Source organism: Streptomyces sp. NPDC006610 (genome assembly GCF_040611575.1).
Lineage (GTDB): Bacteria > Actinomycetota > Actinomycetes > Streptomycetales > Streptomycetaceae > Streptomyces.
The window spans coordinates 1-56,231 of the sequence record NZ_JBEXOP010000020.1; the positions used below are offsets into that span (position 1 = coordinate 1).

The 56,231-nt window shown below is 72.7% G+C and carries 51 protein-coding genes and 1 riboswitch (1 of these 52 running past the window's edge); of the genes, 16 read left to right on the forward strand and 35 right to left on the reverse strand.

What is annotated here, in order from left to right:
- Window positions 1–198 precede the first annotated feature (198 nt).
- On the reverse strand, window positions 199–1,551 hold the full coding sequence (locus ABZY13_RS17825) for a class II 3-deoxy-7-phosphoheptulonate synthase (RefSeq protein WP_356631658.1): 1,353 nt from the start codon (window positions 1,549–1,551) through the stop codon (window positions 199–201).
- Between the two features lie 110 nt (window positions 1,552–1,661).
- Here ABZY13_RS17825 and ABZY13_RS17830 point away from each other — a divergent pair, with 110 nt between their 5' ends.
- Both ABZY13_RS17830 and ABZY13_RS17835 read left to right on the forward strand, forming a co-directional pair.
- Window positions 1,662–1,718 carry a trp operon leader peptide gene (locus ABZY13_RS17830; protein WP_071659820.1) on the forward strand — a complete coding sequence of 19 codons (57 nt, stop codon included), beginning with the start codon at window positions 1,662–1,664 and terminating at the stop codon, window positions 1,716–1,718.
- 99 nt (window positions 1,719–1,817) lie between these two features.
- Complete coding sequence (locus ABZY13_RS17835) at window positions 1,818–3,698, forward strand: anthranilate synthase family protein (protein WP_356631659.1); 1,881 nt, start codon at window positions 1,818–1,820, stop codon at window positions 3,696–3,698.
- Here ABZY13_RS17835 and ABZY13_RS17840 read toward each other — a convergent pair.
- The 5 genes from ABZY13_RS17840 to ABZY13_RS17860 form a co-directional block, all read right to left on the reverse strand.
- Window positions 3,650–4,645, reverse strand: coding sequence for a 2-hydroxyacid dehydrogenase (locus tag ABZY13_RS17840; RefSeq protein ID WP_356631661.1), 996 nt, complete (start codon window positions 4,643–4,645; stop codon window positions 3,650–3,652). The two genes, ABZY13_RS17835 and ABZY13_RS17840, sit on opposite strands and share 49 nt — an antisense overlap.
- A 67-nt stretch (window positions 4,646–4,712) precedes the next feature.
- Window positions 4,713–5,741, reverse strand: coding sequence for a 6-phosphofructokinase (locus ABZY13_RS17845; RefSeq protein ID WP_356631662.1), 1,029 nt, complete (start codon window positions 5,739–5,741; stop codon window positions 4,713–4,715).
- A gap of 45 nt (window positions 5,742–5,786) precedes the next feature.
- Window positions 5,787–6,470 (reverse strand): response regulator transcription factor, encoded by a 684-nt coding sequence (locus tag ABZY13_RS17850; RefSeq protein ID WP_356631664.1) that lies wholly within the window; start codon window positions 6,468–6,470, stop codon window positions 5,787–5,789.
- Window positions 6,467–7,702, reverse strand: coding sequence for a DUF5931 domain-containing protein (locus tag ABZY13_RS17855; protein ID WP_356631666.1), 1,236 nt, complete (start codon window positions 7,700–7,702; stop codon window positions 6,467–6,469). The genes ABZY13_RS17850 and ABZY13_RS17855 overlap by 4 nt, the downstream gene beginning before the upstream one ends.
- A gap of 25 nt (window positions 7,703–7,727) precedes the next feature.
- Window positions 7,728–8,504: a lysophospholipid acyltransferase family protein gene (locus tag ABZY13_RS17860; protein ID WP_356631668.1), complete on the reverse strand. Its 777-nt coding sequence runs from the start codon at window positions 8,502–8,504 to the stop codon at window positions 7,728–7,730.
- Window positions 8,505–8,667: 163 nt separating this feature from the next.
- Here ABZY13_RS17860 and ABZY13_RS17865 point away from each other — a divergent pair, with 163 nt between their 5' ends.
- Together ABZY13_RS17865 and ABZY13_RS17870 are read left to right on the forward strand one after the other, a co-directional pair.
- Window positions 8,668–9,447 carry an alpha/beta fold hydrolase gene (locus ABZY13_RS17865; RefSeq protein ID WP_356631670.1) on the forward strand — a complete coding sequence of 260 codons (780 nt, stop codon included), beginning with the start codon at window positions 8,668–8,670 and terminating at the stop codon, window positions 9,445–9,447.
- Window positions 9,440–10,078: a hypothetical protein gene (locus ABZY13_RS17870; RefSeq protein WP_356631672.1), complete on the forward strand. Its 639-nt coding sequence runs from the start codon at window positions 9,440–9,442 to the stop codon at window positions 10,076–10,078. The genes ABZY13_RS17865 and ABZY13_RS17870 overlap by 8 nt, the downstream gene beginning before the upstream one ends.
- A 16-nt stretch (window positions 10,079–10,094) precedes the next feature.
- On the opposite strand, the gene ABZY13_RS17875 is transcribed toward ABZY13_RS17870, so the two are convergent.
- From ABZY13_RS17875 to ABZY13_RS17900, 6 genes are all read right to left on the reverse strand, one after another.
- A complete protein-coding gene (locus ABZY13_RS17875) occupies window positions 10,095–10,847 on the reverse strand; it encodes an endonuclease/exonuclease/phosphatase family protein (protein ID WP_356631674.1) in 753 nt (250 codons plus the stop codon).
- A 79-nt stretch (window positions 10,848–10,926) separates the two neighbouring features.
- A complete protein-coding gene (locus tag ABZY13_RS17880; RefSeq protein WP_356631676.1) occupies window positions 10,927–11,880 on the reverse strand; it encodes an ROK family glucokinase in 954 nt (317 codons plus the stop codon).
- Window positions 11,881–11,984: 104 nt separating this feature from the next.
- Window positions 11,985–12,482: a DUF5304 domain-containing protein gene (locus tag ABZY13_RS17885; RefSeq protein ID WP_356631678.1), complete on the reverse strand. Its 498-nt coding sequence runs from the start codon at window positions 12,480–12,482 to the stop codon at window positions 11,985–11,987.
- 73 nt (window positions 12,483–12,555) lie between these two features.
- Entirely contained in the window at window positions 12,556–13,725 is a 1,170-nt protein-coding gene (locus ABZY13_RS17890; protein ID WP_356631680.1) for an ArsA-related P-loop ATPase, read from the reverse strand.
- A 148-nt stretch (window positions 13,726–13,873) separates the two neighbouring features.
- Window positions 13,874–14,314, reverse strand: a complete 441-nt coding sequence (locus tag ABZY13_RS17895; RefSeq protein ID WP_356631682.1) for an SRPBCC family protein — start codon at window positions 14,312–14,314, stop codon at window positions 13,874–13,876.
- Window positions 14,315–14,431: 117 nt separating this feature from the next.
- Complete coding sequence (locus ABZY13_RS17900) at window positions 14,432–15,229, reverse strand: metallophosphoesterase (RefSeq protein ID WP_356631684.1); 798 nt, start codon at window positions 15,227–15,229, stop codon at window positions 14,432–14,434.
- A 294-nt stretch (window positions 15,230–15,523) separates the two neighbouring features.
- Between ABZY13_RS17900 and ABZY13_RS17905 the strand changes: the two genes are divergently transcribed.
- On the forward strand, window positions 15,524–17,320 hold the full coding sequence (locus ABZY13_RS17905) for an AMP-binding protein (protein ID WP_356631685.1): 1,797 nt from the start codon (window positions 15,524–15,526) through the stop codon (window positions 17,318–17,320).
- Between the two features lie 159 nt (window positions 17,321–17,479).
- Here the strand turns inward: ABZY13_RS17905 and ABZY13_RS17910 are convergent, their stop codons facing one another.
- Window positions 17,480–18,622, reverse strand: coding sequence for a glycosyltransferase family 4 protein (locus ABZY13_RS17910; RefSeq protein WP_356631687.1), 1,143 nt, complete (start codon window positions 18,620–18,622; stop codon window positions 17,480–17,482).
- A gap of 86 nt (window positions 18,623–18,708) precedes the next feature.
- Between ABZY13_RS17910 and ABZY13_RS17915 the strand changes: the two genes are divergently transcribed.
- Window positions 18,709–19,944: a glycosyltransferase family 87 protein gene (locus tag ABZY13_RS17915; protein ID WP_356631689.1), complete on the forward strand. Its 1,236-nt coding sequence runs from the start codon at window positions 18,709–18,711 to the stop codon at window positions 19,942–19,944.
- A 114-nt stretch (window positions 19,945–20,058) separates the two neighbouring features.
- Here ABZY13_RS17915 and ABZY13_RS17920 read toward each other — a convergent pair whose 3' ends face one another.
- The 5 genes from ABZY13_RS17920 to ABZY13_RS17940 all read right to left on the reverse strand — a co-directional run bounded on the left by ABZY13_RS17920 (window position 20,059) and on the right by ABZY13_RS17940 (window position 25,605).
- A complete protein-coding gene (locus tag ABZY13_RS17920) occupies window positions 20,059–21,225 on the reverse strand; it encodes a hypothetical protein (RefSeq protein ID WP_356631868.1) in 1,167 nt (388 codons plus the stop codon).
- Between the two features lie 81 nt (window positions 21,226–21,306).
- Window positions 21,307–22,338 carry an NlpC/P60 family protein gene (locus ABZY13_RS17925; RefSeq protein WP_356631691.1) on the reverse strand — a complete coding sequence of 344 codons (1,032 nt, stop codon included), beginning with the start codon at window positions 22,336–22,338 and terminating at the stop codon, window positions 21,307–21,309.
- Between the two features lie 207 nt (window positions 22,339–22,545).
- Window positions 22,546–23,592, reverse strand: coding sequence for an NlpC/P60 family protein (locus ABZY13_RS17930; RefSeq protein WP_356631693.1), 1,047 nt, complete (start codon window positions 23,590–23,592; stop codon window positions 22,546–22,548).
- Window positions 23,593–23,952: 360 nt separating this feature from the next.
- Window positions 23,953–25,302: an NYN domain-containing protein gene (locus ABZY13_RS17935; protein WP_356631695.1), complete on the reverse strand. Its 1,350-nt coding sequence runs from the start codon at window positions 25,300–25,302 to the stop codon at window positions 23,953–23,955.
- A gap of 63 nt (window positions 25,303–25,365) precedes the next feature.
- Window positions 25,366–25,605, reverse strand: a complete 240-nt coding sequence (locus tag ABZY13_RS17940; protein WP_356631697.1) for a hypothetical protein — start codon at window positions 25,603–25,605, stop codon at window positions 25,366–25,368.
- 156 nt (window positions 25,606–25,761) lie between these two features.
- Here ABZY13_RS17940 and ABZY13_RS17945 point away from each other — a divergent pair, with 156 nt between their 5' ends.
- Together ABZY13_RS17945 and ABZY13_RS17950 are read left to right on the forward strand one after the other, a co-directional pair.
- Window positions 25,762–26,496 carry a rhomboid family intramembrane serine protease gene (locus tag ABZY13_RS17945; protein WP_356631699.1) on the forward strand — a complete coding sequence of 245 codons (735 nt, stop codon included), beginning with the start codon at window positions 25,762–25,764 and terminating at the stop codon, window positions 26,494–26,496.
- Window positions 26,493–26,774: an Lrp/AsnC ligand binding domain-containing protein gene (locus ABZY13_RS17950; RefSeq protein WP_356631701.1), complete on the forward strand. Its 282-nt coding sequence runs from the start codon at window positions 26,493–26,495 to the stop codon at window positions 26,772–26,774. The genes ABZY13_RS17945 and ABZY13_RS17950 overlap by 4 nt, the downstream gene beginning before the upstream one ends.
- Window positions 26,775–27,010: 236 nt before the next feature.
- On the opposite strand, the gene ABZY13_RS17955 is transcribed toward ABZY13_RS17950, so the two are convergent.
- From ABZY13_RS17955 to ABZY13_RS17980, 6 genes are all read right to left on the reverse strand, one after another.
- Window positions 27,011–28,381 (reverse strand): aminotransferase class V-fold PLP-dependent enzyme, encoded by a 1,371-nt coding sequence (locus ABZY13_RS17955; RefSeq protein ID WP_356631702.1) that lies wholly within the window; start codon window positions 28,379–28,381, stop codon window positions 27,011–27,013.
- A 201-nt stretch (window positions 28,382–28,582) separates the two neighbouring features.
- A riboswitch (SAM riboswitch) is annotated at window positions 28,583–28,699 on the reverse strand.
- 97 nt (window positions 28,700–28,796) lie between these two features.
- Window positions 28,797–29,861 carry an anthranilate phosphoribosyltransferase gene (gene trpD / locus ABZY13_RS17960; RefSeq protein WP_356631704.1) on the reverse strand — a complete coding sequence of 355 codons (1,065 nt, stop codon included), beginning with the start codon at window positions 29,859–29,861 and terminating at the stop codon, window positions 28,797–28,799.
- Between the two features lie 139 nt (window positions 29,862–30,000).
- The gene (locus ABZY13_RS17965) at window positions 30,001–31,644 is read right to left on the reverse strand and encodes a cytochrome bc complex cytochrome b subunit (protein ID WP_356631706.1); all 1,644 of its coding nucleotides are present in this window, start codon (window positions 31,642–31,644) and stop codon (window positions 30,001–30,003) included.
- Window positions 31,641–32,702 (reverse strand): Rieske 2Fe-2S domain-containing protein, encoded by a 1,062-nt coding sequence (locus tag ABZY13_RS17970; protein WP_356631708.1) that lies wholly within the window; start codon window positions 32,700–32,702, stop codon window positions 31,641–31,643. Before ABZY13_RS17970 ends, ABZY13_RS17965 begins: the two co-directional genes overlap by 4 nt.
- Window positions 32,699–33,511 carry a c-type cytochrome gene (locus ABZY13_RS17975; protein WP_356631710.1) on the reverse strand — a complete coding sequence of 271 codons (813 nt, stop codon included), beginning with the start codon at window positions 33,509–33,511 and terminating at the stop codon, window positions 32,699–32,701. Before ABZY13_RS17975 ends, ABZY13_RS17970 begins: the two co-directional genes overlap by 4 nt.
- Before the next feature lie 81 nt (window positions 33,512–33,592).
- Window positions 33,593–34,213 carry a heme-copper oxidase subunit III gene (locus tag ABZY13_RS17980; RefSeq protein ID WP_356631712.1) on the reverse strand — a complete coding sequence of 207 codons (621 nt, stop codon included), beginning with the start codon at window positions 34,211–34,213 and terminating at the stop codon, window positions 33,593–33,595.
- Between the two features lie 180 nt (window positions 34,214–34,393).
- Here ABZY13_RS17980 and ABZY13_RS17985 point away from each other — a divergent pair, with 180 nt between their 5' ends.
- Entirely contained in the window at window positions 34,394–34,795 is a 402-nt protein-coding gene (locus ABZY13_RS17985) for a hypothetical protein (protein WP_356631714.1), read from the forward strand.
- Window positions 34,796–34,814: 19 nt separating this feature from the next.
- Here the strand turns inward: ABZY13_RS17985 and ABZY13_RS17990 are convergent, their stop codons facing one another.
- The 4 genes from ABZY13_RS17990 to coxB all read right to left on the reverse strand — a co-directional run bounded on the left by ABZY13_RS17990 (window position 34,815) and on the right by coxB (window position 39,322).
- Window positions 34,815–36,107, reverse strand: a complete 1,293-nt coding sequence (locus ABZY13_RS17990) for an Ig-like domain-containing protein (RefSeq protein WP_356631716.1) — start codon at window positions 36,105–36,107, stop codon at window positions 34,815–34,817.
- A 130-nt stretch (window positions 36,108–36,237) separates the two neighbouring features.
- Complete coding sequence (locus tag ABZY13_RS17995; protein ID WP_356631718.1) at window positions 36,238–36,636, reverse strand: cytochrome c oxidase subunit 4; 399 nt, start codon at window positions 36,634–36,636, stop codon at window positions 36,238–36,240.
- Window positions 36,633–38,366, reverse strand: coding sequence for a cytochrome c oxidase subunit I (ctaD, locus tag ABZY13_RS18000; RefSeq protein WP_356631720.1), 1,734 nt, complete (start codon window positions 38,364–38,366; stop codon window positions 36,633–36,635). The genes ABZY13_RS17995 and ctaD overlap by 4 nt, the downstream gene beginning before the upstream one ends.
- Window positions 38,363–39,322 carry a cytochrome c oxidase subunit II gene (coxB, locus tag ABZY13_RS18005; RefSeq protein ID WP_356631722.1) on the reverse strand — a complete coding sequence of 320 codons (960 nt, stop codon included), beginning with the start codon at window positions 39,320–39,322 and terminating at the stop codon, window positions 38,363–38,365. Before coxB ends, ctaD begins: the two co-directional genes overlap by 4 nt.
- A gap of 317 nt (window positions 39,323–39,639) precedes the next feature.
- Here coxB and ABZY13_RS18010 point away from each other — a divergent pair, with 317 nt between their 5' ends.
- Window positions 39,640–41,016, forward strand: a complete 1,377-nt coding sequence (locus ABZY13_RS18010; protein ID WP_356631724.1) for an aminotransferase class V-fold PLP-dependent enzyme — start codon at window positions 39,640–39,642, stop codon at window positions 41,014–41,016.
- A 12-nt stretch (window positions 41,017–41,028) separates the two neighbouring features.
- On the opposite strand, the gene ABZY13_RS18015 is transcribed toward ABZY13_RS18010, so the two are convergent.
- Window positions 41,029–42,003, reverse strand: coding sequence for a carbohydrate kinase family protein (locus ABZY13_RS18015; protein ID WP_356631726.1), 975 nt, complete (start codon window positions 42,001–42,003; stop codon window positions 41,029–41,031).
- 129 nt (window positions 42,004–42,132) lie between these two features.
- Here ABZY13_RS18015 and ABZY13_RS18020 point away from each other — a divergent pair, with 129 nt between their 5' ends.
- Window positions 42,133–42,342: a hypothetical protein gene (locus ABZY13_RS18020; RefSeq protein ID WP_356631728.1), complete on the forward strand. Its 210-nt coding sequence runs from the start codon at window positions 42,133–42,135 to the stop codon at window positions 42,340–42,342.
- A 118-nt stretch (window positions 42,343–42,460) separates the two neighbouring features.
- Window positions 42,461–43,924, forward strand: coding sequence for a hypothetical protein (locus tag ABZY13_RS18025; RefSeq protein ID WP_356631730.1), 1,464 nt, complete (start codon window positions 42,461–42,463; stop codon window positions 43,922–43,924).
- Window positions 43,925–44,348: 424 nt separating this feature from the next.
- On the opposite strand, the gene erpA is transcribed toward ABZY13_RS18025, so the two are convergent.
- Entirely contained in the window at window positions 44,349–44,705 is a 357-nt protein-coding gene (gene erpA, locus ABZY13_RS18030) for an iron-sulfur cluster insertion protein ErpA (protein ID WP_356193288.1), read from the reverse strand.
- A 299-nt stretch (window positions 44,706–45,004) separates the two neighbouring features.
- Between erpA and nadA the strand changes: the two genes are divergently transcribed.
- Window positions 45,005–46,189 carry a quinolinate synthase NadA gene (nadA, locus tag ABZY13_RS18035; RefSeq protein WP_356631732.1) on the forward strand — a complete coding sequence of 395 codons (1,185 nt, stop codon included), beginning with the start codon at window positions 45,005–45,007 and terminating at the stop codon, window positions 46,187–46,189.
- Window positions 46,190–46,304: 115 nt separating this feature from the next.
- Here the strand turns inward: nadA and ABZY13_RS18040 are convergent, their stop codons facing one another.
- From ABZY13_RS18040 to ABZY13_RS18060, 5 genes are all read right to left on the reverse strand, one after another.
- Window positions 46,305–49,415, reverse strand: a complete 3,111-nt coding sequence (locus ABZY13_RS18040; RefSeq protein ID WP_356631734.1) for an efflux RND transporter permease subunit — start codon at window positions 49,413–49,415, stop codon at window positions 46,305–46,307.
- Between the two features lie 157 nt (window positions 49,416–49,572).
- Entirely contained in the window at window positions 49,573–50,253 is a 681-nt protein-coding gene (locus ABZY13_RS18045) for a response regulator transcription factor (protein WP_356631736.1), read from the reverse strand.
- On the reverse strand, window positions 50,250–51,467 hold the full coding sequence (locus ABZY13_RS18050) for a sensor histidine kinase (protein ID WP_356631738.1): 1,218 nt from the start codon (window positions 51,465–51,467) through the stop codon (window positions 50,250–50,252). The genes ABZY13_RS18045 and ABZY13_RS18050 overlap by 4 nt, the downstream gene beginning before the upstream one ends.
- 683 nt (window positions 51,468–52,150) lie before the next feature.
- Window positions 52,151–52,429 (reverse strand): hypothetical protein, encoded by a 279-nt coding sequence (locus ABZY13_RS18055; RefSeq protein ID WP_356631740.1) that lies wholly within the window; start codon window positions 52,427–52,429, stop codon window positions 52,151–52,153.
- Window positions 52,430–52,471: 42 nt separating this feature from the next.
- Complete coding sequence (locus ABZY13_RS18060) at window positions 52,472–53,269, reverse strand: PspA/IM30 family protein (protein WP_356631742.1); 798 nt, start codon at window positions 53,267–53,269, stop codon at window positions 52,472–52,474.
- Window positions 53,270–53,526: 257 nt separating this feature from the next.
- Here ABZY13_RS18060 and ABZY13_RS18065 point away from each other — a divergent pair, with 257 nt between their 5' ends.
- From ABZY13_RS18065 to ABZY13_RS18075, 3 genes are all read left to right on the forward strand, one after another.
- On the forward strand, window positions 53,527–54,156 hold the full coding sequence (locus ABZY13_RS18065; RefSeq protein ID WP_356631744.1) for a DUF3043 domain-containing protein: 630 nt from the start codon (window positions 53,527–53,529) through the stop codon (window positions 54,154–54,156).
- Window positions 54,157–54,236: 80 nt separating this feature from the next.
- Window positions 54,237–54,941, forward strand: a complete 705-nt coding sequence (locus ABZY13_RS18070; protein ID WP_356631870.1) for a methyltransferase domain-containing protein — start codon at window positions 54,237–54,239, stop codon at window positions 54,939–54,941.
- 254 nt (window positions 54,942–55,195) lie between these two features.
- Window positions 55,196–56,231, forward strand: the 5' portion of a protein-coding gene (locus ABZY13_RS18075) for a trypsin-like peptidase domain-containing protein (RefSeq protein ID WP_356631746.1). It continues 77 nt past the right edge of the window; 1,036 of the gene's 1,113 nt are visible here — the first part of the coding sequence; the start codon lies at window positions 55,196–55,198; the stop codon falls past the right edge of the window.

The following is a 56,231-nucleotide window of genomic DNA, read 5'->3' on the forward strand; positions in this document are numbered from 1 at the left end:
GGGCGCCCCCCCCTCCCTTTTTGGCTCCCCCCTCCAAAACCACCCCCCCGATCCGCTCGGGGGCCCCTGGGGGGGGGGGGGGGGGGGGGGGGGCGCCCCCCCCCCCACCGCGCTCTGCACGCGCACGCCCCCGCAACGGAAGGCGACGCCCCTCGTACTGGTCGCCGCACGTCCGACTACTGGTCGCCGTACGTCCGACTACTGGTCGCGGTACATCTCCGCCACCAGGAACGCCAGGTCCAGCGACTGGCTGCGGTTCAGCCGCGGGTCGCAGGCGGTCTCGTAGCGCTGGTGCAGGTCGTCGACGAAGATCTCGTCGCCGCCGCCCACGCACTCGGTGACGTCGTCGCCGGTCAGCTCGACGTGGATGCCGCCGGGGTGGGTGCCGAGCGCCTTGTGCACCTCGAAGAAGCCCTTGACCTCGTCGAGCACGTCGTCGAAGCGGCGGGTCTTGTGGCCGGAGGCCGCCTCGAAGGTGTTGCCGTGCATCGGGTCGGTCACCCAGGCCACCGCCGCGCCGGACGCCGTGACCTTCTCGACCAGCTCGGGGAGCCGGTCGCGGATCTTGTCGGCGCCCATCCGGACGATGAAGGTCAGCCGGCCCGGGTCGCGGTCCGGGTCGAGGCGCTCGATGTACTGGAGCGCCTCCTCGGCCGTGGTCGTCGGGCCGAGCTTGATGCCGATCGGGTTGCGGATGCGGGACGCGAACTCGATGTGCGCGTGGTCCAGCTGCCGGGTGCGCTCGCCGATCCACACCATGTGCGCGGAGACGTCGTACAGCTCACCGGTGCGGGAGTCGACACGGGTCAGCGCGGACTCGTAGTCGAGCAGCAGCGCCTCGTGCGAGGAGTAGAACTCGACGGTCTTGAACTCCTCCGGGTCCGCCCCGCAGGCGTGCATGAAGTGGAGCGCGTTGTCGATCTCGCGGGCGAGCTGTTCGTAGCGCTGGCCGGAGGGGGACGACTTGACGAAGTCCTGGTTCCAGGCGTGCACCTGGCGCAGGTCGGCGTAGCCGCCGGTGGTGAAGGCGCGGACCAGGTTCAGCGTGGAGGCGGACGCGTGGTACATCCGCTTCAGCCGCTCGGGGTCCGGGATCCGGGCCTCTTCCGTGAAGGCGAAGCCGTTGACGGAGTCGCCCCGGTACGAGGGCAGCGTGACGCCGTCGCGGGTCTCGGTCGACTTGGAGCGCGGCTTGGAGTACTGCCCCGCGATCCGGCCCACCTTCACGACCGGGACGGAGGCGGCGTACGTGAGGACGGCGCCCATCTGGAGGAGGGTCTTGAGCTTGTTGCGGATCTGGTCGGCGGACACCGCGTCGAACGCCTCGGCGCAGTCGCCGCCCTGGAGAAGGAACGCCTCTCCCTTGGCGACGGCCGCCATGCGGGCGCGCAGCTGGTCGCACTCGCCCGCGAAGACCAGGGGCGGATACGACTCGAGGTCCGCGATCACTGCGCGCAGAGCCTCGGGGTCCGGGTATTCGGGCTGCTGCGCCGCGGGCAGGTTTCGCCAGGTGTTGCCGGCACTGTGGCTGGTCTTAGCGTTCACGGTCACGACCTCAACATTACGGGGTGATGTCCCCGGCTCCGCCCCCTTGCCCAGGAAATGAGACGCCGGATACGTCCCGCGGACGCCGCCGCGAAGGGTGCGGTAGGGTCGGCCCCATGTTCGCGCACTCGACCCAGAACTGGTGGTGGACCGCTTCTCCGGCGGCCCACTGACTGCGCGTACGCACGACTTCGCGAAGGCCGCCCGGAGGGGCGGCCTTCGGCGTTTGCGGACGCGGGTCGCTCCTCCTCACCGAGAGAAGGACACGACCGATGCATCTGCTCGATCTGCTGGACGACCCCCGTCCGTTCGCTCTGCTGCGCCGCCGCACCCCCGGTCACGACCACGACGTCGTGGAGCTGCTGGTCGGCCCGGTCGCCGTGCGCGAGCGGCTCGCCGACCTGCCCGACGAGGGCCTCGCCCTGATCCCCTTCCGCCAGATCCGCGAGCGCGGGTTCGACGTCCGCGACGACGGCACCCCCCTGACCGTGCTGATCCCCGAGGAGCGCCACGAGATCCCGCTCGCCGAGGCGCTGGACGCCCTTCCGGCGCACGAGGTGCGCGTCGAGGGCGGCGGCTTCGACGTCGGGGACGAGGAGTACGCCCGGATCGTGGGGCGGGTGCTGCGCGAGGAGATCGGGCGGGGCGAGGGGGCCAACTTCGTCATCCGGCGGACGTACGAGGGGGCGATCCCCGGGTTCGGGCGGGCCGACGCGCTCGCGCTGTTCCGGCGGCTGCTGGACGGCGAGCGGGGCGCGTACTGGACGTTCGTGGTGCACACCGGCGACCGGACGCTGGTCGGGGCCAGCCCCGAGGTGCACGTGCGGATGACGGGCGGCACCGTCGTGATGAACCCGATCAGCGGCACGTACCGCTATCCCGCCGAGGGACCCACCCCGGAACACCTGCTCGACTTCCTCGCCGACGGCAAGGAGATCGAGGAGCTGTCGATGGTCGTGGACGAGGAACTGAAGATGATGTGCACCGTCGGCGACCGGGGCGGCGTCGTCGTCGGGCCCCGGCTCAAGGAGATGGCGCACCTCGCGCACACCGAGTACGAGCTGCGCGGCAGGTCCTCGCTGGACGTGCGCGAGGTGCTGAAGGAGACGATGTTCGCGGCGACGGTCACCGGCTCGCCGGTGCAGAACGCCTGCCGGGTGATCGAGCGGCACGAGAACGGCGGGCGCGGCTACTACGCCGGCGCCCTCGCGCTGATCGGCCGGGACCCGGGCGGCGCGCAGACCCTCGACTCGCCGATCCTCATCCGCACCGCCGACATCGACGCGTCCGGCCGGCTGCGCGTCCCGGTCGGGGCCACCCTCGTGCGCGGCTCGGACCCGGCGGGCGAGGTGGCCGAGACCCACGCCAAGGCGGCCGGGGTGCTCTCCGCCCTCGGCGTGCGCCCGTCCCGGTCGCACGCCGAGGGGGCGCGGCCCCGGCTGGCGGACGACCCCCGGGTGAGGGCGGCGCTGGACGGGCGGCGGGCGTCGCTGGCGCCGTTCTGGCTGCGGATGCAGGAGCCGGCCGACGAGGTGACCGGGCACGCGCTGGTCGTCGACGGCGAGGACACCTTCACGGCGATGCTGGGTCACGTGCTGCGCTCGGCGGGCCTGGAGGTGACCGTGCGGCGGTACGACGAGCCGGGGCTGCGGGAGGCGGCCCTCGCCCACGAGGGTCCGCTCGTGCTGGGCCCCGGCCCCGGCGACCCGTCCGACCGGGACGACCCGAAGATGCGGTTCCTGCGCGCGCTGACCGCCGAGGTGCTGGGCGCCCACCCGCACGGCGTGCTCGGCGTCTGTCTCGGGCACGAGCTGATCGCGGCCGAACTGGGGCTGGACATCGTGCGCAAGGAGGTGCCGTACCAGGGGGCGCAGGTGGAGATCGACCTGTTCGGGCGCGGCGAGACCGTCGGCTTCTACAACAGCTTCGTGGCCCGCTGCGACGACGGGGCGGCCGGTGAGCTGGCGGCGCGCGGGGTGGAGGTCAGCCGGAGCGGGGCGTACGAGGTGCACGCCCTGCGCGGGCCCGGGTTCGCCGGGGTGCAGTTCCACCCCGAGTCGGTGCTGACGCTCAACGGCGCCGGCCTGGTCCGGGAGCTGGTGGGTCAGCTGCGCGGCGCCAGCACGTTCTCCGAGCGGCGGCCCGCCGTGTAGTCGAGGACGTTGCGCACCGTGGTCTTTACGATCTGGCCGACCGCCTCCCGGGTGTAGTACGCCTGGTGGGAGGTGACCAGGACGTTGGGGAACGTGACGAGGCGGGCCAGGGTGTCGTCCTCGACGGCTTCCAGGGACTTGTCCAGGAAGAACAGCCCTGCCTCCGCCTCGTACACGTCGAGGCCGACGCCGGTGAAGCGGCCGGCGCGCAGTTCGTGGACCAGGGCGGCGGTGTCGACGAGGCCGCCGCGGCTGGAGTTGACCAGGATCGCGTCGTCCTTCATGGCCCGCAGCGCGGCGGCGTCGATCAGGTGCAGCGTCTGCGGCATCAGCGGCACGTGCAGGCTGACCAGGTCGGACTCGGCGAGGAGCCGCTCCTTGGGCACGTACGTCATGCCCAGCTCCAGGCAGGCGGGGTTCTCGGCGATGTCCCAGCCGAGCAGCCTCATGCCGAAGCCGTGGGCGATCCGGGCGAACGCCTCGCCGATCTTGCCGGTGCCGAGGACGCCCGCGGTGCGGCCGTGCAGGTCGCGGCCCATCAGCCCGTCGAGCCGGAAGTCGAAGTCGCGGGTGCGGTTCGAGGCGCGGACGACCCGCCGGTTGACGGCCATGGCGAGGGTCCAGGCGAACTCGGCGACCGAGTACGGCGAGTAGTACGACACCCGGGCCACGGTCAGGCCGAGGCGCTCGGCGGTCTTCAGGTCGATGTTGTTGAAGCCGGTGGAGCGCTGGGCGATCATCCGCGTCCCGCCGGCCGCGAGGATCTCCAGGACGGGCCCGCCGAGGTCGGCGTTGACGCTGCTTGAGACGATCTCGTGGCCGGCGGCGATGGGGGCGGTGTCCTGGTTGAGGAAGACGTCGAGGCAGCGGACCGGGTGGTGGTCCCGGAAGGCGTCCTCGATCAGCGGCCTCTCGTCGGCCTGGACGCCGAACGCGAGAATCTCCAAGGTGGCCCTCCGGGGTGCTCGGGTGACTTCCTGTGCTGGGTTCCCGGCCGCCGGCCGGGGAACACCCTCAGCCGAAGAAGACCCCCACTTCCGCGTACAGCTTTGGATCCACCGTCTTCAGCCGGGCCGTCGCCGCCGAGATCGGCGTGCGGACGATGTCGGTGCCGCGCAGGGCGACCATGGTGCCGAAGTCGCCGTCGCGGACGCAGTCGATGGCGTGCAGTCCGAAGCGGGTGGCGAGCCAGCGGTCGTACGGGCTGGGGCTGCCGCCGCGCTGGATGTGGCCGAGGACCGTGGTGCGGGCCTCCTTGCCGGTACGCCGCTCGATCTCGCCGGCCAGCCACTCCCCCACCCCGGACAGCCGCACCCGCCCCGAGGGGTCGGGGGAGATCTCCGTGAGCAGCGTCGTGTCGTCCTTGGGCAGCGCCCCCTCCGCGACCACCACGATCGGGGCGTACGAAGCCCGGAACCGGGACGTCACCCAGGCGCACACCTGGTCGACGTCGAAGCGCTGCTCGGGGATGAGGATGACGTTGGCGCCGCCGGCCAGGCCGGAGTGGAGGGCTATCCAGCCGGTGCTGCGGCCCATGACCTCGACGACGAGGACCCGCATGTGGGACTCGGCGGTGGTGTGCAGCCGGTCGATGGCCTCGGTGGCGATGCCGACGGCGGTGTCGAAACCGAAGGTGTAGTCGGTGGCGGACAGGTCGTTGTCGATCGTCTTGGGGACGCCGACGATCGGCAGGCCGTGGTCGTCGGCGAGGCGGGCGGCGGCGCCGAGGGTGCGGGAGCCGCCGACGACGATGAGGGCCTCCACCTCGTGCTTGGCGAGGTTCTCCCGGATCAGCGCGGGGCCGTTCTCCCGCTGGAGCGGGTCCAGGCGCGAGGAGCCGAGGATGGTGCCGCCGCGGGGCAGGGTGCCGCGGACGGCGGGGATGTCCAGGCGCGTGACGTCGCCGTCGAGCGGACCGCGCCAGCCGTCCCGGAAGCCGACGAACTCGTAGCCGTACTCCTGGACGCCCTTGCGGACGACGGCCCGGATGACGGCGTTGAGCCCCGGGCAGTCGCCGCCGCCGGTCAGTACTCCCACTCGCATGACAGATCCCTTCGTCGGGTGTCCTTCACGCTAGCGGCGAATGCCTCACTCGTCGTCGAGACCGCGCTCTATCGCGTACCGCACCAGCTCCACCCGGTTGTGCAGCTGGAGCTTGCCGAGCGTGTTCTGGACGTGGTTCTGGACGGTGCGGTGGGAGATGACCAGCCGTTCGGCGATCTGCTTGTAGCTCAGGCCCTTGGCGACCAGGCGCAGCACCTCGGTCTCCCGGTCGGTCAGCCGGGGCGTGTTCGGGTCGTCGGCGTCCGGGCCCGCGCCGCCGGGGGCGGGGTCGGAGGCCAGCCTGCGGTACTCGCCGAGGACCAGTCCGGCCAGGCCCGGGGTGAACACCGGGTCGCCCGCGGCCGTGCGGCGCACCGCGTCCAGCAGTTCCTCGGTGGACGCCGACTTCAGCAGGTAGCCGGTGGCGCCCGACTTGACGGCCTCCAGCACGTCGGCGTGCTCGCCGCTCGCGGAGAGCACCAGCACCCGCAGCGCCGGGTTGTGGGCGACCAGTTCCTTGCAGACCTGGACGCCGGGCTTGACCGGCAGGTTCAGGTCGAGGACGAGGACGTCGGGGGCGGCGGCCTTGGCGCGGCGGACGGCCTGCTCGCCGTCGCCCGCTGTGGCGACCACGTCGAAGCCGGACTCGCCCAGGTCGCGGGCGACGGCGTCGCGCCACATCGGGTGGTCGTCCACGACCATCACCTTGATCGGGCCCTGCTCACTCATCGCCGTTCCGCCTTCCCCCGTGCCGTCCGCTTGTCCTGCCGTTCCTTCGGGACCCTCAGTTCGACCTCCGTGCCCTGCCCCGGCACCGAGATCACCTCCGCCGTGCCGCCGAGGTCGCGCAGCCGGCCGCGGATGGACAGGGCCACGCCCATCCGTCCCTCGCCCTCGGCCTGCGCGAGCCGGCCCTCGGGGATGCCTGGCCCGTCGTCCCGTACCGTCACGATCACCTCGCCGGGCTCGTCCTCGACCAGGATCCAGGCCCGGGCGCCCTCCCCGGCGTGCCGGCGGACGTTGTCCAGGGCCGCCCCGACGGCCGCGGCCAGTTCACGGGCGGCGGGCGGCGGCAGCGGCACCGGGGCGCCGGGCTCGGCCAGGCTCACCCGGGCGCCGGCGTACGGGGCGAGCAGCCCGCGCAGGTCGACGGGGGCGCCTGCGTCCTCCGGCTCCTCCACGGCCCGGACGACCGCCCCCTCGGCGCTGTCCTCCGACACCCGGGAGACCGGGGAGAGGCCGCCGGAGACCAGGGTGCGCAGGGCGACCTCCTGCTCGCCCGCCATGCGGCCCAGCTCCGCGGCCTCGCCGCCGATGACCGCGCCGCGCCGCTGCACCATGGCCAGCACCTGGAGCACGCTGTCGTGGATGTCCCGGGCCAGCCGCTCGCGCTCCCTGGTCGCGGCCTCGATCTCCAGGGCGCGGGCGAGGGTGCGCTCGGAGGCGCGGGCGACCTCGACGACGTAGCCGATGGCGATGGCGGCGACCCAGACGAGGATGACGTTGTGCACGGTGTCGCGGGCCGGATTGCCGCGCTCGATCAGGTTGGCGACGGCGACCAGGGTGGAGGCGACGGCCGCCCAGCGCCAGCCGCCCTTGAGCGCGAACGCCAGCACGGAGCCGGCGGTCCAGATCGACGGCAGGGTGGGCCCGCCGGCCTCGATCCGCTCCGGGGAGTCGGCGGCCAGGGTGAGCAGGATGCCGGTGAGGGCGAGGGCGAGGTCGACGGCGAGGAAGCGCCTGGTGCAGCTCGCCGCACTGGCGACCTTGGGCAGGGTGGCCAGGGTCCACGCGGCGAGGACGGCGTAGAAGGCGACGGCGACCCAGGGGCGGGCGAACTCGTCGTAGGCGGTGCAGAACAGGCCGATCGCGTAGGCGAGGGTCAGCACCCGGTACGCGGTCAGGGCGCGCCACAGCGGCAGTTCGACCGACATCCTCATCACACGCTCGCGCCTGGCCATGTCCCCCCGCCCCGTGCCGGACCGCCTATTCGGCGTGGTCCCGCCGTGCCTGCTGTTCCTTGTCGGCCTGTTCCTTCTCCGCCTGCGCGAGGGCCGCCCGGGCCGCCTTCGCCGCTTCCTTCTCGGCCTTGGCCGCCTCCGCGATCTCCCGCTTGGCGGCGGTCGCGTACATGTCGACGTACTCCTGGCCGGAGAGCTTCATGATCTCGTACATGACCTCGTCGGTCACCGCGCGCAGCACGAAGCGGTCGTGCTCCATGCCGTGGTAGCGGCTGAAGTCCAGGGGCCGGCCGATGCGGATGCCGGGGCGCATGACCTTCGGGAGTACCTTGCCGGGCGGCTGGATCTTCTCGGTGTCGATCATCGCGACCGGGATGACGGGGGCGCCGGTGGCGAGGGCGACGCGCGCGAGGCCGCCGGGCTTGCCGCGGTAGAGGCGGCCGTCGGGCGAGCGGGTGCCCTCGGGGTAGATGCCGAACAGCTCACCGCGCTCGACGACCTCGATGCCGCTCCTGACGGCGGCCTCGCCGGCGCCGCGGGCCCCGGAGCGGTCCACCGGGAGCTGGCCGACGCCCTTGAAGAAGGCGGCGGTGAGCTTGCCCTTGACGCCGGGGGTGGTGAAGTACTCGGCCTTCGCGATGAAGGTGACCTTGCGGTCGAGGACCGCGGGCAGGAAGAACGAGTCGGAGAAGGACAGGTGGTTGCTCGCGAGGATCGCGGGTCCCTCGGCGGGCACGTTCTCCAGGCCCTCCACCCAGGGCCGGAAGACGAGCTTCAGCGGTCCCCCGATGGAAACCTTCATCGCGCCGTACAACAACCGAGTGCCTCCTGTGTCTGTGGATCAGACCTTAACCCGGCCGCCGGCCGGCGGACCCGACGGCCCTGGTCGGTGTCAGTGCGGTCGCGTACGGTGATGCACACCCGGACTCGTTCCCGCCCGCCCTCTCATGAACAGGAGACCGAAGGTGCCGGTCCTCCCCGGAGCCGAGCCCTACCGCCACGACGGCGGAGAGGTCGGCGTCCTGCTGTGCCACGGCTTCACCGGTTCCCCCCAGTCGATGCGCCCCTGGGCGGAGTACCTCGCCGCGCACGACCTGACCGTCTCCGTGCCGCTGCTGCCCGGGCACGGCACGCGCTGGGAGGACATGCAGCTCACCGGCTGGCAGGACTGGTACGCGGAGGTGGACCGGGAGCTGCGCGCCCTGCGCGAGCGCTGCGCGCGGGTGTTCGTGTGCGGTCTGTCCATGGGCGGCGCCCTCGCCCTGCGGCTCGCGGCCCGGCACGGGGACGCGGTCGGCGGCGTGGTGGTGGTCAACCCGGCCAACAAGGTTCACGGCCTGTCGGCGTACGCCCTTCCCGTCGCCCGGCACCTGGTCCGCACCACGCCCGGCGTCGCCGGGGACATCGCCAGGCCCGGCGTCGTCGAGGTGGGATACGACCGGGTCCCGCTGCACGCGGCCCACTCGCTGCGGAACTTCTTCCGGGTGGTCGACGCCGAGCTGCCGCGGGTGACCCAGCCGCTGCTGCTCCTGCGCAGCCCGCAGGACCACGTGGTGCCGCCGGCCGACTCGGCCCGCATCCTCAGCCGTGTCTCGTCCTCCGACGTGACCGAGCTGCTGCTGGAACAGAGCTACCACGTGGCGACGTTGGACCATGACGCGGACCGGATTTTCGAGGAGAGCCTCGCGTTCATCGGCCGGCTCGCACCCAGCGTCGGCAAGGAAGGGACGGCCGCAGGTGGCTGAGTTCGACTCGGAGCGCGAGGACCGTGAGGAGCGGGAAGAGCGGGAGAGGCGGGAGGGCGGCATGTCACCGGCGGGCGGGGAGGGCGCGGAGCAGAAGGTGCCCTTCGACGAGGACGCCGCCTGGGCCGCGATCGTCGCGGGGTACGGCGACGAGCCGGCGGACCCGCCGGGCGCCAAGCCGTTCAAGTCCATAGAGGACCTGGCGCTGCTGGAGGCGGAGACCAACGACGGCGACGGCGACACGGCCACCCGTCCCGAGCCGAAGAAGGACGCCCCGCAGCCGCTCGGCAGCTCCGTCACCTTCGCCCCCGGCGTCGGCGGCGCGGGCCCGCGGGACTACTCCGTGGCCGAGCCCACGGAGGAGGACCTCGGCCCGGACGACGAGGGCCACTTCGTGCCGCCGGAGCCGCCGACGCTGCCCGCCGCCGACGCCACCGCCAAGTTCGCCTGGCTCGGCGTGCTGGGCGGGCCGCTGCTGCTTCTGCTGGCGGTGCTGCTCGGCTGGCACATGACGTGGTGGCTGAGCACGCTGGCCATCGGCGGCTTCCTCGGCGGCTTCGCCACGCTGGTGATGCGGATGCGCACGGACGACGAGGACGAGGACGACCCGGGGCGCGGCGCCGTGGTGTGAGCGGGCGTGCGCCGCGTCAGGCGGCGGGCACGCGGAGGGCGGCCAGGACGGGCAGGTGGTCCGTGGCCGCCCTCAGCTCGTGCGGGCCGACGCCGGGCAGGCCGGTGGGCACGCCGCAGCCCAGCACCTCGACGCCCTTGGTGGCGAAGACGGCGTCGATGCGGCGGTCGGGCGCGGTCGCGGGGAAGGTGTGCTCGCCGCCCCAGGGCGCGGTGGCCCAGCAGTCCTGCAGTTCGTCGGCCAGCCGCCGGAACGTGGGCCCGTCCGGCCGCTCGTTGAGGTCGCCACCGGCGATCGCGTGCGGGACGCCGAGCGCGGCGAGCCGGTCCAGCAGCATCCCGCCCTGCTCGTGCCGCTCCTGCCGCTCCAGCGACAGATGGCAGCTGACGACCCCGAGCCGGACGGCGCCGAAGCGGACCACGGCGGTGGCCAGGCCGCGCCGGTGCTGTCCGGGGGTGAGGGGCAGCAGGACGTCCTCGGTGCGCTCGACGGTCGTGCGCAGGGAGCACAGCAGCGCGGGTCCCGCGGCAGTGCCGCCGCCGGAGAGGGTGACCAGGCCGGTGGCGGCGGCGAGCCGGGCGAGTTTCTTGCGCCACCGGAAGAACCGGGGCGCCTCCTGGACGAGGACCAGGTCGGGGGCGCACGCGCGGATCACCCGGGCGAGCGCGTCGGTGTCGTCGCGCAGGGAGCGGACGTTGTAGCCGAGGACCCGCACGACGGCGGAGCCGTCGTCCTCGGTACGGGAGTCGGGCAGGGGACTCGTCGCCATGCGGATCAAGATACGACGTTGCCCGCCGCGCCCGGACAGGGCTCGGCGGGCAGGGTCGCGGCACGGACCGAAGCGGCCGTCACATGATCGGGTCGGGCTCCCGGGCCAGGTCCGCCGCGCCGACGAGGCCGGCCTTGTTGCCGAGCTGGGCGGCGATCACGTCGGCGACGGGACGCCAGTTGCCGCCGACCAGCCAGCGCTTGTACGACTTGCGGATCGGGTCGAGCACCAGGTCGCCCTCGTCGGAGAGGCCGCCGCCGACGATGAACGCCGACGGGTCGAACAGGGAGGCCAGGTCGGCCAGGCCGGCGCCGGCCCAGCGGGCCAGCTCGCGGTAGGAGTCGACGGCGACCGGGCAGCCCTGGCGGGCGGCCATGGAGATGTGCTTGCCCTCGATGCCGTCCGGGGTGCCGTCGCCGAGCGCGAGCAGCACCTCGGCGCGCTCGGGGGTGGCGTTGGCGCGCTGCTTGGCGTACCGGACGAGGGCGCGGCCGGAGGCGTACTGCTCCCAGCAGCCCTGCGAACCGCAGCCGCACAGCAGTCCGTCCGGCACCATGCGGATGTGGCCGAACTCCGCGGCAACGCCGAAGTGCCCGCGGCGCAGCTTGTTGCCGATGATGATGCCGCCGCCGAGGCCGGTGCCGAGCGTGATGCAGATGACGTTGCGGTGGCCCTTGCCCGCGCCGAACTTGTACTCGCCCCAGGCGGCCGCGTTGGCGTCGTTCTCGACGACGACCGGCAGGCCCACGCGGGCCTCGACCTTGTCCTTGAGCGGTTCGTTGCGCCAGTCGATGTTCGGCGCGAAGTAGACCTCGGAACGCTGGCGGTTGACGTACCCGGCGGCGCCGATGCCCACGCCGACGATCTCGTGCCCGGCACGCGCGCCCTCCACCGCCGAGGCGATGGCGTCCACGATCGCCTCGGGCGTGCCCGGGGTCGGCACCTTGTGGGTCGAGAGGATGTTGCCTTCCTCGTCGACCACGCCGGCCGCGATCTTCGTGCCGCCGATGTCGACGCCGATGGTGAGTCCCATGAATCCCTCAGTTTCGGTCGAGCCCCGCTACGGCCAACCGTACCCGAGGCCCTGCCGTCGGGGCTGCCGTCGTCCACTCCCCGGGCAGGGTCGATCACACACGGTCAGTCCAGGTCGATGCGGTGACCGGGGGCCGGGCCGTCCTCGTCGCCGGGGACGTCGAGGTCGGGGCCCGGGCCGGCGTCGCGGGCGGTCCAGCGCTGCTCCTGGGTCTCGACGGCGGAGCGGTAGGCGGCGAGCAGTTCCTGGCCGGCGGCGGCGAGGTGGTCGAAGACGCGCGGGTTGCGTTCGATGACCGGTTCGACGGCGGCCCTGGCCTGCTGGACGACCTGCTGCACCACCTGCTGGGCGGCGGGTCCGGCGACGGCGCCGAGCAACGGGTTCTGCAGTGCGGTCAGCCGGTCCGCGACGGTGTCGACGAGCCGGCGCAGTTCCTCGGCGGCGGAGCCGGGCGCGCGGCCCTGCTCGGCGCGGCGACGGGCCTTCTCGGCCTCCAGGTCCTCGGCGCAGGCGGTCGCCCAGGCGTCGGCGTCCGCCGTGGGGCGCGGGGCGTGGTCCGTGCGCTCCTCGGCGGGGTCGGACGGGGGACGCTCTTCGCTCATGGCGGGCTCCTGACTGCGTTCTCGCGCGGCGGGCGGCCGTTCCTACGACGGTACCCGAACGGGCGCGGCGCTTTCACCGGCTCGTGGGCCACAGTCGCAGGTCCGGCGCGCAGCGCACCCGCAGCTCGCCCTCGTGCAGTCCCGCGCCCTGGACGGTGCAGCGGCGCAGGGCGGAGGGAAGGGGGACGATCCGGCGGAACGGGCCCGCGGTGACGACGAGTTCGTCGCCGCGCCGGACGAGGTCGAGGTCGTCGCGGACGGCGCCGGGCAGGGGGATGCTCCAGACCAGCACGCCGTCCTCGGCGAGGCGGTCCGTGACGGGCCAGGCGACCGCGGAGGACGCCGCGCCGGGCGGCGGCACGGGCAGGGCGGCGAGATCGTCGACGCCGCGCGGGTCGCGGCCGAGGTGGGGGACGGTGTGCACGTCGTGGCAGGCGCGCCACTCGTCGAGGATCTTGCGCTGCTGGGCGACGGGGCCGGCGAGCCAGGGGTCGGCGGTGTCCTCGGGCAGGACGCGGCCGGCGACCAGGGCGTCGGCGCGCAGGCCGCGCAGGGCGAGGCCGAGGCGGGCGGTGTGCACGGCGTCGGCACCGGCCCAGGTGGGCTCGGCGACCAGCCGCACGGAGGTGTCCGGGTCGGCGAGGACGGCCTCGGTCGCGGCGAGTTCGACGTCCCAGCGGGCGGCGGCCTCGTAGAGCGCCTCGGCGGGCAGGGGGACGCCGGCGAGGCGGCCGAGGACGGGGCGCAGGGCGCGGGCGGCCTGTCGTTCGGGCGGCAGCAGCCGGCGCAGATAGCGGCGCAGTTGCTCGGGCAGGGCGAGCAGGGCGAGGGCGGCCGGGGTGGGCGGGAGGTCGGCCACGACGAGGTCGTGGTCGCCGGAGAGGGCGGCGTCGCGCAGGGCGCGCAGGGCGGCGAGTTCGCCGGCGCCGGGCAGCGGGGTGAGTTCCTCGGCGTCCAGCCGGACCGCGCCGAGCAGGTCGAGGGCGGCGGTGGCCCGGTCCTGGAGGGCGGTGAGGCCGTCGCGGAAGCCGGCGGCGGCGTCGGGGCGCAGGACGGTGAGGCGAGGGGCGACGGTCACCGGGGCCGGGCCGGTCGCGGTGCCGAGGACCGCGCCGAGGGTGTCGGCGGGGTCGGTGCCGAGCAGCAGGGTCCGGGCGCCCTCGCGGGCGGCGGCGAGCGCGGTGGCGGCGGCGACGGTCGTACGGCCACTGCCGCCGGGGCCGGTGATCAGGAGGGTGCGCATGAGGGGGAACGGTACCGGGAGGTCCGGATCACCCCGGTTCCGTGGATCCCGGGAGCCTCCGGTCCCGGGAGCCTCCGGGAGGCCGGCTCCACCTCGGCTCCGGTTCGGACGGGGCTCCGGCTCCGGCTCCGGCTCCGGCTCCGGGAGGCTAGCGGCCGGCTTCCACGCGCTTCTTCAGTCCGGCGAGCGCCCGGTCGGTGATGACCTTCTCGGCCTTGCGCTTGATCATGCCGAGCATGGGGATCTTGACGTCGACGGTCAGCCGGTAGGTCACCTCGGTGGCGCCGGGGCCGGCCGGCCTGAGCACGTAGGAGCCGTCGAGGGAGCGCAGCATCTGGGACTTCACCAGCGTCCAGGAGACCTCGTGGTCGCCGGTCCAGGTGTAGGCGAGGGTCTGGTCGTCCTTGATCGCGCCGGCGTCCATGACCAGCCGGACCTGCTCGGCGCGGCCCTGCCCGTCGGTCTCGAGGATCTCGGCCTCCTTGACCTCACCGGTCCAGTCGGGGTACCGCTCGAAGTCGGCGATCACCGCCATGACCTCGGCCGGGGCCGCCTGGATCTCGATGCTCGAGCTGGTGTGTTCCGCCATCGCCGTGGCTCCTCCGGATCGTGCCGGTACGCGTCGTGCAGCGCGCGTGGGTGCGGTGTGAAGGCTACCGCGCGGCGACCGGCCCGCTGCCACCCCCACCTGCGCCGACTGCGGGCCTCACCACTCCAGCGCCCAGGGCCGTCCGGTGCCGGCGAAGTGCCCGACGTTCACGCACTCGGTGGCGCCGATCCGCATGCGCCGCGCGAGGGGCTGGTGGACGTGGCCGAAGAGGGCGTAGCGGGGCCGGGTGCGGCGGATGGCGTCCAGCAGGGCGCGGCTGCCGCGCTCGAAGCGCCGGGCCACGGTGTCGTACACGAGTTCGGGCACCTCCGGCGGGATGTGCGAGCAGAGCACGTCCACCTCGCCGACGGCCTCGACCTTGGCGGCGTACTCCTCGTCGCTGATCTCGTACGGGGTCCGCATGGGGGTGCGCAGACCGCCGCCGACGAAGCCGAAGACCCGGCCGGCGATCTCCACCCGCTCCCCGTCCAGCACGGTCGTGCCGGGGCGGGCGTACTCGGACCACAGGGGCGGCATGTCGACGTTGCCGTAGGTGGCGTACGTCGGGGTGGGGAACGCGGCGAACAGCTCGGCGTACTGCCTGCGCACCGCCCGCTCGATCACCGTCGCCCGGTCCTCGCCGATCCCGGCCCACAGCCGGCGGCCCAGCTCGCGGGCCTCGTCGAAGCGGCGGGCGGTGCGCAGCTCGACCAGGCGGTCGGCGTTCTCCACGCCGAAGAGGTCGGGGAAGATGCCGCGCGAGTGGTCCGCGTAGTCGAGGAAGAGGACCAGGTCGCCCAGGCAGATGAGGGCGTCCGCGCCGTCGCCGGCCCGGGCGAGGTCGCGGGCGTTGCCGTGCACGTCGCTCACCACGTGCACGCGTGTCGTGCGGCCGGGGGCCGGTGTGGATGCCATGACGATCAAGCGTAGGCGTGTGCGGCATGCGTGAACAGTGGCGGCCGGACCTGCGATTACTGGCTGGCCGATTCATCGGTGGACTACTGTGCGCGAAGGAACACCTACCCGTGTGACGCAGCGAACATCTCGCCGGACCCCCCTGTCGTAGACGCCATACCGGCGGGTAACGTCCGGGCAGTCCAGTTGTGCTCAGGTTTCAACAGATGAATCCGCGAGCACCTGCCCGAGCCTTGGACCGGACCGTCGCATCACACAACGTCGTGGCGCCGGCGCCCCAGAGGAGCAGCAGTCTTGCGCGAGTTCAGCCTTCCGGCTTTGTACGAGGTCCCCTCGGACGGCAACCTGACGGACATCGTCCGCAGGAACGCCGCGCAGCACCCCGACGTCGCCGTCATCGCCCGCAAGGCCGGCAGCTCCTGGCAGGACGTGACGGCCACCGAGTTCCTCGCCGAGGTGCACGCCGCCGCCAAGGGGCTCATCGCCTCCGGGGTGCAGCCGGGCGACCGGGTGGGCCTGATGTCGCGCACGCGCTACGAGTGGACGCTGCTGGACTTCGCGATCTGGTGCGCGGGCGCGGTGACCGTGCCGGTGTACGAGACCAGCTCGCCGGAGCAGGTGCAGTGGATCCTCGGCGACTCCGGCGCGACCGCGTGCATCGTGGAGACCGGCGTCCACGCCGCCGCGGTGGAGTCGGTGCGCGAAGGGCTGCCGGCGCTGAAGCACGTCTGGCAGATCGACGGCGGGGGCGTCGAGGAACTGGGCCGCGCCGGGCGGGACGTCAGCGACGAGACGGTCGAGGAGCGCAGCTCCCTGGCGAAGGCCGACGACCCGGCGACCATCGTCTACACCTCCGGCACGACCGGCCGCCCCAAGGGCTGTGTGCTCACCCACCGCAACTTCTTCGCCGAGTGCGGCAACGTCGTGGAGCGGCTGCGCCCGCTGTTCCGCACCGGCGAGTGCAGTGTGCTGCTGTTCCTGCCGCTCGCCCATGTCTTCGGGCGGCTGGTGCAGGTGGCGCCGATGATGGCGCCGATCAAGCTGGGCTGCGTCCCGGACGTCAAGAACCTCACCGACGAGCTGGCCTCGTTCCGGCCGACGCTGATCCTGGGCGTGCCGCGCGTCTTCGAGAAGGTGTACAACTCGGCGCGGGCGAAGGCGCAGGCGGACGGCAAGGGCAGGATCTTCGACAAGGCAGCCGACACCGCGATCGCCTACAGCCGGGCGCTGGACGCCCCGTCGGGCCCGTCCCTCGGTCTGCGGATCAAGCACAAGGTCTTCGACAAGCTGGTCTACGGCAAGCTCCGCGCGGTCCTCGGCGGCCGGGGCGAGGCCGCCATCTCCGGCGGCGCGCCGCTCGGCGAGCGCCTGGGCCACTTCTTCCGCGGCATCGGCTTCACCGTGCTGGAGGGCTACGGCCTGACCGAGTCCTGTGCGGCCACCGCCTTCAACCCGTGGGACCGGCAGAAGATCGGCACGGTCGGCCAGCCGCTGCCCGGCTCGGTGGTGCGCATCGCCGACGACGGCGAGGTGCTGCTGCACGGCGAGCACATCTTCCAGGGGTACTGGAACAACCCGGCGGCGACGGCGGAGGCGCTGGCGGACGGCTGGTTCCACACGGGCGACATCGGCACCCTGGACGAGGACGGCTATCTGCGGATCACCGGCCGCAAGAAGGAGATCCTGGTCACCGCGGGCGGCAAGAACGTCGCCCCGGCCGTGATCGAGGACCGCATCCGCGCGCACGCGCTGGTCGCCGAGTGCATGGTGGTGGGCGACGCCCGTCCGTTCGTGGCCGCGCTGATCACCCTGGACGAGGAGTTCCTCGGCCGCTGGGCCGCCGAGCACGGCAAGCCGGCCGGTTCCACGGCGGCCTCGCTGCGCGACGACCCGGACCTGCTCGCCGCGGTGCAGGGCGCGATCGACGACGGCAACGCGGCGGTGTCGAAGGCGGAGTCGGTGCGCAAGTTCCGCATCCTGGACTCGCAGTTCACCGAGGAGTCGGGCCATCTGACGCCGTCGCTGAAGCTGAAGCGGAACGTGGTCGCGAAGGACTACGCGGCCGAGATCGAGGCGCTGTACGCGAAGTAGCGGGCGCGAGGAGCGCAAAGGCGCGGGCCCCGACGAGGGGACCCGCGCCGTCCCATGTCCGGCCGCGGCAAGGTCGTACGCCCTGCAGCGTCGAGGCGCACGCCCGGTCACGGCGAGGGGCCGCGCCCCCGGCCACCGCGAGATCTCTCGTCCGGCCGGCTACAGCAGTTCCTTCAGCCGCTCGGCGAGCAGGTCCCAGCGCCACTTCTCCTCGACCCAGCGCCGCCCCCGCTCCCCCATCCGGCGGCGCAGTTCGTCGTCGCCGAGCAGGGCGGTGATCCGGTCGGCGGCCTCCTCGGCGGAGCCGCCGCGCACGACCCAGCCGGTCTCGCCGTCGAGCACGGCGTCGGGCGCCCCGCCGGAGTCCCCGGCGACGACGGGCAGTCCGGTCGCGGAGGCCTCCAGGTAGACGATGCCGAGCCCTTCGACGTCGAGGCCGCCGCGCCGGGTGCGGCAGGGCATCGCGAAGACGTCGCCGGCGCCGTAGTGGGCGGGCAGCTGCGACCAGGGCACCGCCCCGGTGAACACCACCGACTTCTCCACCCGCGTCTCGCGGGCCAGCTTGCGCAGCTCCTTCTCGTACGGCCCCCCGCCGACGATCAACAGCACGGCATCGGGCTGTGCGGCGAGAATCCGCGGCAGGGCGAGGATGAGGGTGTCCTGCCCCTTGCGCGGCACGAGCCGGGAGACGCACACGACGACCGGCCGGTCGACGAGGCCGAGCCGGGCGCGCACCTCGGCGCCTCCGGAGTCCGGATGGAACGTCTTCTCGTCGACGCCCGGCGGCAGTTGGGCCATCCTGGCGGCGGCGTCCGGGGTGAGCGCGGCGGCGATCCGGGAGCGCGTGTACTCGCCGAGGTAGGTGAGGGCGTCGGTGGACTCCCCGATGCGGCGCAGCAGTTGCCGCGCGGCGGGCAGCTGGGCCCAGCCGGCCTCGTGCCCGTGGGTGGTGGCCACCAGCCGCTCGGCGCCCGCCCTGCGCAGCGCCGGCGCCATCAGCCCGAGCGGCGCCGCAGCCCCGAACCACACCGCCGCGCACCCGTGCTCGCGCAGCAGCCCGACGGCCCGCCGGGTGACCGCGGGCGTCGGCAGCAGCATCGTCGTGGTGTCGCGTACGACGGTGAAGGGCTGCTCGGCGTCGAACGCGGCCGTGGCTCCGGCGCCCTCGCGCCCCCGCTTCCAGGTGGAGGCGTAGACGACCAGCCGCTCGGGGTCCAGGCGGAGCGCCATGTTGTGCAGGAACGCCTGGATGCCGCCCGGCCGGGGCGGAAAGTCGTTGGTCACGATGAGGGTCTTGCGCATCGACGTCGACCCTACCCAACGTAAACTCACGCTGGCGTCCGCCCCGGCGGCGCGGGCGACGGACCGACGACCGGACAGGGGCGCGCGTGGACAGGACCAACGGGACACCGTCGCTGATCGGGCTGGTCGCCCTCTGGTCGGCGACCCGGCTGTTCCTGCTGTTCTTCGTCCTGAAGGTCGTCGTCTTCCCCGGACCGGACGTCACCACGGACGTCTCGGTGATCTACCACGGCTGGTACGAGGTGCTCAGCGGCGGTGTGTTCCCCCGCGAGGACGTCACCTGGCAGTACCCGCCCGCCGCCGCCCTCGCGATCCTCTCCCCCGCGCTGCTGTCGTTCCTCGACTACGCGCAGGCGTTCTTCGTGCTGGCGTTCCTGGCCGACTTCGCCGTCCTCGCCCTGCTGCTGTACGCCGGTCCGCGGCCGGGCCGGACGATGCGCGGCGCGTGGCTGTGGGTCGTGGGGGCGCCGCTGCTGGGGCCGACGGTGTACGCGCGCTACGACGTGATGGTCACGGCCGTCGCGGTGGCGGCGCTCCTGGCGGGCAGCCGGCGGCCCCAACTGATGGGGGCGCTGATCGGGTTCGGGGCGATGCTGAAGGTGTGGCCCGCGCTGCTGCTGGCCGGCGTGGTGCGGCGGCGGGTGTGGGGGGCGGCGGCGGTGTCGGCGGCGGCGCTGGCGGCGGGGTTCGCGCTGGCGATGCCGGGCGCGTTCGCCTTCCTCACCTTCCAGCGGGACCGGGGCACGGAGGTGGAGTCGCTGGGCGCGCTGGTCTTCCATGTGGCGCGGCAGTACGGCTGGGACGGCCAGGTGCTGCTGAACTACGGCTCGGTGGAGTTCCTCGGCCCGTACGTCGGCCTGGTCAGCACGGCGGCCCTGGCGCTGACCGGGGTCGCCTTCGGCTGGCTGCTGGCGTGGCGGCTGGCGGCGAGGCGGTTCGCGCCGCACACGGCGGCGGACGCGGCGTTCGTGGCGGTGCTGCTGTTCACGACGACGAGCCGGGTGATCAGCCCGCAGTACATGGTGTGGCTCGTCGGGGTGGCGGCGGTGTGCCTGTCCTTCCGGCGCAGCGCGATGCGCCTGCCGGCGTTGCTGGTCCTGGCGGCGTCGGCGGTGACGGTGCTGGAGTTCCCGATCTGGTTCGCCCACGTCGTGGCGAGCGACACCCTCGGCGTCACCCTCCTGGTCGTCCGCAACGGCCTGCTGGTCCTGGCCACCGTGGTCGCGGCCCGCGCCCTGTGGCGCGCGACGGCCCCCGCCCCGGCCGCCGCGCCCGCCCCCGGCCGGGCGCCCCGCGGCGAGGAGACCCCGGTCTCGTCCTGAGCCCCGTGCCCCCGACCGGCCCCGCACGCCCGTTTCTCGGGTTTCTCGGGTGAGCCCGCCACAGCGCGGTCCACCGCTCCGGCGTCGTCCCCGTGTCCCCGGCCCGCGGCCCCGTCAGCCGAATTCCGTCCGCAGATGCTCCCGCCACAGCGCCGTGAACCGCTCCGGCGTCGTCCCCAGCACCTGCGCCATCGCCCCCTCGACCGCACCCCGCCGCTCCCCGTGCGCGCCCACCGCCCGGTAGAACGCGCCGAGCCGCTCCTCGCCCCAGCGTCGCGCGATCAGCCCGCAGGCCGTGAACCCGCCCTCGTAGGCGCGCGCGAGCGCCGTGGAGTGACCGGTGAAGCGGAAGTCGGCGTCGGCGGGCAGGGCGTCCGGAAGGTCCCCCTCGGCCACCGCGCGGGCCAGTTCGGGCGCGGCCTCGGCCGGGGCGCGCCCGCTGTCGCGGTAGCCGATCCAGTCGGCGTATCCCTCGGACAGCCACAGCGGCGTGGCGGCGTTGGTGTGGGCGCGGGTGGCGACGTGGACGGTCTCGTGGGTGAGGACGACCTGTCTGCCGACGGGGCCGAGGACGCCGTACGCGTCGGGGTTGACGATGATCCGGTCGGCGGGCGACCGGCCGGACCCGCCCGTCTCGCCGGTGGTGACGGCGGCGATGCCCCGGTAGTGGGCGGCGGGCGAGCCGAGCAGGGCGGCCATGTCGTCCAGCGAGCCGGGCACGAGCACCACGACCAGCCCGCTCCAGCGCGTGCCCCACGCCTCGGACACGGCGGGCACCGCGCGGTCCCCGAGCCCGGCGTAGGCGCGCAGCTCGGCGCGGGACTGCCCGACGCCGAGCACGATGCCGTGCGCGCCCCGGACCACGCTCACCGTGCCCTGGTCCCACAGCTGCTCGGCGGACCCTCCCCGCGGCCGGTCGGAGACGACGGTCCAGCGGCCCCCGGCGTCGCGGGCCAGCCGCAGGGTGCGGCCCGCCGTCACGGGCGCCGGGTCGTAGCCGTCGAGGCGGTAGCGCAGGTCGGCCTCGGCGGTGGCGGTGGCGCCGGTCCGCCGCACGGCGGTGACCTCGTACGACCACTCCGCGAAGGGCAGCGCCCGCAGGTCGGCGTAGTCGGGGGCCGGTCCGGTGCGCCGGTAGCGCTCGGCGTCGCGGTCCAGGACGGCGTCCGCGCGCCGGTCGAGCAGGCGCTGCACCTCGCCGCGCAGGGCGTGGGAGGGGGCGGGAGCCGGTCCCGGGCCGCAGCCGGTCAGGGGCGCGAGCAGCGCGCCGAGCAGCAGCAGACGCACTGCTGCGGCTCCGCGTCCCGACGCCCGCCCTCGACCGGCCACCCTCCCGATCGTACGGGCAGTGCGGGCGGCCGGTCAGACCCTGGTGACCCCGGAGATCGGCATCATCCCGACCGGGTCGTGGCGCACGGGCGCGCCCGGGTAGGGGGCGTGGATCACCTGGCCGCCGCCCACGTACATCCCGATGTGGCTGGCGTCGGACCGGTAGGTGACGAGGTCGCCGGGCCGGGCCTCGGACAGCGGGATCCGCCGGCCGGCCTCCCGCTGGGCCTGCGAGGTGCGCGGGAGGGCGACGCCGGCGTGGGCGTACGACCACTGCATCAGGCCGGAGCAGTCAAAGGCGCCGGGGCCGGTGGCGCCCCAGGCGTAGGGCTTGCCGAGCGCGGAGCGGGCGGCGGCCACCGCGACGGCGGCGCGGGGCGAGGCGGGCGGCAGGTCGGCGAGGTCGGGCAGGTCCTGGCGGGCGAAGCGGGAGGCCCGCTCGAAGGCGGCGCGCTCGGCGTCGGGGAGGGCGGCGAGCAGTCGGCGGGCGCGGGCGAGCTTGTCCTCGACGGCGCGTTTGTGGGCGGCGGCGGCCCGGCGGTTCTTCTCCAGTTCGGTGAGGCGGCCGGCCGCCTCGGCGCGTTCCCGGCCCAGATCGCGCAGGGCGTCCTGGAGCTGCCCGAGCCGGCCGGCCTGCTGGACGCCGATGCGGTGCAGGACGGCGGCCCGGTCGAGGTAGTCGTCGGGGTCGGCGGAGAACAGCAGGGCGAGGGAGGGGTCGAGGCCGCCGGTGCGGTACTGCGCGCCGGCCAGCGAACCCAGGGCGTCCCGCAGGGAGTTGACGCGTTCCTGCTGGCGGGCGACGCGGTCCTGGGCGTCGTTCACCTGCCCCCGCAGCCGGTCGGCGCGCTCGTCGGCCGCGTTGTACGCCTCGGTGGCCTTCTCGGCCTCCGTGTAGAGCCGGTCCACCTCGGCACGGGTGTCGTCGCGCGGCGCGGCGAGCGCCGGCGTGTCCGGTACGACGGCGAGGGCCGCGGCGGCGGCCGACAGCGCGCCCATGGCGACGCGCGCGGCGCCGGCGCTCCGGACGGGACCGGACGGTGCGAGACGGCGATGGGACCCCACGGGTGGCCGCGCTCCTTCCACTGGCGGACTGGAAACGCGGCAGACAGTAACCCCGCGACGGGGCGGCGACCAACGACCCCGGTGGCCACGCAACGTGACGCCCCGCCGCTGACGCAGGTCATCGGCGGGGCGTGGGGCGCGGCCCGGTGTCGTAATTCGCCCGTTCGGGCGGCATGGCCCGCGGAAACCGGGTCCGATGCCAACGGGTCAGATGCGGACGCCGAACTGGTACGGCATGTTGTTGATCGACTCGTAGCGCACGACCGTGCCGCTGCGCGGGGCGTGCAGCACCTGGCCGTTGCCGGCGTAGAAGCCGACGTGGTGCAGGTCGCTGTAGAAGATCACCAGGTCGCCGACCCGGAGGTCGCTCTGCGAGTAGATGCGGGTGCCGTAGCTCGCCTGCGCCTGCGAGGTGCGCGGGATCTGGACGCCGGCCTGGGCGAAGGCCCAGGAGGTGAGGCCGGAGCAGTCGAAGGACGACGGGCCGGAGGCGCCGTACACGTACGGCGAGCCGATCTTGCTCTGGGCGGCGGCGTAGGCGGACGAGGCGCGGCCGGTGGCCGGGGCGGCGCTGCCGGACGCGGAGGCGGCGAGGGCGCTGCGTCCGCTGTCGCGGCTGGCGCGCTCCTCCTCGGCGGCGAGCGCGGCCTTCTCGGCCGCGGTCAGGGTGTTGAGCAGCTTCTGCGCCTCGGCGAGCTTCGCCTGGACTTCCTGCTTCTTCTTGCCCAGCTCGGTGCGGGTGGAGGCGAGGTCCTTGAGCTTGTCGGACGCCTCGGCGCGGTCCTGGGCGAGTTCGCGCTGCTTCTCCTGGATCTTCTTCAGCGCGTCGACCTGCTGGCTGCTCAACTGGTCGAGCGTGGAGGCCTTGTCGAGGTAGTCGTCCGGGTCCGCGGAGAGGAAGAGCTGGACCGAGGGGTCTATGCCGCCCGAGCGGTACTGGGCGCTGGCCATGGAGCCGAGGCCGTCGCGCAGCTCGTTGACCTCTTCCTGGCCGCGGGCGACGTTGTCCTGGATGGTGGAGATCTCCTTCTGGAGCTTCTCCTGCTTCTCCTTGGCCCCGTTGTACTTCTCGGTGGCCTGCTCCGCCTCCTGGTAGAGCTTGTCGACCTTGGCCTTGACCTCGTCCTTGGTGGGCTTCTCGCTGGGCGCGGCGTTGGCGGCCTGCGAGCTCAGGGCGACGGCAGCGGCTGCCGCGGTGGTCAGCACGGTCACACGTGCGCGGCTCGGCTGCTTGGGTCGACGGTGGGACGCCACGGGGGCGATCTCCTTCTTCCTTCAGCCGCCTACCGACACGCCGGCGGGCGGTTCCCCCGCCGTCACTCACCCCTTGTGAGTGATCACCCGAGCGAGGGTTCGAGGCCTGACCCTAGTGACCTGTCTGTGATCAGTTCAAATCCTCAGCTGAAAAATCTCGCCCCATCCAGCATTCTTTACACACAACTCACCCGAGGTGATGAGCGACTGACACTACGTCGCGCGATCTTCTGACCAATTCGGGCATTGGCCTTCGTTTTTGCCATTGCGGCCATAGGAGCCGAGCGGCGGACATTGGTGCGTTGGACGCCATTGACGGCCATCGGCTCCCATTGAGCCCCATTGCGGGTCGACCGGAGGTCAGCCCCGCGAGAAGCGTTTGAGGAGCACGGCGGAGGCGACGGGCCGGGCGCCGGCCCGTGCCACCCCGTCGGCGACCTCGCGGTCGGTGGAGGCGACGATGACCGGCCGGCCCGGCGGCTCGGCGCGCACCAGCTGCCGGATCAGCTCGTCGGCGGTGACACCGGGCTTGGAGAACAGCACCCGCACCCCGCGCGGCGGCGCCAGCAGCACCGGCGCGGCCAGCTCGGCCCCGTCGAAGACGCAGGTGACCTCGGCTCCGGTCTGCGCGGCGAGCTGGGAGAGCTGGCCGAGCAGCCGCAGCCGCTGCTTCTCCAGCGGCATCTGGGGATAGCCGGTCTTGGTGACGTTGTAGCCGTCGACCAGGAGATGGGCCTGCGGCAGCGCCAGCAGCTGGTCGAGGATCGCGGGGTCGTCCTCGGACAGGGCGCGGGCGGCGATGTCCTTCGGCGTCATCCGCCCCGGCTCGACCGCGTCGACGGTGTCGGCGGGCCGCACCGACACGGGCGGCAGCGCCAGTTCGCGGCGCAGGCCCTGGGCGGCGTCCAGCACGGTGTCGAGCAGCAGCCGCACCCGCATGTCCTCGACGCTGCGGCCCTCGCGGGCCGCCCGGCGGGTGGCCTCCAGGGCGGCCTCCGCCTCGCCCAGCCGGGCCTTGAGACGCCGGGTCTCGCTCTCCGCGGCGGACACCTGCGCGTGGCTCTCGGCGCGCACGGCCTCCATCTCTCCGTGGGCCTTGCGCAGCGCCGCCTCGCCGCGCTTGACGTCGCTCAGGGCGGAGCGCAGCTTGCGGTGAAGCGATTCGGCTTCCTTGCGGGCGGCGTCCAGTTCGGTGCGCAGCCGCTCGGTCTCGGCGCGGGTGTGCTCACGCGCGGCGGCGAGTTCGGCGCGCAGACGCTCCAGTTCGGCGCGGTTCTCCTCGTCGGCGCGCTCGGCGTCCGCGCGCTGGGCCTCCTCGCCGGCGGCGGTCACCAGCTTCACCCAGCCGGCCGTACGCAGCACGTACGCCGCGGCGGCGACGTCCAGCGGGTCGGCGGCGGGCGGGGGCGCGCCCGAGTCGAGGGCGCCGCACAGCTCGGGCTGGACCTCCCGGAACTTCTCGCCGATGCGCTGCCGGAACAGCGGGTCGGTCTCCAGGGCCGCGGCCATGGCGTTCCCGGCGAACTTGGCACGGCGGTTGGGGGCGAAACGGGCGTACTGCCGCAACTGGGCGGGCAGTTCGGCCATGGTCAGTCCGCCGAAGCCGTCGGCGACGATCTGCACGACGCGGCGGCGCACACCCTCGGGCAGCGGACGGTCGAGCACCTCAGCGGCGCCGTCGTCCGGCTCCCCGCCTGTGGTCTCCACCATCCTCACCCCAATGCCTGTACGCGACCCCGGTCACGGGATCACCGGCCCAGGAGCCCGCTCCCGTCAGGAGCCGACGCCGGGCCTCTCCACGAGTTCCACCTGATCCACGGCGTTGCACCAGCGGCACCGCACCGACTCGATGGTCTCACTGACGACCTCGCGCTCCTCCACGTTCGGCTCACCGGCCAGGTCGAGGTGCACGTACTCGACCACCTTGGAGGAACGGGTCACGTCGAAGCGGGTGAGGTTGCCGCACAGCTTGCAGCGCCACCGCGTCGAGGCGGTCGGCAGGGGAACCGTCATCGTGCCTGGTCCCTTCCCTTCTGGTTTCCCGGCGCGCCAGCGTGCCTGGAGCGTGTGGCTCGTAACCCTACGGCCTGCCGGGTGCCCGACGCCCGTCCGTCCACGGCGGCGAGGCGGTCCGTGCGGATACGTCCCGTTGCGTCATGCTCTGTGTTCATGGTCAGCGACTGGAGGGCGGTGGCCCTGAGAGCCCGGCGGAGGCCGCCGGCGCCGGTGACGTACGGGCTGATCGGCCTGTGCTGCGTGATCTTCCTGATCGGGCCCGCGTCGGGACTCGGCCCCGCCTACGGCACGGGGGAGGAGCTGCTCGCGGTGCAGCGGGCCTATTTCCGCCGCTGGGGCGTGATCCCCGCAGAGCTGTTCGGCGGCTCCCCCGGGGCCCTCCTCACCCCGGCGACGGCACTGTTCGTGCACGGCAGCTGGGTGCATCTGCTCGGCAACATGCTGTTCCTGCACGTCTTCGGCGCGATGACCGAGGAACGCATGGGCCGGGCCGGGTTCACCCTCTTCTACGTCGGCTGCGGCTGCCTCGCGCTGCTGGCGTACGCGGCGGCCAACGCGGGCTCCGAGCAGTCGCTGGTCGGCGCGTCCGGGGCGATCTCGGCGGTGCTCGGGGCGTTCCTGTTCCTCTTCCCGACCGCGCGGGTGACCAGTCTGCTGCCGTTCCTCTTCTTCCTGCCGCTGCGCTTCCCGGCGTGGGTGGTGCTGCCCTTCTGGGCGGCCCTGCAGTGGCTGGCGGCGGGCCGCTCCGACGGCGGGCCGGGGGTGGCGTACCTGGCCCACCTGGTGGGCTTCGCCCTGGGCTTCGGCTACGCGTGGGCCCGGTTCGGCCGGAGGACTAGAGTGAAACCCGCCCCAGCTCCGGCCCCCGAGGGAGAGAACCAGCCGTGATCACCGCGATCGTCCTGATCAAGACCAGCGTGGACCGGATCCCCGAGATCGCCGAGCGGATCGCGGCGCTGGACTCCGTCAGCGAGGTCTTCTCGGTCACCGGCACGTACGACCTGATCGCGATGGTCCGGGTCCGCCACCACGAGGACCTGGCGGAGGTCATCCCCGGCCGCATCAGCAAGATCCCGGGCGTGGAGGCGACGGACACCCATGTGGCGTTCCGCACCTACTCCCAGCACGACCTGGAGGCGGCCTTCGCCATCGGCCTGGACAATTGAGGCCGGGCTGACCGGCCGGCCGCCGGGGACGGTCACCACCGCCCCCGGCCCAGGCGACGCCCCGGGGGGCGCGGGGAACTGCGCGACCAGCCCTCCACAACCCGCACCCGAAGCACACGCCCCTCGGACACGGCCCCTCACAGCCGACGTCCGGGCAACACCCCAAGGGCGCGGGGAACTGCGCGACCGGCCCCCGACACCCTCACCCGAACACCACGCCCTCGCCCCCGACGACCTCAAGCCGCCGGCCCAGGCACCGGCACGCACCGCCCGCCCTCCGTCCGGTAGGACCACCGCGACCCGTTCCCGAGCAGCTCCCGCGTCGCCCGCAGGAACCGGTCCACATGCTCCTCGGGAGTCCCGGCGCCGAAGCTGACCCGGACGGCGCCGGCGGTCCCGGGCGTCCCGCACTCCTGAGACGTCCCCGACGTCCCGGCCGCGCCGTCCAGCAGCGTGCGCAGCAGCGGATGGGCGCAGAACAGCCCGTCCCGCACCCCGATGCCGTACTCCGCGGACAGTGCCGCGGCGAAGTGCGAGCCGTTCCAGCCGTCCACCACGAAGGACAGGACGCCGACCCGCGGCGCGTCCTCGCCGAACAGGGACAGCACCCGCACCTGCGGCAGCCCGGCCAGTCCCTCGCGCACCTTGCGCAGCAGGTACTCCTCGCGGGCGACCAGGGACTCGAAGCCGGCCTCGGTGAGCGCCTGGCAGGCCGACGCGACGGCGTGGGCGCCGATGACGTTCGGGGACCCCGCCTCGTGCCGGGCCGCGCCGTCGTGCCACTCCACCTCCACGCCGCCGTCCGCCCGCCGGGCGACCCTGCGGCTGGCCCCGCCGCCGGCGAGGTACGGTTCGGCGGCGCCCAGCCAGTCGGCGCGGCCGGCGAGGACGCCGGCGCCGAAGGGGGCGTAGAGCTTGTGCCCGGAGAAGGCGACCCAGTCGACGTCCAGATCGCGCACCGACACGGGGCGGTGCGGGGCGAGCTGGGCGGCGTCCAGGACGATCCGGGCGCCGTGCGCGTGCGCGGCGGCGGCCAGTTCCCGTACCGGCCACAGCTCGCCGGTGACGTTGGACGCCCCTGTGACGCAGACCAGCGCGGGGCCGTACGGGTCCCGGTCGGCGAGGGCCCGCTCCAGGGCCGCCACGGCCTCGCCGGGGCTGCGCGGCGCGTCGAGCCAGGTGACCGCGTCCTCGGGCCAGGGCAGCAGCGCGGCATGGTGCTCGGTCTCGAAGACGAAGACCCGGCATCCGGCGGGCAGCGCCCCGGCCAGGAGGTTCAGGGAGTCGGTGGTGGAGCGGGTGAAGACGACCTGGTCGTCGGCCCGGCAGTCGAGGAAGCCCGCGACCGTGGCGCGGGCCTTCTCGAACAGGTCGGTGGACAGCTGCGAGAGGTACCCGGCACCGCGGTGCACGCTGCCGTAGTACGGCGCGTACGCCGCCACGTCGTCCCACACCCGCTGGAGCGCGGGCGCGCTGGCCGCGTAGTCGAGCGCGGCGTAGACGGCCTCGCCGCCGGTCACGAGCGGCACGGTGACATCCCGTCCCAGAACGGGCAGCGGGGGGCAAATGGCCGGGGCGGAGGCAGCGGAGGATACGGAAACCGGCATGACGAGGACTCCCGTGAGTCGAGCGCTGGGCAGCAGCGCGGGGGACGAGAAGAAAGGGGGTGCGCCGAGGCGACCGGTGCGGGAGGCGCGCGCGTCGACGGCGCACCCGGGGCACGGCTGGAAAACGGCCGACAGGCCTAGCGCATTCGTTTGCTCACGGAAGGCTCCCTCGAACGACCCAGGACCCCTGGTCTCGCGAGGGGTCCGCGCTTGCCGCAGACCTTGCTGTCTGCGGCCTGGTCTTCACCCGGGGCACCCCGCCACGGACGGAGGGTTGCCGGACAGCCGGCCGGGGCCTGATGGCTGTCGCTCATGACCTGGTCCCACATCTTGCCACACTGTCGGATACGCGCAAGGGCGCGGTCCGCATCCCGGACCGCGCCCCTGCGCCATCTGCCTTTGCCCACGCGGCCGTTCAGGCGTTGCTGACCGCCACCCAGCGCTCCAGGACCCGCCCGGCCGCCCCGGAGTCGATGGACTCGGCCGCCTTCGCCATGCCGTCCCGGAGCTGCTCCGCGAGCGGTCCCGTGCCCGGCTCCAGCGCCACCAGGGCCGCCGCCGAGTTCAGCAGCACCGCGTCCCGGACGGGACCCCGCTCGCCGTCGAGCAGCCGACGGGCCACCTCGGCGTTGTAGGAGGCGTCGGCGCCGCGCAGCGCCTCCAGCGGGACCGGCTCGATGCCGACGTCCCGCGGGTCGAAGACCTCCTCGGTCACCTTGCCGTCGCGGACCACCCACACCCGGGAGGTGGCGGTGACCGTCAGCTCGTCGAGGCCGTCGTCGCCGCGGAAGACCAGCGAGGAGTTGCCGCGTTCGGCGAGCACGCCGGCCACGATCGGGGCCATGCGCGCGTCGGCGACGCCCACCGCCTGGGCCCGCACCCGCGCCGGGTTGGTCAGCGGGCCGAGGAAGTTGAAGGTGGTCCGGATGCCCAGCTGGCCACGCGCCGCAGCCACATGGCGCAGCGCCGGGTGGAACCTGACCGCGAAGCAGAAGGTGATCCCGGCCTCCTCGGCCACCTCGGCGACCCGCCGCGGCGTCAGCTCCAGATTGACCCCGAGCTTCTCCAGCACGTCGGACGCGCCGGACGCGGAGGAGGCGGCGCGGTTGCCGTGCTTGACGACCTTGGCGCCGGTGCCGGCGATCACCACGGCGGACATGGTGGAGATGTTCACCGTCTTGGCGCCGTCGCCGCCGGTGCCGACGATGTCGACGGTCTCCCCCGGCACCTCGATCACGTTGGCGTGCTCGTACATGGTGCGGACCATGCCGGCGATCTCCTCGACGGTCTCGCCCTTGGCCCGCAGGGCCACCGCGAAACCGGCGATCTGGGCGTCCGTCGCCTCGCCCCGCATGATCACGTCCATCGCCCAGGCCGTGTCGTCCGCGCTCAGGTCGCGGCCGTCGAGCAGGCCGTTCAGCAGGGCGGGCCAGGTGCGGCCCGCCGCGGTGTCGCCTCCAGCGGGGGTCACAGCGCTCATAAGCCGCTCCTGGCTCGGTCCCGGATGTCGGGACGGGTGTCTCGGACGGGCTCCACCCTATCCAGCCGCCGGACAAGACGGAGGGCCCCGTCCGTACACCGGACGGGGCCCTCGGCCGTGGCTGTGGCGAACGCAGCGATCAGTGGTGGCCGTGGCCGCTCGTGATCTCCTTGTACTCCTCGACGGTGGGCTTCGGGATCTGCGACTCCTCGCCGAAGTAGGCGTTGCTGAGCTTGACGCGCAGCTTCTCGGAGCCCTTCACCTTGCGCTTGACGCCGTTCTCGTCGACCGTCTGGCCGATGGCCAGCGGCTTGTACTGCTCGTGCGCCGTGAGCGTGTGCAGCTGCTCCTGGCTGAGCGGCTCGTGCACCTCGATGAACTCACCGTGCGGCAGGCGCTTGATGGTGCCGGTCTCCCGGCCGTGCAGCACCTTGTCCCGGTCCCGGCGCTGGAGGCCGAGGCAGATCCGCTTGGTCACGACGAACGCGATGACCGGTCCCACGAAGAACCCGATCCGGACGAACCACGTGACCGCGTTGATCGACAGATGGAAGTGGGTCGCGACGATGTCGTTGCCACCGCCGATCAGCATGATCATGTACGCGGTGATCCAGGCCACGCCGAAGGCGGTGCGGGTCGGGGCGTTGCGCGGGCGGTCCAGCAGGTGGTGCTCCCGCTTGTCCCCCGTGACCCAGGCCTCGATGAACGGGTACAGGGCGATCACCGCGAGGAACAGACCGAAGATCACCAGCGGGACGAACACGCCCAGGACGAGCGTGTGACCCCAGAAGTTGATCTCCCAGCCCGGCATGGCGCGCACCAGGCCCTCGGCGAAGCCCATGTACCAGTCGGGCTGGGCGCCCGTGGACACCTGGTCCGCCCGGTAGGGGCCGAGGACCCAGATCGGGTTGACCGACGCGATGCCGGCGAGAGCCGCGGTCACACCGAAGACCAGGAAGAAGAAGCCTCCGGCCTTGGCCGTGTAGACCGGCAGCAGCGGCATGCCGACGACGTTCTTGTTGGTCCGGCCGGGGCCCGGGAACTGGGTGTGCTTGTGGTAGAAGACCAGGATCAGGTGGGCGCTCACCAGCGCCAGCATGATGCCCGGCAGCAGCAGGATGTGGATCGAGTAGAACCGGGCCACGAAGTCCGTGCCGGGGAACTCCCCGCCGAACAGGAACATCGAGATGTACGTGCCGACGATCGGCACGGACAGGATCGCGCCCTGGGTGAAGCGGACACCGGTGCCCGAGAGCAGGTCGTCCGGGAGCGAGTAGCCGGTGAACCCGGTGAACATGCCCAGGACGAACAGCAGGAAGCCGAACAGCCAGTTGACCTCGCGCGGCTTGCGGAACGCGCCGGTGAAGAAGACGCGCATCATGTGCACGAACATGCCGGCGAGGAAGATGATCGCCGCCCAGTGGTGGATCTGCCGGATCAGCAGACCACCGCGCACGTCGAAGCTGATGTCCAGCGTGGAGGCGTACGCCTCGCTCATCAGCACGCCCTGCAGCGGGACGTAGCTGCCGTGGTACTCCACCTCGTTCATCGACGGGTGGAAGAACAGCGTCAGGTACACACCCGTGAGGATGATGATGATGAAGCTGTACAGGCAGATCTCGCCCAGCATGAACGACCAGTGGTCGGGAAAGATCTTGCGCATGTTGGCCTTGGCCAGGGAGTAGATCCCCAGCCGGCCGTCGGCCCAGTCGGCGAGGCGCTCGCCGGCCGGAGCCTTCCCGCGGGCGCGGGATTCGGTGCTGGTGGTGCTGGTGGTGCTCATCCGCGCTCCCAGAATGCAGGGCCGACGGGCTCCTCGAAGTCGCCGAGCGCCTCGAGGTACCCCTCGTCGTTCACGCCGATGCGCAGCTGCGGCAGGGCGTGGCCGGCGGGGCCGAAGATGACCCTGGCTCCGTCGGAGAGGTCGAAGGTGGACTGGTGGCAGGGGCACAGCACGTGGTGCGTCTGCTGCTCGTACAGCGAGATCGGGCAGCCGACGTGGGTGCAGATCTTGGAGTACGCCACGATGCCCTCGTGCGACCACTCCAGCTCGCGCTTGTCCTTGATGTCCTCCGGCTCGATCCGGACGATCATCAGGGCGGCCTTGGCGATCTCGTTCTGGTACGAGTGGTCGTGCTCCTCCAGGCCCTCGGGCTTGGCGAAGGTGAGCGAGCCGACGGAGATGTCCGAGGGACGCAGCGGCTCGTTCGTGTTCATGTTGACCAGGAGCAGGCCCTTGGACCACATGGTGTGGCGCAGCGAGGTGCCGGGCAGCGGACCGAGGTCGCGCAGCAGGACCAGGCTGGTGAGCGGCACGAGGGTGAGCGCGCCGAGCATCGTGTTGCGGATCAGCTTGCGCCGTCCGAACGCGGACTCCTCGACACCCTGCTTCCACTCTTCCTTGATCTTGGCGTTCAGCTCGGGCGACGCCTCGATCGGGTGGCGCTCGTCGGCCATCTCGACGTCCGCCATCAGCGTGCGCGCCCAGTGGATCGCGCCGGCGCCGATGGTGAACAGCGCGATGCCGAGGGTCAGGCCCAGCGCGAGGTTGAGCGCGCTGACGTGGCCGAGGGTCCAGACGTAGACCGACCTGTCCACGGGGATGGTGACGAACGCGGCGATGAAGCCGATGGTGGCCAGCATCGAGAGCGTGAACAGCAGGGCGACCGCGCGCTCGGACCGCTTGGCGGCCCGCTCGTCGATGTCCTGGATGCGGTGCTCGTGCGGCGGCAGGCCGGGGTCGGCGAACGGGTTCTCCTCGTCCGCGACGCCCACCGCCGTGCCGTGCGCGTGGCCCTGCTCGGCAGGGAGCTTCTCTTCGGGAATGTCGTGGCTGCTCATGACTTCTTGGCCTTTGCGGTCCGGGCGGCGACCCACACGGCGATGGCGATCAGGCCACCGAGACCGAAGATCCAGCCGAACAGACCCTCGCTGACCGGCCCGAGGCCGCCCAGCTGAAGGCCGCCGGGGCTCTTGGCCTCGTCGCCGTTGACCTCTTCGAGGTACGCGATGATGTCCTTCTTATTCTGCTCCGACAGGACGGTGTCGGGGAAGGAGGGCATGTTCTGCGGGCCGGTCTGCATGGCCTCGTAGATGTGCTTGGGGTCGACGCCCTCCAGGCCCGGCGCGTACTTGCCCTTGGTGAGGGCGCCGCCCTTGCCGGTGAAGTTGTGGCACTGCGCGCAGTTGGTGCGGAACAGCTCACCGCCCTTGGCGATGTCCGCGCCCTCCGTGCCGTACTGCTCCTCGGTCGGGATCGCCGGGCCGGCGCCGAGGGAGGAGATGTAGGCGGCGAGCTGGTCGATCTCGGCCTGGGTGTAGACGACCTTCTTGCGCGGGACCTGAGCGCTCTGGGAGGTCGCCGCCGGCATACGGCCGGTGCCGACCTGGAAGTCGACGGCGGCGGCGCCGACGCCGACCAGGCTCGGTCCGTCGGAGGTGCCCTGACCGCCGGTGCCGTGGCAGCTGGCGCAGCCGACGGCGTAGAGCTTCTTGCCCTCTTCGATGGCGAGGGACTGGGCGGTTTCATCGGCCTGCGCCTTGCTCGCGGGCGCGAACGCGGCGTACAGCCCCCCAGTTGCCGCCAGCGCGAGGAGTAGGACGACGACTGCCGCCAGCGGATGGCGTCGTCGTGCGGAGAGCTTTTTCACGGATTACCCCGGTGTCAGGATCTTCTGCGTCGATGCTTCTGGGATGTGCGCTTCGGTGAGGCGCTCGGGTACGAGCCCCGACTACTTGATCATGTAGATCGTGGCGAAGAGGCCGATCCAGACGACATCGACGAAGTGCCAGTAGTAGGACACGACGATGGCGGCGGTCGCCTGCTCGTGGGTGAATCTCCGCGCCGCGTAGGTGCGGCCCAGGACCAGCAGGAAGGCGATCAGGCCGCCCGTCACGTGCAGGCCGTGGAAGCCGGTGGTCAGGTAGAACACCGAGCCGTACGGGTCCGACGAGAGCGACAGGCCCTCGTGCTTGACCAGCTCGGTGTACTCCAGCACCTGGCCGCCGATGAAGATCGCACCCATGACGAAGGTGACGATGAACCACATCCTGAGCTTCTTCACGTCACCGCGCTCGGCGGCGAAGACGCCGAGCTGGCAGGTGAGGGAGGAGAGCACCAGGATCGTGGTGTTCGTCGCCGAGAACGGGAAGTTCAGGGCGTCGGCCTTCTCGTGCCAGAAATCGGGCCCGGTCACCGATCGCAGGGTGAAGTACATCGCGAAGAGGGCCGCGAAGAACATCAGCTCGGAACTCAGCCAGATGATGGTTCCGACGCTGGTGAGGTTCGGCCGGTTGACCGACGGGTGCGCGTGCCCGGTATCTACTGTCGTTGCTGTCGCCACGACCGACATTATGTCGGTCGCTTATCCCGCCCTCACCCCGGGGGGTGCCGTTCGGTGCGTTCGGCCCCCGTGTACTGCTCGTATGGCCCATCGAAGTGGTGTTCCCACAACTGTTGACGAGGGGGTCGAAGGGGTAGCATCCGCCGCAGCAGGCCTGTCCTTTCACGACGCCGACGTCCCGGAGGAACCATGCAGCCGACCGCCACGGTGCTGGTCTACAGCGACGACTCCAACACCCGCGAGCAGGTGCGCCTGGCGACCGGCCGCCGGCCCGCTCCGGACGTTCCCGTGGTCGAGTTCGTCGAGTGCGCGACGCCCGCCGCCGTCGTCAAGGAACTGGACAAGGGCGGCATCGACGTCTGCGTGCTGGACGGCGAGGCCGTGCCCATGGGGGGCATGGGCGTGTGCCGGCAGATCAAGGACGAGGTGTTCCGCTGCCCGCCGGTGCTGCTGCTCATCGGGCGCCCGCAGGACGCCTGGCTGGCGACCTGGAGCCGGGCCGAGGCGGCGGTGACGCTGCCGGTGGACCCGGTCGAGTTCGCCGCGGCGCTGGCCTCGCTGCTGCGGGAGCGGGCCGCGCTGAGCGCCTAGCGGGCGCCGTCGCCCCGGTTCACAGCGCCGCCGGCCGGAGCCTGGCCCGTTCCGCCGTGGCCGGGCCCTGGGCCGCGGTGCCGTGCAGGGCGCTGCCCTGTTTCCACTCCTTCCAGTCCAGGTTCCAGTCGCCGAAGCCGTTGCCGAAGGGCTCCATCGTGCGGCCCTCGGAGTTGACGACCTTGACCAGGTCGCCCTCGCGGACGGTGTCGAAGAACCACTGCGCGTTCGCGGTGCTCATGCCGGTGCAGCCGTGGCTGACGTTGGCGGAGCCCTGGGAGCCGACCGACCAGGGGGCGGCGTGGACGTACTCGCCGCTCCAGGTCACCCGGGTCGCGTAGTAGACCGGCAGGTCGTACGACTCGGCGGAGCCCTCGGCGATGCCGATGGTGGTGCCGCGCATGCGTACGAAGTACTCCTTGCCGATGACGACCTTGACCCCGTTGCGGGTGTCGAAGCCGGGCTTGCCCGTGGTGACCGGGATGGTCCTGATCTCCTCGCCGTTGCGGTAGACCGTCATCCGGTGCGCGGCGGCGTCCGTGACCGCGACGACGTGGTCGCCGATGGTGATCCGCACGGGTCTGGCCGGGCCGCCCCGGAGCCGGTCGCCGACCTTGATGCCGTCCAGGGTGCTGCGCGCCTCGACGGTGGCGCCGGCGGGCCAGTATTCCCGGGGCCGGTAGTGCAGCTTCCGGTCGTCCACCCAGTGCCAGGCGCCCTCCACCGCGGGCGTGGAGCGCACCTTCAGGGCCCGCTCCACGGTCGCGCGCTGCGCCCTGTCCCGCACCGGCAGGTTCAGTTCGGCGGTGATCGGCCGGCCCACGCCGTAGCGGCCCGTCCCGGGGCCGAAGGTGACGGTGAGGCGCTTGTCGGACCGGGGCTTGCCCGTCTCCACGGTGAGGACCCGGCGGCCGGGGGCGCCGTCCTCGTTCTCGGTGCCGACCCGGACCGTGTAGCGGGCGCTCGCGGCCAGCGGGGAGGTGGAGCGCCAGCGGCTGCCGTCGGCGGACAGTTCGCCCGACAGGTGGCGGCCGGCCGCGTCGACGGCCGTGACGTCCGTGATACGGCCCTCGGAGGCGTCGGCGGTGATCTGCAGGGGCCGGTCGGGGTCGGCCTTGCGTCCGGCGCCCGTGGGGCCGCTGACGGAGATCTGCCGGGCCGCGTCGTACGGCGCCGCGGTGGGCGGCACGTCGTCGCCCCCGCAGGAGGTGGCGCCCGCGACGAGGGCGATCACGACCAGCGTGCAACCGGCGGCGGTGCAGGTGCGCGGGACGCCGGCTGCGGTGCCCCGGGAGAACACGGAGTGGCTCATGGCCTCAACGTAGGAAGCTTTGCCCGGCTCGGCACGGCGGGTAGGCCGGACGGGCGAGCGGGGCTGGGCGGAACGAGGGAGCCCGGACCCTCCTGACGGAGTGTCCGGGCTCCCTGGCGCTCGGCGCGTGCTACTGGGTGCGGTTCTCACCGCGGTAGTACTCGAAGACCCAGCCCCAGATGCCGATCAGGACCAGCGGGGCGGAGAAGTACAGCAGCCACCAGCCCACCGCGACCGCGAGGAACGCGAAGGCGCCGCCGATGGCCAGCGACAGCGGCTGCCAGCTGTGCGGGCTGAAGAAGCCCAGCTCGCCCGCGTCGTCCGCGACGTCGGCCTCCTTGTTGTCCTGCGCGCCCGCGTCGACCCGCCGGGCGGTGAAGCCCAGGTAGAAACCGATCATGATGCACAGGCCGAAGGCCAGGAAGAGGGCCGTGGTACCGGCCGGCTCCTTCGACCACACGCCATAGACGACCGCCATGGCGAGGACGAAGACGCTCAGCCACATGAACATCTTGCCCTGGATCTTCACTTGCCGGCCTCCTTGCTACCCGCGAGGGCGCTGGCCCCGTGACCGGCGTGCCCGAGCTCCTCGAGCGCCGCGATGTCCGGGTGGTGCAGGTCGAACGCCGGGGATTCGCTGCGGATCCGCGGCAGGGTGAGGAAGTTGTGCCGCGGCGGCGGGCAGGAGGTCGCCCACTCCAGCGAGCGGCCGTAGCCCCACGGGTCGTCCACGCCGACCGGCTTGCCGTACTTGGCCGTCTTCCAGACGTTGTAGAAGAACGGCAGGATCGACAGGCCGAGCACGAACGAGGCGATGGTGGAGATCGTGTTCAGGGCGGTGAAGCCGTCGGCCGCCAGGTAGTCGGCGTACCGGCGCGGCATGCCCTCGGCGCCCAGCCAGTGCTGGACCAGGAAGGTGCCGTGGAAGCCGATGAACAGCGTCCAGAAGGTGATCTTGCCCAGGCGCTCGTCCAGCATCTTGCCGGTCCACTTCGGCCACCAGAAGTGGAAGCCGGAGAACATCGCGAAGACGACGGTGCCGAAGACGACGTAGTGGAAGTGCGCCACCACGAAGTAGGAGTCGGACACGTGGAAGTCCATCGGCGGCGAGGCCAGGATGACACCGGTCAGACCACCGAAGGTGAAGGTGATCAGGAAGCCGGTCGCCCAGAGCATCGGCGTCTCGAAGGACAGCGAGCCCTTCCACATCGTGCCGATCCAGTTGAAGAACTTCACACCGGTCGGGACCGCGATGAGGAACGTCATGAAGGAGAAGAACGGCAGCAGCACACCGCCGGTGACGTACATGTGGTGCGCCCACACGGTCACGGACAGACCCGCGATGGCGATGGTCGCCGCGATCAGGCCCGAGTAGCCGAACATCGGCTTGCGGGAGAAGACCGGGATGACCTCGCTGATGATGCCGAAGAACGGCAGCGCGATGATGTACACCTCGGGGTGGCCGAAGAACCAGAAGAGGTGCTGCCACAGCAGGGAACCGCCGTTGGCCGCGTCGAAGATGTGCGAGCCGAACTTGCGGTCCGCCTCCAGCGCGAACAGGGCCGCCGCGAGGACCGGGAAGGCCAGCAGGACCAGGACACCGGTCAGCAGCACGTTCCAGGTGAAGATCGGCATGCGGAACATCGTCATGCCCGGGGCGCGCATGCAGATGATCGTGGTGATGAAGTTGACCGAGCCGAGGATGGTGCCGAAGCCGGAGAAGGCCAGACCCATGATCCACATGTCGGCGCCGATGCCCGGCGAGCGGACCGCGTCCGACAGCGGGGCGTAGGCGAACCAGCCGAAGTCGGCGGCGCCCTGCGGGGTGAGGAAGCCGGCCACCGCGATCAGCGAGCCGAACAGGTAGAGCCAGTAGGCGAACATGTTCAGCCGCGGGAACGCCACGTCGGGCGCGCCGATCTGCAGCGGCATGATCCAGTTGGCGAAACCGGCGAACAGCGGCGTCGCGAACATCAGCAGCATGATCGTGCCGTGCATCGTGAACGCCTGGTTGAACTGCTCGTTCGACATGATCTGCAGGCCCGGGCGGGCCAGCTCGGCGCGCATGAAGAGCGCCATCACGCCGCCGACGCAGAAGAACACGAACGACGTCACCAGATACAGGGTGCCGATCGTCTTGTGGTCGGTGGTCGTCAGCCACTTGACCACCACGTTGCCCGGCTGCCTGCGGCGGACCGGGTGCTCGTTCTCGTAGGTGCCCGCCTCGGGGGCACCTGCGGGTTCGTTGACGATGCTCACAGGACGTTCGCCTCCCGGTCCTTCGCGTGCTGCGTCTGCTCGATACCGGCGGGCACGTATCCGGTCTGGCCCTTCTTGGCGAGGTCCTTCAGGTGCTGCTCGTAGCGCTCCGGCGAGACGACCTTCACGTTGAACAGCATCCGGGAGTGGTCGACGCCGCAGAGCTCGGCGCACTTGCCGAGGAAGGTGCCCTGCTTGTTCGGGGTCACCTGGAAGGCGTTGGGGTGGCCCGGGATGACGTCCTGCTTCATGAGGAACGGCACCACCCAGAAGGAGTGGATGACGTCACGCGAGGTGAGCACGAAGCGGACGGTCTTGCCCTCGGGCAGCCACAGCGTGGGGCCGGGGTTGCCGGTCTGCGGGTTGCGCTCACCGGGCGTGCCGCAGGTGTAGACGCCGCCGGCGTTCGCCGGGAAGTCCTTCTTGTAGCGCTGCGGGACCGCGTCCAGCTCCTTGGCGGTCTTGGCGTCGCCTGTGGAGCCTTCGACGTTCTCGATGTAGTTGAAGCACCAGCTCCACTGGAAGCCGACCACGTTGACCGTGACGTCCGGCTTCTTGTCCATGTCGAGCAGCTTCGACTCGTCGCGAGCCGTGAAGTAGAAGAGGACCGACACGATGATGATCGGGACCACCGTGTAGAGCGCCTCGATCGGCACGTTGTACCGGGTCTGCGGAGGGACCTCCACCTTGGTGCGGCTGCGCCGGTGGAAGAAAGCACTCCACAGGATCAAGCCCCACACCAGCACGCCGACGGCGAGCGCGGCAGCCCAGGAACCCTGCCACAGGGAGAGGACGATGGGCGCCTCTTCCGTGGTGGGGGTGGGCATACCAAGGCGGGGGAAGTCCTCGTATGTGCAACCGGTAGCGGTCGCCAGGACCAGGCCCGCGGTCAGTGCCTGCAGCAGCTTCCGCCGCATCGGGCGCCGCGGCGAGCGGTCGGAGCCGTTGGGACTCACGTAGCGCCTTCCCGAGAGTCTCGCCCGCGCGGTCGGCTGCGGCCTTCTCGCTGGTAGGTCGCCGCCCTGCGTCGGGCAGGGGTTTGGATGTTTATGCGGACCAAACCCTACTGGACGCTATTTGGGGTCGCGCGGGGAGGGGGGCGCAACGCGCCGCGGGTCCTTCGACGGGGGTCTGTTGTCCGGCTCTGGGCCGGTTCTGACGGTGGGTTTTGTCCGTCGCGGAGCCCCGACGTGCGGTTTTTGTGGCGGCTGCGGACCGAATGTGGTCGATCGCGCGTTTCCCCACGCCGCCACCGGGCGCTTAGCGTTGCCGTATGGCCTACTTCGACGCCGCTTCCGCCGCTCCTCTCCATCCCGTCGCCCGGCAGGCCCTCCAGGCCTCCCTGGACGAGGGGTGGGCCGACCCGGCGCGGCTGTACCGGGAGGGGCGGCGGGCCCGGATGCTGCTGGACGCCGCGCGGGAGGCGGCCGCGGAGGCGGTGGGGTGCCGGGCGGACGAGCTGGTGTTCACGTCCTCGGGGACGCGTGCGGTGCACTCGGGGGTGGCCGGGGCGCTCGCGGGGCGGCGGCGCGCCGGACGCCACCTGATCGTGTCAGCCGTCGAACACTCCTCCGTCCTGCATGCGGCCGAGGTGCACGAGGCGGACGGCGGGACGGTCACCGAGGTCGCGGTGGGCCGGGAGGGCGCCGTGCGGGCGGACGCGTACGCCGCCGCGCTGCGCCCCGACACGGCGCTGGCGTGTCTGCAGTCCGCCAACCACGAGGTGGGGACCGCCCAGCCGGTGGCCGAGGTGGCCGCGCGGTGCCGGGAGGCGGGGGTGCCGCTGCTGGTGGACGCGGCGCAGTCGCTGGGCTGGGGTCCGGTGCCGGGCGAGTGGTCGCTGCTGACGGCGAGCGCGCACAAGTGGGGCGGGCCGTCCGGGGTCGGGCTGCTGGTCGTGCGCAAGGGGGTGCGGTTCGCGCCGCAGGGGCCCGCGGACGAGCGGGAGTCGGGGCGGGCGGCCGGGTTCGAGAACATCCCGGCGATCGTGGCGGCGGCGGCCTCGCTGCGCGCGGTGCGGGCCGGGGCGACGGCCGAGGCGGCGCGGCTGCGGGAGCTGACGGACCTGATCCGGGCCCGGGTGCCCGAACTGGTGCCCGACGTGGAGGTGGTGGGCGATCCGGTGGACCGGCTGCCCGGGATCGTCACCTTCTCGTGTCTCTATGTCGACGGGGAGACGCTGCTGCACGAGCTGGACCGCGCCGGTTTCTCCGTGTCGTCCGGTTCGTCCTGTACGAGCAGCACGCTGACGCCGAGCCATGTGCTGCGTGCGATGGGGGTGCTGAGCGAGGGCAACGTTCGGGTGTCGCTGCCGCCGGGGACGCCGGCCGAGGACGTGGAGCGGTTCCTCCGGGTGCTGCCGGGCGCGGTGGCGGGGGTGCGGGAGAAGCTCGGGACGCCGGCGCCGGCCACCGTGGTGCGCGGGGACGCGCTGGTGGTGGACGCGGTGGGCAAGCTGTGCCCGATCCCGGTGATCGAGCTGGCGAAGGTGATCGGGCAGGTGCCGGTGGGCGGCACGGTCCGGGTGCTCGCCGACGACGAGGCGGCGCGGCTGGACATCCCGGCGTGGTGCGAGATGCGCGGGCAGGAGTACGTCGGCGAGGAGCCGGCGGACCAGGGCTCGGCCTATCTGGTCCGCCGGGTCTCCTGACGTCGCGCGGGGTCAGGCCAGGTGGGCCTGGACCTCGGCGGCGGCGTCGTGGCCGTACGCCTTGGTGAAGCGGTCCATGAAGTGGGCGCGGCGCAGGGCGTACTCCTGGGTGCCGACGGTCTCGATGACGAGGGTGGCCAGCATGCAGCCGACCTGGGCGGCGCGCTCCAGGGAGACGCCCCAGACGAGGCCGGACAGGAAGCCGGCGCGGAAGGCGTCGCCGACGCCGGTGGGGTCGGCCTTGCGCTCCTCCTCGGGGCAGCCGACCTCGATCGGCTCCTCGCCGGCCCGCTCGACGCGCACGCCCCGCTTGCCGAGGGTGGTGACGCGGTGGCCGACCTTGCCGAGGATCTCCTCCTCGGTCCAGCCGGTCTTGGACTCGATGAGGCCCTTCTCGTACTCGTTGGAGAACAGGTAGGTGGCGCCGTCCAGCAGGATGCGGATCTCCTCGCCGTTCATCCGGGCGATCTGCTGGGAGAAGTCGGCGGCGAAGGGGATGCCGCGCGAGCGGCACTCCTCGGTGTGTCGGAGCATCGCCTCCGGGTCGTCGGCGCCGATGAGGACGAGGTCGAGGCCGCCGACGCGGTCGGCGACGGTCTTGAGCTCGATGAGGCGGGCCTCGCTCATGGCGCCGGTGTAGAAGGAGCCGATCTGGTTGTGGTCGGCGTCCGTGGTGCACACGAAGCGGGCGGTGTGCAGGGTCTCGGAGATGCGGACCGAGGCGGTGTCGACGCCGTGCCGGTCGAGCCAGGCACGGTACTCGTCGAAGTCGGCGCCCGCGGCGCCCACCAGGATCGGCCGGGTGCCGAGCTGGCCCATGCCGAAGGCGATGTTGGCGCCCACGCCGCCCCGGCGTACGTCGAGCTGGTCGACCAGGAACGACAGCGAGACCGTGTGCAACTGGTCCGCGACGAGCTGGTCGGCGAAGCGGCCGGGGAAGGTCATGAGGTGGTCGGTGGCGATGGAGCCGGTGACTGCGATGCGCACGGCGTGGAATCTCCCGGGTGGAAGGCGTTGACGGTTCACGCTACCGGGTTCCGGCGAGGTCGCTGAAGCGGGCAAAACTACCCGATAGTAGACCTTTCATGGCAGGCCGGTCCGTGCATACGGTGCAGCATGACCAACCTTCGAGCGACCTCCCCCGCCCCCGCCGACCCGGAGGGCGATCTCGCCTCGCTGCGCGGCGACTGCGCCCGGATGGCTCCGCACTGGACGGCCCCCGACCGCCGCGCCCCGCGCCCGGTCTCCCCGTCGGCGATCCACGGCGTGCGGGTCCCGCCGGATTCGGCGCGACTGGTGGACGCGATGCCGGAGTACGGCGACTGATCCGGCGCGTCCGCGGAACCGCTCGCGCCTCCGCCGCGTCCCATCGCCGTCCCCGCGCAGGGGAACGGGACGCGACCCGTGTATCGGCCGGGTCGCAGGCAGGCGAAGGAGCGATGCGGTGGACACCGAGCGACCCGACCACACCGAGGGCCCCGAGGGTGCGGGCGCCGCCGAGGGAACCGGCACGGCCGGCCCGGCGCGGCGGCGTCCGTCCGTGCTGATCGCCTCCGTCGCCGCCGCCGTGCTGGTCGCGGGCGGCGGCGGGGCGTACCTCGCCACGTCCGCCGGGGACGGCTCCGGCGGGACCACGGCGTCCGAGGCGCCCGGCGGCGACGGCACTCCCCCGCCGCTGGTCCTCGACGGACACGTCGGCGGCATCGCCCCGGGCGAGCCCGGCCCCGGCGGCGTCTCCTACCGGGCCTCCGGCAGGCTGCCCGACGGGCCGGACTCGGCGCCGGTCCACCAAAGCGCCGGCCGGGTCACCGAGGCCGAGGTGACGAGGCTCGCCCGGGCGCTCGGCCTGGAGGGCAGGCCCGTCGCCGAGGCCCAGGCCTGGCGGATCGGCAGCGCCCGCGACGGCGAGGGCCCGAGCCTTCAGGTGAACCGGCAGGCACCGGGCACCTGGACGTTCCAGCGGTACGCCCCCGGCTCCGACGACTGCAAGAGCGCCGTCTCCTGCCCGGACGAGCCGTCCGGCGGGGGCGCGGTGAGCGAGGAGGCGGCCAGGAAGGCGGCCCTGCCGGTGCTGGAGGCGGCCGGGCAGGAGGGCGCCCGGGTGGTCGTCGGCGCGGACACGGGCGCCGGGCGGACGGTCGACGCCCGGCCCGTGGTCGGCGGACTTCCCACGCACGGCTGGCCGACCGGCGTCACGGTGGGCGCGGGCGGCGAGGTGGTGGCCGGCAGCGGACAGCTGAAGGCGCCGGTCAAGGGGCACACGTATCCCGTGCTCGGCGCCGCGCGGACGCTGGACCTGCTCAACGCGGCTCAGGCGCCGGACGGGCCCGTGGGGATCGGCGGCTGCGCCAGTGCCGTGCCGCTGGACGAGCCGTCCGACCTGCCCTGCGCCACGCAGAAGGCTCCGGCCGGGAAGCCGGCCGAGGTCGAGGGCGCGGTGTTCGGGCTGGCCTCGCACTTCGTGGAGGCCCGGCAGACGCTGGTGCCGTCCTGGCTGTTCGAGGTGCGGGCGCCCGGCGCGAAGGAGACCTTCACGGTGGCGCATCCGGCGATCGACCCGCGGTTCCTGAAGTCGCCGGAACCGGCCGCGACGCCGGACGAGCGTCCCAGCCCCCGCCCCGGCGCGCAGGACCCGGCCGTGGAGGGCTACACGACCGAGGGGCGCGAGCTGACCGTGAGCTTCACCGGCGGGGTCTGCTCCGACTACGAGGTCACGGCCGAGGAGGGCCGGGGCCGGGTGACCGTGAAGGTGACCGAGACGGCCTGGCCGGACGCGGTCTGCATCGCGATCGCCGAGATCCACCACCGGACCGTGCGGCTGGAGGAGCCGCTCGGCGACCGGAAGGTGGTCGGCCCGGACGGCGAGGGAGTGCCGCTGGAGAAGCCGGGGGCGCGGCTTCCGCGGTAGGAGCGCGCCTCACCCCGGCGGGGTCCGCCCCCGGGCGGGGCGGATGCGCCCCCGGGCGGGAGCGCGCTTGCCTGGCGGAAGCGCACCTCCCCGATGCGAGCACGCCTCTGCGGCGGTACCGCACCTCCCCGGTGTGAACGCCCCGGCCCCGGACCCGGACTGCCGTCCGGGTGCGGCGCGGCGACGGCGCCCGGGCCCGCGGGCGCGGGCGCCGTCAAGCGAGCACACCCCCGGCGCGAGCACACCCCCGGCGCGAGCACACCCCCGGCGCGAGCACGCAGAAAGGCGGCGGCCCCAAAGGGGCCGCCGCCTTTTCGTGCCGTGCGCACAGGGCCGCCGCGCAGGCGCGGCGTGCCTGCTCAGGCACGGCGCCGAGCGTGCGCTCAGCGAGCCGCGCCCGGCCGGCCGCGCCCCGCGTCGGTGCTCAGCTGAAGGAGTCGCCGCAGGCGCAGGAGCCCGTGGCGTTGGGGTTGTCGATGGTGAAGCCCTGCTTCTCGATGGTGTCGACGAAGTCGATCGTCGCGCCGCCCAGGTACGGGGCGCTCATGCGGTCGGTGACGACCTTCACTCCGTCGAAGTCCTTCACGACATCGCCGTCGAGGGAGCGCTCGTCGAAGAAGAGCTGGTAACGCAGGCCGGAGCAGCCTCCGGGCTGGACGGCGACGCGCAGCGCGAGGTCGTCGCGGCCTTCCTGGTCGAGCAGCGCCTTGACCTTGGACGCGGCGGCGTCGGTCAGGATGATGCCGTCGGTGACGGTGGTGGTCTCGTCCGATACGGACATCTACATCTCTCCCGGGTTGTACGGAGACTGCTTGCCGACGGTTGCAACCGTGGGGGCCGCGGATTCATTCCGGGCCGGGCGCTCGCTTTTCGGCTCCCTCCTCATGCTCGCACACGCCCCACCGAGCGGAAAACGGTCCTTGTGGGGCCTTCCGGGAATGAATCGAGGGCTCGGGGGATTCACGTCAACATGGACGCTATGGCCATCGTCAAAGTGACGTGAAGCGGTTATGATAAATAGCGTCAGACAGACGAAAAGTCGCCCCGCAGAGCCGGCCGCTGAACAGAAAGTGGTGCGTAGTGACCACCGCCCAGACCCAGGAGCTCGACGTACAGCCGACGCCCCTCGCCCTGCTGCTCCTCGGCCGTGAGGCCGACCCGAAGAGCGAACGCGGTGTGGAGTGCCCCGGCGACCTGCCCTCGCCGTCCGACCCGGACCTGGTCGAGCGTGCCCGCGCGGCCAAGGAGAAGCTGGGCGACAAGGTCTTCGTGCTGGGTCACCACTACCAGCGCGACGAGGTCATCCAGTTCGCCGACGTGACGGGCGACTCCTTCAAGCTCGCCCGGGACGCCGCCGCGCGCCCGGAGGCGGAGTACATCGTCTTCTGCGGTGTGCACTTCATGGCGGAGTCCGCGGACATCCTCACCTCCGACGACCAGAAGGTCGTCCTGCCCGACCTGGCGGCCGGCTGTTCCATGGCCGACATGGCCACCGCCGAGCAGGTCGCGGAGTGCTGGGACGTGCTGACCGAAGCCGGCGTGGCCGAGCAGGTCGTGCCGGTGTCGTACATGAACTCGTCCGCCGACATCAAGGCCTTCACCGGCAAGCACGGCGGCACCATCTGCACCTCCTCCAACGCGCAGCGGGCCCTGGAGTGGGCCTTCGCGCAGGGCGAGAAGGTGCTGTTCCTGCCCGACCAGCACCTGGGCCGCAACACCGCCGTCCGCGACATGGGCATGTCCCTGGAGGACTGCGTCGTCTACAACCCGCACAAGCCGAACGGCGGGCTGACGGCCGAGCAGCTGCGCGCCGCGAAGATGATCCTGTGGCGCGGTCACTGCTCGGTGCACGGCCGTTTCAGCCTCGACTCGGTCGAGGACGTGCGGGCGCGCGTACCGGGCGTGAACGTGCTGGTCCACCCCGAGTGCCGGCACGAGGTCGTGGCCGCCGCCGACTACGTGGGCTCGACGGAGTACATCATCAAGACGCTGGAGGCCGCCCCGGCGGGCTCCAAGTGGGCCATCGGCACCGAGCTGAACCTGGTTCGCCGGCTGGCGAACCGTTTCGCTCCGGAGGGCAAGGAGATCGTCTTCCTGGACCGGACGGTCTGCTTCTGCTCGACCATGAACCGCATCGACCTGCCGCACCTGGTCTGGGCCCTGGAGTCGCTGGCCGAGGGCAAGCTGGTCAACCGCATCGAGGTCGACAAGGAGACCGAGGCGTTCGCCAAGCTGGCGCTGGAGCGGATGCTGGCGCTGCCGTAGCCGTTTCCGGCGCGCAGGCCCTTCCCGGGTGCGCGCAGACGGCCGTGAACCTTCCCCTGCGCACCGAGGGCCCACCCGGAGTCTCCCGGGTGGGCCCTCGGCCGTCGACCGTGCGTCAGACCTCGGCCGACGCCGGCTCCTGCGAGGCCTGCTGCGGAAGTGCGCCCTTCTTCGCCGCCCGCTTCTTCGCCCGGCGCTCCTTGCGCAGCTCCAGCATCGCGTAGAGCGTCGGGACGAGGAGCAGCGTCAGCAGGGTGGAGGTGATCAGACCGCCGATCACGACGACCGCCAGCGGCTGGGCTATGAAGCCGCCCTCGCCGGTGACGCCGAGCGCCATCGGGAGCAGGGCGAAGATCGTCGCCAGGGCGGTCATGAGGATCGGGCGCAGCCGGTGCCGGCCGCCCTCGATCACGGCCTCCACCACGCCGTACCCCTGTGCCCGGTACTGGTTGACGAGGTCGATCAGCACGATCGCGTTGGTCACGACGATGCCGATCAGCATCAGCATGCCGATCATCGCGGGGACGCCCATCGGGGTGCCCGTCGCCACCAGCAGGCCGATCGCGCCGGTCGCCGCGAACGGGATCGACACCAGCAGGATCAGCGGCTGGGCCAGCGAGCGGAACGTCGCCACCAGCAGCATGAACACGATCGCGATGGCCGCGAGCATCGCCAGGCCCAGGTTGGCGAACGCCTCCTCCTGGTCCTCGGAGACGCCGCCGATCTCGGCCGTGGCGCCGGCCGGCAGGTCCAGGCCGTTGATCGTGGACTGGAGGTCGGCGCTGACCGCGCCGGTGTTGTCGCCGGTCGGCTTGGCGGTGATGGTCGCCGCGCGCTGCCCGTCGATGCGGGTCATGGAGACCGGTCCGTCGACCAGCTTCACGGTGGCGATGTCGCCCAGGGTGACCCGGCCCAGCGGCAGCCGCTTCAGCTCGGCGAGGGTGTCGGCGGGCCGGGCGGACTTGACGACGACGTCGCGCTCGGTGTCGTCCAGCGTCGCCCTGGCCGCGGTCGTGCCGCGCACCGCCTGGGCGACGGCCGCGCCGAGGCTCTGGTCGGTGAAGCCGGCCGCGGCGGCCCGGTCGCCCGCCTCGACGGAGATGCGGGGCACGCTCTGCGAGAGGTCGCTGGTGACGTCGGTGACGTCGTCCAGACCGGCCACCGCCTTGCGGACCTCCTCGGCGGCGGTGCGCAGCACCTTCGCGTCGGCGGCCTTCACGACCACACTGAGGTCCTGGGCGCCGAAGCCGTCGCCGGCCGCGATGGTGGTCGTGCCGATGCCGTCGAGACCGGCAAGACCCTCCTCGATACGGTCGCGCACGTCGTCGGAGGACGCGGAGTCCTCCAGCATCACCGAGTACGACGCCTGGTTGGTGTCGGTGCCGCCGCCGAAGGCGGCCATGAAGCCGGACGAGCCGACGGTGACCTGGTAGTCCTTGACGCCCTCGGTGTCGCCGAGCAGCTTCTCGACCCTCTTCGCCTGCGCGTCGGTCGCCGCCAGGCTGGTGCCGGGCTCCAGCTCCTGCCTGACGGTGAGGACCTCCTGCTCGCCCTGGTCGAAGAAGTTGGTCTTCAGCAGCGGCGCCATGCCGAAGGTGCCGATCAGCACGACGACGGCGATGGCCACGCTGGTCAGCCGGCGCCGGGTGGCGAAGCGCAGCACGGGGACGTACAGGCGCTGCAGACGGCTGCGGGCCTCCTTCTCCTCGGCCCGCCGGCGGGCCTCCTCGGCGTCCTCGGGGGTGCCCTTGGGCGCGCGCAGGAACCAGTACGACAGGACCGGCACGACCGTCAGCGACACCAGCAGGGAGGCCAGCAGCGCCGCGGTCACCGTCAGCGAGAACGAGCCGAACAGCTCGCCGACCATGCCGCCGACCAGGCCGATGGGCAGGAAGACGGCGACCGTGGTGAGGGTGGAGGAGGTGACGGCGCCGGCGACCTCGCGGACGGCCTTGAGGATGGCGTCCTGGCGCTCCTCGCCGTAGCCGAGGTGACGCTTGATGTTCTCCAGGACCACGATCGAGTCGTCGACGACGCGGCCGATCGCGATGGTCAGCGCGCCCAGCGTGAGCATGTTCAGGGACAGGTCGCGGGTCCACAGCACGATCAGGGCGAGGACCACCGACAGCGGGATGGACACCGCGGTGACCAGGGTGGAGCGGATGGATGCGAGGAAGACCAGGATCACCAGGACGGCGAAGACGAGGCCCAGTGCGCCCTCGGTGGTCAGACCGTCGATGGCCTTGGACACCGCCGGGCCCTGGTCGCTGACGACCGTGACCTCGGCGCCGGAGCCGAGGTCCGCGCGCAGGCCGGGCAGCCTCTCCTCGACGGCCTCGGAGATGGCGACCGCGCTGCCGTCGCGGTCCATGGTGAGGGCGACCGAGAGGCTGGGGCGGCCGTTGGTGCGGGTGAGGGAGTCGGCGGCGGCCTGCTCCTCCTCCACCGCGGCGACGTCACCGAGGCGGACGGGCTTCTTCACGCCCTCGCCGGTGATCATCAGGTCCTCTATCTGCTCCAGCGAGGTGAAGGCGCCGCCGACCTGGACGGTGCGGTTGCCGCCGTCCTCGTCGAAGGAGCCGGCCGGGACGGTGACGCCGCCGGTCTGCAGGGCCTGGGCGAGGTGCTGGGCGGTCAGCCCGGCGCGGGCCAGCGCGGCGTCCTCGGGCGTGACGGAGACCTGGAGGTCGCGGACGCCGTCGACGGTGACCCGGCCGACGCCGTCGATGTTCTTCAGGTCCGGGACGACCGTGCGGTCCACCCGGTCGGCGAGGGCCTGCTGGTCCTCGTCGGAGGTGACGGCCAGCACGACGGTGGGGATGTCGTCCGTCGAACCGGCGATGACCTGCGGGTCGACGTCGTCCGGGAGCTGGACGCGGGCCCGGTTGACGGCCTGCTGGACGTCGGCGACGAGCTGCTGGGGGTCGGGGCCGTAGTCGAAGGACGCCATGATGACGGCGTTGCCCTCGCTGGCCGTGGAGGTGACGCCGGTGACGCCGTCGACCGCCTCGAGGTTGTCCTCGATGGGTTCGACGACCTGCTTCTCGACCACGTCGGGGGACGCGCCCTGGTACGGCGCGAGCACCGAGACCATGGGCAGTTCGATGGTGGGCAGCAGTTGCTGCTTGAGCTGGGGGATCGCGATGGCGCCGAAGGCGAGCGCGATGATGGACATCAGCCCTGTCAGGGCCCGTTGCGCGAGGCTGAATCTCGACAGCCAGGACATGGGTCAGCGTCTCTCTTCCGTGGCCTGAGCGGAGCGGTGGGCGCACACGTGAGCGCCCGCCCCAACACCCTGAGCCATCGGCGGAGGCCGAAAGGTAGCTCCCAGGTCCCGTTCCTTACGCCGCGCATACTGCGGGAGGAGTAGAGGGGCGAACGGATCAGTCCACCCTCGGGCGTACCAGCCCGGACTCGTAGGCGATCACCACGAGCTGCGCCCGGTCGCGGGCGCCCAGCTTGGCCATGGCCCGGTTGACGTGGGTCTTCACCGTGAGCGGGCTGACCTCGAGGCGTTCGGCGATCTCGTCGTTGGAGTGCCCGCCGGCGACCTGCACCAGCACCTCCCGTTCGCGCACGGTCAGTGCGTCGAGCCGCTCGGAGCGGGCCGGGTCCGGCCCGTCGCCGGTGCCGCCCTGGGCGAGGAAGCGGGAGATGAGGCCCTTGGTCGCGGCGGGCGAGAGCAGGGCGTCGCCGCCCGCCGCGACCCGGATGGCGTTCAGCAGTTCCTCCGGTTCGGATCCCTTGCCGAGGAAGCCGGAGGCGCCCGCGCGCAGCGACTGCACCACGTAGTCGTCCACCTCGAAGGTGGTCAGTATGACGATCCGGACGTGCGCGAGGGCGGGGTCGGAGCTGATCTCGCGGGTGGCGGCCAGGCCGTCGGCGCCGGGCATGCGGATGTCCATCAGCACCACGTCCGGGCGGTGTTCGCGGGCCAGCCGCACCGCCTCCACGCCGTCGCCGGCCTCGCCCACCACCTCCATGTCGGGCTCGGAGTCGACCAGGACGCGAAAGGCGCTGCGCAGCAGGGCCTGGTCGTCGGCGAGCAGGACACGGATGGTCATGCGGGGTCCTCCCCTGGGCGGGTGCGGGGCTTGACGGGCAGGATCGCATGGACGCGGAAGCCGCCCCCGTAGCGGGGGCCGGTGGTGAGGGTGCCGCGCAGGGCGCCGACGCGTTCGCGCATGCCGAGCAGCCCGTGGCCGCCGCCGCTCGGGGAGGGGTCGTCGCCGGAGCCGTCGTCCAGGACGGTGATCTCGACGTTCGGTCCCACCCGTACGACGCTCACCTCGGCCTTGGCGTCCGCGCCCGCGTGTTTCTGCACATTGGTCAGGGCCTCCTGGATGATCCGGTAGGCGGCGAGGTCGACGGCGGCCGGCAGGGTGGTGTCCTGGTCGGCGCGGGCGACCTGGACCTGGAGGCCGGCGTTGCGGAAGGTGCCGACGAGCTCGTCGAGACGGTCGAGGCCCGGTGCGGGCTCGGTGGGCGCCGCCGGGTCGTCGGACTGGCGCAGCAGGCCGACGGTGGCGCGCAGTTCGTTCAGCGCCGACCGGCTGGCCTCGCGTACGTGGGCGAGGGCCTCCTTGGCCTGGTCGGGCCGTCGGTCCATGACGTGCGCGGCGACCCCGGCCTGGACGTTGACCAGGGCGATGTGGTGGGCGACGACGTCGTGCAGGTCGCGGGCGATGCGCAGCCGCTCCTCGGCGACGCGGCGGCGGGCCTCCTCCTCGCGGGTGCGCTCGGCGCGTTCGGCGCGTTCCCGGATGGCGTGCACGAAGGCGCGGCGGCTGCGCACGGCGTCCCCCGCGGCGGCGGCCATGCCGGTCCAGGCGAAGATCCCGACGTTTTCCTGCGCGTACCAGGGCAGCGGGCCGGCGAGCATGGCGACGCCGGTCAGCACGGTCATGGTGAGCAGGCCGACCCGCCAGGTGGTGGGGCGGTCGGTGGAGGCGGCGACGGTGTAGAGGGCGACCACGGCGGCCATGGCGACCGGGGCGCGCGGGTCGCCGGTGACGCACTCGACGACGGAGAGGGTGCCGGTGAGGGCGAGGACGCGCTTCGGGCCGCGGCGGCGGAACACCAGGGCGGCGGCGCCGAGCGCGATGAGCACCAGGCTGGTCGGGTCGGGGGTGCGCAGGCCCCAGCTGACGCCGTTCTCGCCGTGCGGGTCCACGAAGGAGCCGGCCACCATGCAGACCAGGACGCCGGCGGCGAGCGCCGCGTCCAGCGCCATGGGATGCGCCTTCAACTGCCGCCGGACGAGCTCGAGATTGCTCACGCCTGCTTACGGTACGGGCACGCCGGGGGGCGGGGTACGGAAACCGCCGGGTGGCGCGGGGGCCGGGGTGCCTGCGGGGGCCGGCCCGGGGTGGCGGTCGGCCTCGGTGCCGGGCCGGGGCCGGTCGCGTCGGTGAGGCGCGTCGGCCCGGCGCGGGACCGAGCCCGCGCGGCCGGGCACCATTCCCGGGAGCCCTGTCCTGCGAAGTCCCCTGTCGGCCCTGGAGTCACCGGACACCGCGGGGCACAGGCCGAGACACCCGGGTCACGGCCGGGCCGGGGTCGGCCCCGCGCGGCACGGCAGCGGGCGGAGGCCCGGTGCGCCGGGCCGGGCCCGCGCGGCGGGACGCGCCGCCGCCCGGCGGCGGACGCCGCGGGACGGAGTCCGCGCTCCAGCCGCGCGTTCTCCTGGGCCTGCAGGGTCACGGACGGCCACTGGCCGAGGCCCGGCACGATGCCGAGGGCGACAGGCGGAGAACCCCGATCGCGACCGGGCCCGGTTCCGCCCGGCCGGGCGCGGCGATGTCCGCACGTGCCGCAGGGCCGGGCCCGCGCGGTGGGGCCGGTCCCCGAAGCGGACGCCGCCCGGCGGCAGGGCTGCGGCGCTCCGATCGCCGCCAGGTTCGGGCCTGCGGCGCGCGGCTGTGCGGCGGGACGTCCGTCAGGGGCCGGCGGGCCCGGGCCTCAGCCCGGGATCAGCCCGTCGTCGCTGAGGAGTTCGCGGACCTCGTCCAGGGTGGCGTCCGGGGACGGGAGGATCAGCTCCGACGGCTCCAGGGAGTCGTCGGGGAGCGGTTCGCCCAGTTCCCGCACCCTGGTGAGGAGGGCGGTCAGGGTGCGGCGGAAGCCGGGTCCGTCGCCCTGCTCCATCTCCGCCAGGAGTTCGTCGTCCAGCTTGCTGAGTTCGGCGAGGTGGCCGTCGGCCAGCCTCACCTGCCCCTCCCCCATGATCCGTACGATCATGTCGCCCTCCTCGGCGTGGGCCCCGGCCTCGTCCGTCCGTCGTTACTGCTTGTCGAAGCGGGGGGTGTCCTGCGGCTGCTGCTGCTGGTTCTGCCGGCCGTCGCCGCCTTCGATGGCCTGCTGCCCGCCGGTCGTGCCGCCGGCCAGCTCGGCCTTCATGCGCTGCAGTTCCAGCTCTACATCCGTACCACCGGAGAGCCGGTCCAGCTCGGCCTGGATGTCGTCCTTGGCCATGCCCGTGGGGTCGTCGAGGGCGCCGGAGGCGAGCAGTTCGTCGATCGCGCCGGCCCGCGCCTGGAGCTGCGCGGTCTTGTCCTCGGCCCGCTGGATGGCCAGGCCGACGTCGCCCATCTCCTCGGAGATGCCGGTGAACGCCTCGCCGATCCGGGTCTGCGCCTGGGCCGCGGTGTACGTCGCCTTGATCGTCTCCTTCTTGGTGCGGAAGGCGTCGACCTTGGCCTGAAGCCGCTGGGCCGCGAGAGTGAGCTTCTCCTCCTCGCCCTGGAGCGTGGAGTGCTGGGTCTCCAGGTCCGTCACCTGCTGCTGGAGCGCCGCGCGCCGGGACAGCGCCTCGCGGGCGAGGTCCTCGCGGCCGAGGGCGAGCGCCTTGCGGCCCTGGTCCTCCAGCTTGGCGGACTGGCTCTGGAGCTGGTTGAGCTGGAGCTCCAGCCGCTTGCGGGAGGTGGCGACGTCGGCCACGCCCCGGCGGACCTTCTGGAGCAGCTCCAGCTGCTTCTGGTACGAGTAGTCGAGGGTCTCGCGCGGGTCCTCGGCCCGGTCAAGGGCCTTGTTCGCCTTCGCGCGGAAGATCATCCCCATACGCTTCATGACACCGCTCATGGGCTTCGCGCGCCCCCTTCTGACGGACTCCGGCTCACAGGTCTGCGACAGAACCCACAGTAAGGGCCCTGCTTCCATTACCGCACTGTTCGGGGACGGATGCGCTCATCCCCAAGGACGACTGAGTGCGCTTCTGCTCCGGCGTGAGGAGTAGGCGGATCTCCGGGTACGCCCCGGGGTCCGGTGCGACCCTTCGTCCCGTCTGCCCCCTACAGACGCACGGTGTTGCCGGATCGTTCCCCACCGCACTGGGGTCCATGCCTGTGCAGCACGTACCCTTGGCTTTTGTGTTCCGTAGCCGTGCCAAGGAAGAGAAGGCCGCGGTCGCCGCCAAGGCGACGCAGACCGACTCCAAGCAGCCCCGTGATCCGCAGGCCCCGAAGGGCCGGCCGACGCCCAAGCGCAGCCAGGCCCAGTCCCAGCGCCGCAGCGTCGCCAATACGACGATGACGCGCAAGGAGGCCGCCAAGCGTCAGCGCGAGGAGCGTCGTGCCGCGCTGGAGCGGCAGCGCCAGGCGCTGGCGGGCGGTGACGAGCGCTACCTCCCGGCGCGCGACAAGGGCCCGGTGCGCCGGTTCGCCCGCGACTTCGTGGACTCGCGGTTCAACATCGCGGAGTTCTTCCTGCCGATGGCCGTGGTCATCCTGGTGCTGAGCATGGTGCAGGTGCCGGCGCTGCAGAGCGCCTCGCTGCTGCTGTGGCTGGTCGTGATCGTGCTGATCGTGCTCGACTCCGTCGCCACCGGTTACCGGCTCAAGAAGCGGCTCGCCGAGCGCTTCCCCGACGAGAACAAGCGCGGCGCCGTCGCCTACGCGCTGATGCGCTCCCTCCAGATGCGCCGACTCCGGCTGCCCAAGCCGCAGGTCAAGCGCGGAGAGCGGCCCTGAGCGCCGCTTCCTTCTCCGGGGGTGCGGCACGCGCCTGGCTCAGCGGGCTGGGCGGCCTGCGGGACGTCGTACGGCAGGAACTGGTCGCCCGGCAGCTCGACGAGCAGATAGCCGGGCGGTTCCCCGTCGGGCGGCGGCTGCGCGTGCTCGACGTGGGGATGGGCCAGGGCACGCAGGCGCTGCGGCTGGCCCGGGCCGGGCACGAGGTGACCGGCATGGAGCAGGACGCCACGATGCTGGGCGCGGCGCGGGCGGCGCTGGCCGCCGAACCGGAGGGGATCCGGGAGCGGGTGCGGCTCGTGGAGGGGGACGGCCGGGAGACCGGCGCGCACTTTCCGCCGGGCAGCTTCGACGTGGTGCTCTGCCACGGCGTGCTGATGTACGTCGAGGAGCCCGACCCGCTCCTGGCGGGGCTCGCGCGGGTGCTGGCGCACGGCGGTCTGCTGTCGCTGCTGGTGCGCAACGGCGACGCGCTGGCGATGCGACCGGGCCTGTACGGCGACTGGGCCACGGCGCTGGCCGCCTTCGACACCACCGCCTACCGCAACCGCCTCGGTCTCGACGTGCGCGCCGACCGGCTGAGCGCGCTCACGGCGACGCTGGCCGGGATCGGGGCGCCGCTGCACACCTGGTACGGCGTGCGGGTGTTCACCGACACGGCCGCCGACGGGGCGCAGCTCCCCACCGACCTGGAGACGCTGCTGACGGTCGAGGAGCGGGCCGGCCGGACGGACCCGTACCGGGGGATCGCGGCGCTGCTGCACCTGTGCGGCGTACGGGGCTGACGGGCCCTCCGGCGCCCCTGTCGCTTTGCGCGGCGTACGGGGCTGACCCGGGGCCCTCCAGCGCGCCTGTCGCTCCGTGCGGCGTACGGGGCGGCGTGGCCCGGCGCGCCTGTCGCTCCGTGCGGCGTACGGGGCTGAGAGGGCTCGTCGCGCCCGTCGCTCCACGTTCCTCGCCCGTCCTCCCCTTCCTTCCCGTTCCGCCGTTCGGGCGCGCAGCGGGGGCCGGGCGGGGCCGGCGAGGTCATGCTCGGGGCATGGACGCTTCCCGCCGCTCGCCGTACCGCCGCGCCCTGCCGCCCGCCGTCGCCGCGCTGTGCTGTTCGCTGGCGTTCGTCGCGGGATGCGTGGGCTCCGGCGCCCCGGAGCGGCGGGCGGACGCCTCGCCCCGGCAGGCGACGCGGGCCCCGCAGGCGGCGCTGCCCGCCGCCGTGCCGCGGGCGGCGGCGCGTGACCTGGAGGACGACTACCGGAAGGTCATCAGGGACGTCCTGCCGTCGGTCGTGCAGATCCAGGGCCGCGAGGACCTCGGCTCGGGGGTCGTCTACGACGGCAGGGGCCACATCGTCACCAACGCGCACGTCATCGGGGAGGAGAAGACCTTCCGGGTGACCCTCGCGAACCATCAGGAGCCGCTCACCGCGCGGCTCGTGCACTCCTACCCCGAGCAGGACCTGGCCGTCGTCCGGCTGGAGGACCCGCCGGACGGGCTGCGCGCGGCGCGGTTCGGGGACTCGTCCCGGGTGGAGGTGGGGCAGATCGTGCTGGCGATGGGCTCCCCGCTCGGGCTGTCGTCCAGCGTGACGCAGGGCATCGTCTCGGCGACCGGGCGGACCGTCACCGAGGGCGGCGGCAGCGGCGGCACGGGCGCGACGATCGGCAACATGGTGCAGACGTCGGCGGCCATCAACCCCGGCAACAGCGGCGGGGCCCTGGTCGGCCTGGACGGGCGGGTGATCGGCATCCCGACGCTCGCCGCGACCGACCCCGGGCTCGGGGACGGCGCGGCGCCCGGCATCGGGTTCGCGATCCCGGCGTCGATGGTGCGGACGGTCGCCGACCAGATCATCAAGGACGGCCGGGTCACCGACTCCGGCCGGGCGGCCCTCGGCATCACCGGCCGCACGGTGGTGGACCGGGACTACCGGGCCGCGGGCGTCGCCGTCGTGGACGTGGTGGAGGAGGGCGCCGCCGAGCGGGCGGGGCTGCGCGCCGGGGACGTCCTCACCCGGGTCGGCGCCACGGAGATCACGACGATCACCTCGCTGGCGGAGGCGCTCGCCGCGGCCCGGC

Bases quoted from the DNA above. Each gene is read 5' to 3' on its own strand.
- ABZY13_RS17880 (WP_356631676.1), bottom strand. From the start codon at position 11,880: ATGGGACTCACCATCGGCGTCGACATCGGCGGCACGAAGATCGCGGCC.
- ABZY13_RS17850 (WP_356631664.1), bottom strand. From the start codon at position 6,470: ATGAGTGAGCAGGGCCCGATCAAGGTGATGGTCGTGGACGACCACCCG.
- ABZY13_RS17980 (WP_356631712.1), bottom strand. From the start codon at position 34,213: ATGTCGGTCGTGGCGACAGCAACGACAGTAGATACCGGGCACGCGCAC.
- ABZY13_RS17990 (WP_356631716.1), bottom strand. From the start codon at position 36,107: ATGAGCCACTCCGTGTTCTCCCGGGGCACCGCAGCCGGCGTCCCGCGC.
- erpA (WP_356193288.1), bottom strand. From the start codon at position 44,705: ATGTCCGTATCGGACGAGACCACCACCGTCACCGACGGCATCATCCTG.
- ABZY13_RS17855 (WP_356631666.1), bottom strand. From the start codon at position 7,702: ATGGCCAGGCGCGAGCGTGTGATGAGGATGTCGGTCGAACTGCCGCTG.
- ABZY13_RS17985 (WP_356631714.1), top strand. From the start codon at position 34,394: ATGCAGCCGACCGCCACGGTGCTGGTCTACAGCGACGACTCCAACACC.
- ABZY13_RS17900 (WP_356631684.1), bottom strand. From the start codon at position 15,229: ATGGCATCCACACCGGCCCCCGGCCGCACGACACGCGTGCACGTGGTG.
- ABZY13_RS17910 (WP_356631687.1), bottom strand. From the start codon at position 18,622: ATGCGCAAGACCCTCATCGTGACCAACGACTTTCCGCCCCGGCCGGGC.
- ABZY13_RS17945 (WP_356631699.1), top strand. From the start codon at position 25,762: ATGGTCAGCGACTGGAGGGCGGTGGCCCTGAGAGCCCGGCGGAGGCCG.
- ABZY13_RS18020 (WP_356631728.1), top strand. From the start codon at position 42,133: ATGACCAACCTTCGAGCGACCTCCCCCGCCCCCGCCGACCCGGAGGGC.
- ABZY13_RS18060 (WP_356631742.1), bottom strand. From the start codon at position 53,269: ATGAGCGGTGTCATGAAGCGTATGGGGATGATCTTCCGCGCGAAGGCG.
- ABZY13_RS17965 (WP_356631706.1), bottom strand. From the start codon at position 31,644: ATGAGCACCACCAGCACCACCAGCACCGAATCCCGCGCCCGCGGGAAG.
- ABZY13_RS18045 (WP_356631736.1), bottom strand. From the start codon at position 50,253: ATGACCATCCGTGTCCTGCTCGCCGACGACCAGGCCCTGCTGCGCAGC.
- ABZY13_RS17970 (WP_356631708.1), bottom strand. From the start codon at position 32,702: ATGAGCAGCCACGACATTCCCGAAGAGAAGCTCCCTGCCGAGCAGGGC.
- ABZY13_RS17955 (WP_356631702.1), bottom strand. From the start codon at position 28,381: ATGCCGGTTTCCGTATCCTCCGCTGCCTCCGCCCCGGCCATTTGCCCC.
- ABZY13_RS17885 (WP_356631678.1), bottom strand. From the start codon at position 12,482: ATGAGCGAAGAGCGTCCCCCGTCCGACCCCGCCGAGGAGCGCACGGAC.
- ABZY13_RS17835 (WP_356631659.1), top strand. From the start codon at position 1,818: ATGCATCTGCTCGATCTGCTGGACGACCCCCGTCCGTTCGCTCTGCTG.
- ABZY13_RS18040 (WP_356631734.1), bottom strand. From the start codon at position 49,415: ATGTCCTGGCTGTCGAGATTCAGCCTCGCGCAACGGGCCCTGACAGGG.
- ABZY13_RS17895 (WP_356631682.1), bottom strand. From the start codon at position 14,314: ATGGCGGAACACACCAGCTCGAGCATCGAGATCCAGGCGGCCCCGGCC.
- ABZY13_RS18055 (WP_356631740.1), bottom strand. From the start codon at position 52,429: ATGATCGTACGGATCATGGGGGAGGGGCAGGTGAGGCTGGCCGACGGC.
- ABZY13_RS17860 (WP_356631668.1), bottom strand. From the start codon at position 8,504: ATGAAGGTTTCCATCGGGGGACCGCTGAAGCTCGTCTTCCGGCCCTGG.
- ABZY13_RS17940 (WP_356631697.1), bottom strand. From the start codon at position 25,605: ATGACGGTTCCCCTGCCGACCGCCTCGACGCGGTGGCGCTGCAAGCTG.
- ABZY13_RS17845 (WP_356631662.1), bottom strand. From the start codon at position 5,741: ATGCGAGTGGGAGTACTGACCGGCGGCGGCGACTGCCCGGGGCTCAAC.
- ABZY13_RS17875 (WP_356631674.1), bottom strand. From the start codon at position 10,847: ATGGCGACGAGTCCCCTGCCCGACTCCCGTACCGAGGACGACGGCTCC.
- ABZY13_RS18065 (WP_356631744.1), top strand. From the start codon at position 53,527: ATGCCTGTGCAGCACGTACCCTTGGCTTTTGTGTTCCGTAGCCGTGCC.
- ABZY13_RS17890 (WP_356631680.1), bottom strand. From the start codon at position 13,725: ATGCGCACCCTCCTGATCACCGGCCCCGGCGGCAGTGGCCGTACGACC.
- trpD (WP_356631704.1), bottom strand. From the start codon at position 29,861: ATGAGCGCTGTGACCCCCGCTGGAGGCGACACCGCGGCGGGCCGCACC.
- ABZY13_RS18010 (WP_356631724.1), top strand. From the start codon at position 39,640: ATGGCCTACTTCGACGCCGCTTCCGCCGCTCCTCTCCATCCCGTCGCC.
- ABZY13_RS17935 (WP_356631695.1), bottom strand. From the start codon at position 25,302: ATGGTGGAGACCACAGGCGGGGAGCCGGACGACGGCGCCGCTGAGGTG.